Annotated in this window: 51 protein-coding genes, 1 tRNA gene and 1 other RNA gene (1 of these 53 only partly in view); 16 read left to right on the top strand and 37 right to left on the bottom strand. The window is 56.9% G+C overall.

Going from position 1 to position 57,671, the window contains the following annotated elements:
• Positions 1-30 precede the first annotated feature (30 nt).
• A complete protein-coding gene (locus BMZ01_RS01585) occupies positions 31-1,083 on the bottom strand; it encodes an ABC transporter permease (protein ID WP_092283696.1) in 1,053 nt (350 codons plus the stop codon).
• A gap of 322 nt (positions 1,084-1,405) precedes the next feature.
• Positions 1,406-2,503: a siderophore ABC transporter substrate-binding protein gene (locus BMZ01_RS01580; protein ID WP_223845851.1), complete on the bottom strand. Its 1,098-nt coding sequence runs from the start codon at positions 2,501-2,503 to the stop codon at positions 1,406-1,408.
• A gap of 332 nt (positions 2,504-2,835) precedes the next feature.
• Here BMZ01_RS01580 and BMZ01_RS11080 point away from each other — a divergent pair, with 332 nt between their 5' ends.
• From BMZ01_RS11080 to BMZ01_RS01570, 3 genes are all read left to right on the top strand, one after another.
• Positions 2,836-2,997, top strand: a complete 162-nt coding sequence (locus BMZ01_RS11080; protein ID WP_177180009.1) for a hypothetical protein — start codon at positions 2,836-2,838, stop codon at positions 2,995-2,997.
• A 51-nt stretch (positions 2,998-3,048) separates the two neighbouring features.
• Positions 3,049-4,725 carry an FAD-dependent oxidoreductase gene (locus tag BMZ01_RS01575; RefSeq protein WP_092283694.1) on the top strand — a complete coding sequence of 559 codons (1,677 nt, stop codon included), beginning with the start codon at positions 3,049-3,051 and terminating at the stop codon, positions 4,723-4,725.
• Positions 4,726-4,838: 113 nt separating this feature from the next.
• Positions 4,839-5,102, top strand: coding sequence for a metal-sensitive transcriptional regulator (locus BMZ01_RS01570; protein ID WP_092283692.1), 264 nt, complete (start codon positions 4,839-4,841; stop codon positions 5,100-5,102).
• A gap of 18 nt (positions 5,103-5,120) precedes the next feature.
• On the opposite strand, the gene BMZ01_RS01565 is transcribed toward BMZ01_RS01570, so the two are convergent.
• Positions 5,121-5,498: a DoxX family protein gene (locus BMZ01_RS01565; protein WP_092283690.1), complete on the bottom strand. Its 378-nt coding sequence runs from the start codon at positions 5,496-5,498 to the stop codon at positions 5,121-5,123.
• Positions 5,499-5,515: 17 nt separating this feature from the next.
• On the bottom strand, positions 5,516-5,851 hold the full coding sequence (locus BMZ01_RS01560; protein ID WP_092283688.1) for a CdiA C-terminal domain-containing protein: 336 nt from the start codon (positions 5,849-5,851) through the stop codon (positions 5,516-5,518).
• A 555-nt stretch (positions 5,852-6,406) separates the two neighbouring features.
• Here BMZ01_RS01560 and BMZ01_RS01555 point away from each other — a divergent pair.
• Together BMZ01_RS01555 and BMZ01_RS01550 are read left to right on the top strand one after the other, a co-directional pair.
• Entirely contained in the window at positions 6,407-6,649 is a 243-nt protein-coding gene (locus tag BMZ01_RS01555) for a hypothetical protein (protein WP_092283686.1), read from the top strand.
• 193 nt (positions 6,650-6,842) lie between these two features.
• Positions 6,843-7,679 carry an alpha/beta fold hydrolase gene (locus tag BMZ01_RS01550; RefSeq protein WP_092283684.1) on the top strand — a complete coding sequence of 279 codons (837 nt, stop codon included), beginning with the start codon at positions 6,843-6,845 and terminating at the stop codon, positions 7,677-7,679.
• Between the two features lie 109 nt (positions 7,680-7,788).
• Here the strand turns inward: BMZ01_RS01550 and BMZ01_RS01545 are convergent, their stop codons facing one another.
• From BMZ01_RS01545 to BMZ01_RS01510, 8 genes are all read right to left on the bottom strand, one after another.
• On the bottom strand, positions 7,789-9,039 hold the full coding sequence (locus BMZ01_RS01545) for an MFS transporter (protein ID WP_092283682.1): 1,251 nt from the start codon (positions 9,037-9,039) through the stop codon (positions 7,789-7,791).
• Positions 9,040-9,103: 64 nt separating this feature from the next.
• A complete protein-coding gene (locus BMZ01_RS01540; RefSeq protein WP_223845854.1) occupies positions 9,104-9,634 on the bottom strand; it encodes an NADPH-dependent FMN reductase in 531 nt (176 codons plus the stop codon).
• 748 nt (positions 9,635-10,382) lie between these two features.
• Positions 10,383-10,761, bottom strand: a transfer-messenger RNA (tmRNA) gene (gene ssrA, locus BMZ01_RS01535).
• Positions 10,762-10,858: 97 nt separating this feature from the next.
• The gene (smpB, locus tag BMZ01_RS01530; RefSeq protein WP_092283678.1) at positions 10,859-11,347 is read right to left on the bottom strand and encodes an SsrA-binding protein SmpB; all 489 of its coding nucleotides are present in this window, start codon (positions 11,345-11,347) and stop codon (positions 10,859-10,861) included.
• 44 nt (positions 11,348-11,391) lie between these two features.
• Complete coding sequence (gene ftsX, locus BMZ01_RS01525; protein ID WP_092283676.1) at positions 11,392-12,294, bottom strand: permease-like cell division protein FtsX; 903 nt, start codon at positions 12,292-12,294, stop codon at positions 11,392-11,394.
• A gap of 24 nt (positions 12,295-12,318) precedes the next feature.
• Positions 12,319-13,008 (bottom strand): cell division ATP-binding protein FtsE, encoded by a 690-nt coding sequence (gene ftsE, locus BMZ01_RS01520; RefSeq protein ID WP_092283674.1) that lies wholly within the window; start codon positions 13,006-13,008, stop codon positions 12,319-12,321.
• A gap of 160 nt (positions 13,009-13,168) precedes the next feature.
• On the bottom strand, positions 13,169-14,275 hold the full coding sequence (gene prfB / locus BMZ01_RS01515; protein WP_092283672.1) for a peptide chain release factor 2: 1,107 nt from the start codon (positions 14,273-14,275) through the stop codon (positions 13,169-13,171).
• Between the two features lie 65 nt (positions 14,276-14,340).
• Positions 14,341-14,865: a hypothetical protein gene (locus BMZ01_RS01510; RefSeq protein WP_092283670.1), complete on the bottom strand. Its 525-nt coding sequence runs from the start codon at positions 14,863-14,865 to the stop codon at positions 14,341-14,343.
• 428 nt (positions 14,866-15,293) lie between these two features.
• On the opposite strand from BMZ01_RS01510, the gene BMZ01_RS01505 reads away from it, so the two are divergent.
• The 3 genes from BMZ01_RS01505 (at position 15,294) to hisN (ending at position 18,726) form a co-directional block, all read left to right on the top strand.
• A complete protein-coding gene (locus BMZ01_RS01505) occupies positions 15,294-16,934 on the top strand; it encodes a cation:proton antiporter family protein (RefSeq protein ID WP_092283668.1) in 1,641 nt (546 codons plus the stop codon).
• A gap of 74 nt (positions 16,935-17,008) precedes the next feature.
• Positions 17,009-17,908, top strand: a complete 900-nt coding sequence (locus tag BMZ01_RS01500; RefSeq protein WP_092283666.1) for an inositol monophosphatase family protein — start codon at positions 17,009-17,011, stop codon at positions 17,906-17,908.
• Positions 17,909-17,937: 29 nt separating this feature from the next.
• Entirely contained in the window at positions 17,938-18,726 is a 789-nt protein-coding gene (gene hisN, locus BMZ01_RS01495) for a histidinol-phosphatase (RefSeq protein WP_092283664.1), read from the top strand.
• Between the two features lie 81 nt (positions 18,727-18,807).
• Here the strand turns inward: hisN and BMZ01_RS01490 are convergent, their stop codons facing one another.
• From BMZ01_RS01490 to BMZ01_RS01430, 12 genes are all read right to left on the bottom strand, one after another.
• On the bottom strand, positions 18,808-19,974 hold the full coding sequence (locus BMZ01_RS01490) for a S1 family peptidase (RefSeq protein WP_223845850.1): 1,167 nt from the start codon (positions 19,972-19,974) through the stop codon (positions 18,808-18,810).
• Positions 19,975-20,297: 323 nt separating this feature from the next.
• Positions 20,298-21,086 carry an ABC transporter ATP-binding protein gene (locus BMZ01_RS01485; RefSeq protein WP_092283662.1) on the bottom strand — a complete coding sequence of 263 codons (789 nt, stop codon included), beginning with the start codon at positions 21,084-21,086 and terminating at the stop codon, positions 20,298-20,300.
• The gene (locus BMZ01_RS01480; RefSeq protein WP_092283780.1) at positions 21,083-22,108 is read right to left on the bottom strand and encodes a FecCD family ABC transporter permease; all 1,026 of its coding nucleotides are present in this window, start codon (positions 22,106-22,108) and stop codon (positions 21,083-21,085) included. Before BMZ01_RS01480 ends, BMZ01_RS01485 begins: the two co-directional genes overlap by 4 nt.
• 105 nt (positions 22,109-22,213) lie before the next feature.
• The gene (locus BMZ01_RS01475; protein WP_092283660.1) at positions 22,214-23,158 is read right to left on the bottom strand and encodes an ABC transporter substrate-binding protein; all 945 of its coding nucleotides are present in this window, start codon (positions 23,156-23,158) and stop codon (positions 22,214-22,216) included.
• A gap of 840 nt (positions 23,159-23,998) precedes the next feature.
• The gene (locus BMZ01_RS01465) at positions 23,999-24,760 is read right to left on the bottom strand and encodes a class I SAM-dependent methyltransferase (protein ID WP_092283778.1); all 762 of its coding nucleotides are present in this window, start codon (positions 24,758-24,760) and stop codon (positions 23,999-24,001) included.
• Between the two features lie 59 nt (positions 24,761-24,819).
• Complete coding sequence (locus tag BMZ01_RS01460; protein WP_092283656.1) at positions 24,820-25,176, bottom strand: cupin domain-containing protein; 357 nt, start codon at positions 25,174-25,176, stop codon at positions 24,820-24,822.
• A gap of 155 nt (positions 25,177-25,331) precedes the next feature.
• Positions 25,332-26,021, bottom strand: a complete 690-nt coding sequence (locus tag BMZ01_RS01455; RefSeq protein WP_092283654.1) for a hypothetical protein — start codon at positions 26,019-26,021, stop codon at positions 25,332-25,334.
• A gap of 424 nt (positions 26,022-26,445) precedes the next feature.
• The gene (locus BMZ01_RS01450; RefSeq protein WP_092283652.1) at positions 26,446-27,186 is read right to left on the bottom strand and encodes a hypothetical protein; all 741 of its coding nucleotides are present in this window, start codon (positions 27,184-27,186) and stop codon (positions 26,446-26,448) included.
• A 241-nt stretch (positions 27,187-27,427) separates the two neighbouring features.
• Positions 27,428-28,348: an LGFP repeat-containing protein gene (locus tag BMZ01_RS01445; RefSeq protein ID WP_092283650.1), complete on the bottom strand. Its 921-nt coding sequence runs from the start codon at positions 28,346-28,348 to the stop codon at positions 27,428-27,430.
• 205 nt (positions 28,349-28,553) lie between these two features.
• Positions 28,554-28,727 carry a hypothetical protein gene (locus BMZ01_RS11075; RefSeq protein WP_177180007.1) on the bottom strand — a complete coding sequence of 58 codons (174 nt, stop codon included), beginning with the start codon at positions 28,725-28,727 and terminating at the stop codon, positions 28,554-28,556.
• 246 nt (positions 28,728-28,973) lie between these two features.
• Positions 28,974-29,050: transfer RNA gene (locus BMZ01_RS01435), tRNA-Met, on the bottom strand.
• A 322-nt stretch (positions 29,051-29,372) separates the two neighbouring features.
• Positions 29,373-32,387 (bottom strand): UPF0182 family protein, encoded by a 3,015-nt coding sequence (locus BMZ01_RS01430; RefSeq protein WP_092283646.1) that lies wholly within the window; start codon positions 32,385-32,387, stop codon positions 29,373-29,375.
• A gap of 252 nt (positions 32,388-32,639) precedes the next feature.
• Here BMZ01_RS01430 and BMZ01_RS01425 point away from each other — a divergent pair, with 252 nt between their 5' ends.
• Both BMZ01_RS01425 and BMZ01_RS01420 read left to right on the top strand, forming a co-directional pair.
• Positions 32,640-33,128, top strand: a complete 489-nt coding sequence (locus tag BMZ01_RS01425; protein WP_092283776.1) for a PPA1309 family protein — start codon at positions 32,640-32,642, stop codon at positions 33,126-33,128.
• A gap of 211 nt (positions 33,129-33,339) precedes the next feature.
• Positions 33,340-34,008, top strand: a complete 669-nt coding sequence (locus tag BMZ01_RS01420) for a hypothetical protein (RefSeq protein WP_092283644.1) — start codon at positions 33,340-33,342, stop codon at positions 34,006-34,008.
• On the opposite strand, the gene BMZ01_RS01415 is transcribed toward BMZ01_RS01420, so the two are convergent.
• Positions 34,005-35,078, bottom strand: a complete 1,074-nt coding sequence (locus tag BMZ01_RS01415) for a YlbL family protein (RefSeq protein ID WP_092283642.1) — start codon at positions 35,076-35,078, stop codon at positions 34,005-34,007. The genes BMZ01_RS01420 and BMZ01_RS01415 overlap by 4 nt on opposite strands.
• Before the next feature lie 116 nt (positions 35,079-35,194).
• Here BMZ01_RS01415 and BMZ01_RS01410 point away from each other — a divergent pair, with 116 nt between their 5' ends.
• Positions 35,195-36,655, top strand: coding sequence for a zinc-dependent metalloprotease (locus BMZ01_RS01410; protein WP_092283640.1), 1,461 nt, complete (start codon positions 35,195-35,197; stop codon positions 36,653-36,655).
• Here the strand turns inward: BMZ01_RS01410 and BMZ01_RS01405 are convergent.
• On the bottom strand, positions 36,652-37,194 hold the full coding sequence (locus BMZ01_RS01405) for a M48 family metallopeptidase (RefSeq protein ID WP_223845849.1): 543 nt from the start codon (positions 37,192-37,194) through the stop codon (positions 36,652-36,654). The two genes, BMZ01_RS01410 and BMZ01_RS01405, sit on opposite strands and share 4 nt — an antisense overlap.
• A 191-nt stretch (positions 37,195-37,385) precedes the next feature.
• On the opposite strand from BMZ01_RS01405, the gene BMZ01_RS01400 reads away from it, so the two are divergent.
• Positions 37,386-38,351: a hypothetical protein gene (locus BMZ01_RS01400; RefSeq protein ID WP_143067417.1), complete on the top strand. Its 966-nt coding sequence runs from the start codon at positions 37,386-37,388 to the stop codon at positions 38,349-38,351.
• Positions 38,352-38,364: 13 nt separating this feature from the next.
• Here BMZ01_RS01400 and BMZ01_RS01395 read toward each other — a convergent pair whose 3' ends face one another.
• The 8 genes from BMZ01_RS01395 to BMZ01_RS01360 all read right to left on the bottom strand — a co-directional run bounded on the left by BMZ01_RS01395 (position 38,365) and on the right by BMZ01_RS01360 (position 51,975).
• Complete coding sequence (locus BMZ01_RS01395; protein ID WP_092283636.1) at positions 38,365-40,416, bottom strand: ATP-dependent DNA helicase UvrD2; 2,052 nt, start codon at positions 40,414-40,416, stop codon at positions 38,365-38,367.
• Positions 40,417-41,367, bottom strand: coding sequence for an NAD(+) diphosphatase (locus tag BMZ01_RS01390; protein ID WP_092283634.1), 951 nt, complete (start codon positions 41,365-41,367; stop codon positions 40,417-40,419). It abuts the gene before it with no gap.
• Positions 41,364-42,389 carry a potassium channel family protein gene (locus BMZ01_RS01385; protein WP_395890686.1) on the bottom strand — a complete coding sequence of 342 codons (1,026 nt, stop codon included), beginning with the start codon at positions 42,387-42,389 and terminating at the stop codon, positions 41,364-41,366. The genes BMZ01_RS01390 and BMZ01_RS01385 overlap by 4 nt, the downstream gene beginning before the upstream one ends.
• Positions 42,390-42,734: 345 nt before the next feature.
• On the bottom strand, positions 42,735-46,190 hold the full coding sequence (locus BMZ01_RS01380; RefSeq protein ID WP_092283630.1) for an ATP-dependent helicase: 3,456 nt from the start codon (positions 46,188-46,190) through the stop codon (positions 42,735-42,737).
• A gap of 175 nt (positions 46,191-46,365) precedes the next feature.
• The gene (locus tag BMZ01_RS01375) at positions 46,366-49,683 is read right to left on the bottom strand and encodes an ATP-dependent DNA helicase (RefSeq protein ID WP_092283628.1); all 3,318 of its coding nucleotides are present in this window, start codon (positions 49,681-49,683) and stop codon (positions 46,366-46,368) included.
• 13 nt (positions 49,684-49,696) lie between these two features.
• Positions 49,697-50,677: a TIGR02569 family protein gene (locus tag BMZ01_RS01370; RefSeq protein WP_177180006.1), complete on the bottom strand. Its 981-nt coding sequence runs from the start codon at positions 50,675-50,677 to the stop codon at positions 49,697-49,699.
• Between the two features lie 55 nt (positions 50,678-50,732).
• Positions 50,733-51,644, bottom strand: a complete 912-nt coding sequence (locus BMZ01_RS01365) for a DUF3152 domain-containing protein (protein ID WP_223845853.1) — start codon at positions 51,642-51,644, stop codon at positions 50,733-50,735.
• Between the two features lie 103 nt (positions 51,645-51,747).
• Positions 51,748-51,975, bottom strand: coding sequence for a DUF3107 domain-containing protein (locus tag BMZ01_RS01360; protein WP_092283622.1), 228 nt, complete (start codon positions 51,973-51,975; stop codon positions 51,748-51,750).
• Between the two features lie 117 nt (positions 51,976-52,092).
• Between BMZ01_RS01360 and BMZ01_RS01355 the strand changes: the two genes are divergently transcribed.
• Positions 52,093-53,448: a DEAD/DEAH box helicase gene (locus BMZ01_RS01355; RefSeq protein WP_092283620.1), complete on the top strand. Its 1,356-nt coding sequence runs from the start codon at positions 52,093-52,095 to the stop codon at positions 53,446-53,448.
• Positions 53,449-53,599: 151 nt separating this feature from the next.
• Positions 53,600-55,012, top strand: coding sequence for an Rv3212 family protein (locus BMZ01_RS01350; protein ID WP_092283618.1), 1,413 nt, complete (start codon positions 53,600-53,602; stop codon positions 55,010-55,012).
• Here the strand turns inward: BMZ01_RS01350 and BMZ01_RS01345 are convergent.
• A complete protein-coding gene (locus tag BMZ01_RS01345) occupies positions 55,009-55,413 on the bottom strand; it encodes a hypothetical protein (protein ID WP_092283772.1) in 405 nt (134 codons plus the stop codon). The genes BMZ01_RS01350 and BMZ01_RS01345 overlap by 4 nt on opposite strands.
• Positions 55,414-56,067: 654 nt before the next feature.
• On the opposite strand from BMZ01_RS01345, the gene BMZ01_RS01340 reads away from it, so the two are divergent.
• Positions 56,068-56,328 (top strand): WhiB family transcriptional regulator, encoded by a 261-nt coding sequence (locus tag BMZ01_RS01340; RefSeq protein WP_092283616.1) that lies wholly within the window; start codon positions 56,068-56,070, stop codon positions 56,326-56,328.
• 203 nt (positions 56,329-56,531) lie between these two features.
• Positions 56,532-56,606 carry a 50S ribosomal protein bL37 gene (locus tag BMZ01_RS11510; RefSeq protein ID WP_370513925.1) on the top strand — a complete coding sequence of 25 codons (75 nt, stop codon included), beginning with the start codon at positions 56,532-56,534 and terminating at the stop codon, positions 56,604-56,606.
• A 726-nt stretch (positions 56,607-57,332) separates the two neighbouring features.
• Here the strand turns inward: BMZ01_RS11510 and BMZ01_RS01330 are convergent.
• Both BMZ01_RS01330 and BMZ01_RS01325 read right to left on the bottom strand, forming a co-directional pair.
• Positions 57,333-57,584, bottom strand: coding sequence for a hypothetical protein (locus tag BMZ01_RS01330; RefSeq protein WP_092283612.1), 252 nt, complete (start codon positions 57,582-57,584; stop codon positions 57,333-57,335).
• Positions 57,581-57,671, bottom strand: partial view of a sigma-70 family RNA polymerase sigma factor gene (locus tag BMZ01_RS01325; RefSeq protein WP_092283610.1) — the end only. It continues 533 nt past the right edge of the window; 91 of the gene's 624 nt are visible here — the last part of the coding sequence; the start codon falls outside the window, past its right edge; its stop codon occupies positions 57,581-57,583. The genes BMZ01_RS01330 and BMZ01_RS01325 overlap by 4 nt, the downstream gene beginning before the upstream one ends.

The following is a 57,671-nucleotide window of genomic DNA, read 5'->3' as shown; positions in this document are numbered from 1 at the left end:
GCATCCTGCCCACTTTGAGCTAGATCTGTTTTAGCCACAACGTGCTGTCCTCCTTCGCGCGTTATTTCCAGCATTTTGTTTCTTGATGATCAGCACGACGAAGACGGTTGCACCGATGACACCGAGAATCACGGAGACCGGCACTTCGAAGGGGCTAATAATGGTTCGACCGATCAGGTCGCAGACAGTGACGATGCCAATACCTAATAGGCAGACCCACGGTAGGTTACTGCGCAGGTCATCACCGCGAATCAAGGAGACGATATTCGGGACGATGAGGCCTAGGAAGGGAAGATTGCCGACTGCGACCGTAACCACGCCGGCTGCCAGGGCCACGAAGATGGTGCCCAGTAGCAGCATCCGGTTGTAGTTAACGCCGATGTTGGTGGCCACATCTTCGCCTAAGCCTGCGACGGTGATGCGGTCGGCGGTAACAAATACGCCAACTAGCACAAGAAGGACGATCCAGAGCACTTCGTACTGGCCGCGAATGGCGGCAGTGAAGGAACCGGCGAACCACACGGTCAGGGTTTCTAGCATGCCGGTGGCTACTGCGAAGAATGTAGAGACGGCGCTGACCACGGCACCGAGCATGATGCCGACGATGGGCACGATAAGGGAGCTTTTAAGCGAGACCCGCCTAAGGAAGAGGAAGAAGACTACGGTGCCGATAAAGGCGGCGGTAACCGCGGCCATCATCTTTCCCAAAATGGAAGCTTCGGGATAAAGGAAGAGCACAACTAATAGGCCCAACCCAGCCCACTCGGTGGTGCCAGTAGTACTTGGTTCAACGAAGCGGTTTTGGGTAAGCAGCTGCATCACCAGACCGGACATGGCCATGGCGGCTCCGGCGAGCACTAAGGCGATGGTCCGGGGCACACGCGTGATGCCGAACATATCCCAGCCATCGGCGTTCTTGGTGAGGCTGTATTCACCAGTGAATAGAGATAGTACGAGTAGTCCGCCCACCACAATCACGGATAGTGCGAACCAGCCCCAGGACACTCCATGTCGCGTATTCCTTTGCCCTTCGGTTTGGGGTTGGTTCTCGGAGCTACGCACTGCGGTCGTTTGACTGCTCATGTCAGTGGTCTTGCCTCCATAACGACATGTTCTGTCCTTTGAGGTTCGCGGTACTACAAGTGTGTGGGATGAGGAGGAAGGGCGCTTCGAAGGAGCTGCGCGTGGGCCATGCCCTCACGGGGATTACGCCTGCACGGAGCGGTTATACCCTCACGCGATTGGCTGCGGCTGGCTGCACCCCGCGAGCCTCCCCCTCGCGCTGCTACGCCCCCGAGGGAATGAGCTCTTGCGCCTGAAGAATGCATCCCTTTGAACAAGGTCTCTTCTTCTCTGGCAACAAAGGGCTCACCCCTTGGGGGCGCATGCGACCTAAGGCGCTGGGTTACTTAGCAGCCTTGAAGGTATCGGCCATGCCGTTCAGCATGTCGATGTACAGCGGCACGGACTCATTGAGGTAGGTATCCGTCGGTGCGTAGTAGATGGCACCGTTCTTAACTGCGTTGACATTCTGCAGCGCATCGGACTCCTCAATAGCCTTCTTAGCCGGGACATATTCCGGCTTCTTGGCGGAGTTCAGCGGAGCATCGCGGTCCATCACCAGGAGAATATCCGGGTTGGCCTCAGCAAGGGCCTCCACAGAGATGTCATCGCCGTGCGCACCGGCACTAGCACCCTCAACTTCAAGAGCCGGCTTCAGGCCGAGCAGCTCGTAGAGCGGGCCCAAGGTACGACCGTTGCCCGGGTTGATGTAAATGATCTTGCCGCCGGCGACAATGACAGCCATCACGGTCTTCTCACCGTCATAGGCCTTCTTGGCCTTTTCGACTGCGTCATCGAATTCCTTGACCATGGCTTCAGCATCGGAGTCCTTGTTGAAGATCTTGCCCAGCGCAAGAACTTGATCCCGAATGGTCTCTACGAAATCAACGTCTTTCTTAGTGGCGTTGAATTGAACCACCGGGGTATCAGGGTTGAGCTTCTTGATCTCGTCATATTGCTTGGCGAAGCGCTGACCGTTGATGATCAGGTCGGGCTTGGCGGCAACCAAGTTCTCCAGGTTGGGCTCAAAGTGCATGCCCACATCCAAAATATCGTCGTTCTCTTTATAACGCTTGATATTTGGGGAGATGAGTCCCTTCGGTGCAGCTACGAGATCAACACCCCACTCATCGAGAACCGCGAAGGCACGGTTGTCGGTAACCGCAACGCGCTCCACCGGCAACTTAACTTCCTGCTCACCTTCCGTGTCCTTAATCGTGATGGTGGAAGAGGCGGCAGCCGTGGAGTCGGCGCTGCTGGACTCCGCTTCGCTACTTTCAGCCGCGGACGTGGTGGTCGTGCTTTCTTTATCTTTGTCCTTAGCGTCATCACCAGAGCTGCTGCAGCCGGTGAGAATCAAAGCGGTGGAAGTCACCAGGGCGATCACTCCAGCACCCATATGCTTGGTGCGCACAGATCCCAGACGGTGTGAGGAAGCCATAAAAGTCCTTTCACTTCAACGTGGGAGGTTTTGCGCCGAGGGGGTTCAACGCACTCCTGCGCAGCCACCATACCTATCGGGCTATATTTGCCTAGCCTATGTGGCATATATCACCTAAAATAGTTACCCCCAATAACCTAACTATCGGAAAAGTCCACCTCAAGCGTTATTTTACTAAATCGTTTCACATTCCCGACGTTTTGAGATACGATACCCCGGGGGGTATAGTGAGGCGCAGTGTACGTACAGATAGATCATCAAGGCTGAGTAGTACGTGCCCCTCCTATACCCCAGCACTACTCATTAGAAATCTGATTGAAGGAGACTGCCTCATGTGCCGTCCGGTTCGTTGCAAGAAATGTGGAAAGACCACCTGGGCTGGCTGCGGCCAGCACATCGACCAGGTCAAAGCGCAGGTACCCAAGGGGCAATGGTGCACCTGCCCGCGAGAGAAGTCTTCGGGCGGTTTCTTCGCCCGCCTCTTCGGCAACTAAGCCCGCACCTTCATCGATAGTCCTTCCCTCCCCCACGCTTTGGAGCAATACATGACCTCTGCACAAGCTCAATCCACTGATCAGAAGACCAAAACAACTGTGATTGTGGGCGGTGTTGCAGGCGGAATGTCTACCGCAACTCGCCTGCGTCGCCGCGATGAACAGCGCAATATCATCGTCTTTGAGGCTTCCGGCCATGTGAGTTTCGCAAACTGCGGTTTGCCCTACCACGTCTCCGGCACCATCCCAGAGCGTCAATCTCTCCTGCTTCAAACCCCAGAATCTCTCAAGGCTCGCTTCAATTTAGACGTCCGAGTCAATACTCGCGTCACTGCAATTGACCGTGAGAATAAAACGGTTGAGGTTCGCAATGAGCTCAGTGGCGAAACCTACACCCAGGAATATGACACCCTGGTGCTCTCCCCTGGCGCGGTCCCGGTGCTACCACCAATCCCCGGCATTGAGCGGGCTCTGACCTTGCGCACCGTGGAAGATCTCGATGAGATCATGGCTGCTATCGATGACTCCACTCGTCACGCGGTGCTCATTGGTGGCGGTTTTATTGGGCTGGAGTTAGCCGAAAATATGGCGGAGCGTGGCCTCAATGTCACTGTCTTAGAGCGCGCTCCGCAGATTCTGGCTCCCCTGGATCCAGAAATGGCTGCCATTGTCACTCAGCGTCTCCGCGATAATGGCGTGAGCGTCATTACCCAGGCTGACACTATCGATATTCGAGAAGACGCCGTCGAGCTCGCTGATGGTCGCATCCTCTATTCCGACATTGTGGTCGCTGCGATTGGTGTTCGCCCTGCCAATGAGTTGGCCAAGGAAGCTGGACTCGAGATCGGTGAGCGCGGTGGCATCAAGGTCGATGAGCAGCTGCGCACCAATGATCCGGCGATTTTCGCTATCGGCGATGCCGCGGAAAAGCGTGATGGCATCTCCGGCGAGGACACCCTGGTACCGCTGGCCCAAACCGCCAACCGCCACGGACGCCTGGTCGCCGACATTATTGCCGGCCGTGAAGGCGCTCAACGCGCAGGCACCTTGGGTACCGCAATCGTGGGGCTCTTCGGCATTTCCGCAGCAACTGTGGGGTGGAATGAGAAGCGTGCTCGCACCACCGACCGCAATCTGCGCATCATCCACCTGCACCCAGCCAACCATGCTGGCTACTACCCCGGGGCTTGCCAACTGCACCTCAAATTGGTGATCGACGCTGATACCGATGAGATTCTGGGGGCCCAGGCTGTGGGCGAAGACGGTGCCGATAAGCGCATTGATGTCATCGCTACCGCGATGCGCGGTGGCTTGAAGGCCGCTGACCTAGCGGACCTGGAGCTTGCCTACGCCCCGCAATTCGGTTCCGCGAAGGACCCCGTTAATATGGCGGGCTTCATCGACGACAATGCTCTCAATGGTGAAAAGACCGTGCAGTGGCATGAGCTGCCGAAGCAGATGGAAGAAGGCTGGCAGCTCGTCGATGTTCGCAATCCGGAGGAAGTGCAAAACGGTTCCATCCCAGGTGCCATTAATATCCCCTTGGATTCTCTGCGCGAGCGCTATCAAGAATTGGGGGACACCCCCACTATTGTTAGCTGCCAGGTTGGTTTGCGCGGTCACGTCGCCCGCACCCTCCTCGAGAACCTCGGCATGAAGCAGGTGGCGAACTTGGATGGTGGTTATCTGACGTGGAGCTTTGCTCAGCGCGCATATCATTCTGACTAAAATTTCGGCAGCGCTGTCCTAGCCACAAGCCAGGCGGCGCTGCTACACCGATCACACCCCCGGACGCGTTCACACCCCTTACGCACCACGGATAAAGAAGGACCTGGGCTGTCATGCAACTTGACCCAACCGATCTCAAACCCGCGATCGCTCGATTAAAGCGCGCCCGCGGACAACTCGATGCCGTCATTCGCATGATGGAAGAGGGCGAGGACTGCCAAAAGGTCGTCACCCAGCTCTCCGCAGCCTCCAAGGCCATTGACCGGGTGGGCTACCTGGTGGTCGCCGGTGGGATGAAGAAGTGTTTTACTCAGCCCGGCGCTGCGGACACTTTGGATGAAGAGGCCATGGTCAAAATGTTCCTCTCTTTGGCCTAGGCCGCCCCGACCTAAGCGCTAGCTCTCCTTCGCAATCCTTAAAGCCGATTGGATCAGCGGGATCTGCAAAGGTAAACGGCCATAAGCGATCGCCAAGTACAGGGGTTCGCGCTTTTCGGCTTGCCATTGCCGTGCCATCTCCACATTCGCGGGGAACACGGCAGCAAAAAGGGCGGCTGCACTATACGCAGCCGCCTTTCTGCTTTTCGGGTTCATTAATCCGGCGCCAATCAGCAGCTCAGCTAGCCCAGACACCAGGGTCGCCTGCCGCGGCGTCCCCGGCACCCAGCTGGGCACAATCGAATCAAAGGGCTCGGGTTTAAGGAAGTGCAGCGCACCCGCTCCAATGAGGATGCCGCTGAGCACTTTCCGGGAGGGGATCAGAGTGATAGCCATAGCTCCAGATTAAGCGTTTAGGCTATGGCTCGCCCGCCTCCAGCACCAATCGGCGCTCCCACCTCAGCTAACTCAGGTTCAGGTGCTCGAGCTTCCTCCTTGGCTACCAAGGTCACCTCGATAATGTCGGGGAAAGCTCGCATGGCATCCAGGATTTGCTCCCGAACTTCCTCCAAGGGCACCTCGCAATAATGCAGGTCAACCACGAGATACCTGGACTGCTTCCGGGCTTTACGCAGCCCATCAAATACGATCGTCGGCCCGCCGCCGGTCGGCATGCATACTTCAACTGATTGGGGTTGGCGCCTTACTGTGCGGACACGCTCCGCGGCTCGCCTCAAGGAATCACCCATCACTACACACTCCCTTAAATAGAGTCCCGTGGGTAGGAATCCGCGCGGTTGCTGTCGATATGCGCGGGAATTACCTGGTGATTGGCAAGCGTCTAAGAATTCACAGAACCCTCAAGCGCTTCGCAGGAGCCTCAATATCAAGAACCTTCCTACCGCAGCCTTTGTTTTAGCAGTTAGTGTACCCTCATTCCCGCGCGATTGGAAGAGATTTAACCCACTTATTGGATTCACCACCCAAAGCGCATTCCCAATAGCCTAGTTTCTGCTCACAAACTTCTTTGGGTAGACTACCTACCCCATGGGGCACCCACCTGAAACTCCCCCTCCCCCAGCTAGTATCCTGCCCGCCAGATCACACCCCTGAACTGTAGCTTTCATCCCCACACACCACCATGCTGGGCCCAGAATTCTGCACTCTATGCACTTTTCAGCACCAGATGCGAAACGTTCCGGGCCGCGCGCAAGATATATAAAGTACCGTGCATCAAATGCGAACGCGGTGAATCCTCGCCCACACCTCGCAAGCAACTTGATGAAAAGAGGACCAGGAACCATATGGAACCGATGATCATCGACAAGACCACCGGCGCTGAGCTTTGGCGCATCGACGATTGCGCAGAGTTCTGCGATATCCGGCCCAGCACCTGGCGGACGTATTACTCCACCGGCCGCACCCCAAACCCCGTGGTCCAATGGGGCGGCAAGCCTCTCTGGGACGCCGAGGAAATCAAACAATGGCACGCCGGACGCCCCGGTTCCCCTGGCCGTAGTCGCCAGCCCGAAGACGCCAACGCCTAAAGTTTTAGCTTCCCCGAGACCTAGCGCCCCGCGCCTGGCACTGATTCATCCCCGCGTGCGCGCAGGGTGTGCGCTATGCCGCGCCGATTTGCTGCGACACACGCGGGTAGCCCGTGGAATTCACCTTGGCGAGATGAAGCCAATCACAAAAACGCCCTATGTAACTTCGCCAACTGAGGTGTAAGGTGAGCCTATGCAAAACGATTGGCTTCAAGGTGAAACTATTGAACTGCCTGATGTGAATTTGCGGGTCTATCATCGCCCGGCTGAACATCGGGATGGCGTAGCACCACAGTGGGTGATTTTCTACCACGGTGCCTGCGGAAATAAAGACCTCTGGCGGGAACAATACGAGGCCTTTAAAGACTATGACCTCGTCTTCGTGGATATCCGCGGCCAAGGTGCCTCGGAGATGACCACCGATTCCCCACCAGATTTCTGGGGTGCGGTCAATGATATCGACGCCATCTATGAGCACTTCGGTATCGACAAAGCCATCCTGGTTGGGCACTCCTGGGGTGGTAACCCCATGCAGGAATACACCCTGCTTAACCCCGATCGCGTTGCCGGTTTGGTCATTATCGGCACCTGGGGACAGCACCGCGTACGCCCCAAGGGTGAGGTGATCGCACAGAAATCCTCCGCCTTCATCTACCGCTTCATTCCCTGGGGGATGATGAGCAAAATGTCGGGCAAAGCCTGCTCCCATGATCCCGAGGTGCGCAAGGAAGTCGCAGACGGCATCTACTCCTCCGGCCGCAAAGTCTTCCTAAGCCTGGGCTTTAGCGCCTTTAAAGAAGTCCACGATATTGAGGAATATCCTGGCAACCCACCCATGCTCTTGGTCCGCGGTTCCGATGATTTTCCCAAGTCACTGTCCAAGATCTACGAGTACCTGGAATCGAAGAATCCCAATGCTCGCCAAGTGGTGATTGATGGGGTGGTGCATATGCCCATGCTCACGGCCACTGAAGCCTTCAATAACGCCCTCCAAGAGTTCTTTGACCAGGTCTTTAAGGCTGATTCCTAGCGAGATCGTCGAAGCACTTTAAGGTGCGGCAAACCCCAGGCCCGCGCACATCCTTCATAGCTGTGTGCGAGCCTGTTGTGTCGATCTCGAATAAAGCTCTTCCCCAGCGTTAACGGACTTTTGTGGTGATTGCGCGGCCGATGAGGGCGGCCAGTGGTAGGGAGCAGAGCATCGCCGCGCCGCAGAGGATGACCGTGGGCCGCACCCCGATGGCGGTGTTGACTCCACCGAAAATGGAGAGGCTGAGGAAATCTGCGAGGTAGAGCAAAACGGCAGCCGCTGCGAAGCCCTGGCCGATGGCCCAGCGCGGCACATGGTGTTGGAGTAGAAATGCTCGGGATTGGGAGGCCACGCTCACGCCGATTCCTAAGACGATGACTCCTAGAGCGACCACTGCTTTGTGTGGGGCTAGCCCGATGATGAGGAAGCCGAGGCTCCAGACGATGACGGCGAGTCGGTAGTGGCGAAGCGTGAGCTGCGTGATGATTGTGGGCAGAGTCAAACTGGCGATGATCCCGGCCAGCGCGTAGGTGGCCAACATGGTGGAATAAAACCAGGTGGAGTCTTGAGGGTGTGGGAGGCTAATGAAAAGCACGCCCATTTGCCAGGCCCATTTGCCGCAGAAAACGGCGAAGAAGGTGGAGACGAAAAGCAGGATGAGGGTGCGGCTGGTAGCGACGTCGCCCCAAAATAGTGTGATCCTGCGCCACGCTAAGGGCACAACGCTGGTTGATTCCTCAGTATCCGAGGTGGTTACGACATCCACTCCGGTAGTGATGCGCCCTAAGCGTCTAAGTAGCAGCGCACCGATGACGAAGGTGAGGGCATCGAGGAGGAAGAAGAGCCATAGAACATCGCCGAAGAGAAGAAGTGAGCTGGCAAGAAGTGGGGCGATGATTGCGGTGAGGTTTTCGATCATGGACATGACCGAATTGGCGGCGACGCGTTGATCTTTATCCACGATGGCCACCACCGCGGCGCGGCTACAGGGGTTATAAACCACCCCGCCTAGTTGGATGAAAAAGGGGATAATCACCACGCCCAGGTAGGGCATGGAGTGGGTCAATAGCAGGATGACCGCTATGAATTCTAAGCCGGCGCGGTACCAATTTGCTGCCTGCATGACCCGCAGTTTGGGGAGCGAATCGCTGATGATCCCGCCGAGTAAGCCGAAGAGGAGATAGGGGATGACCTCAGCAAGGGCGACACCTGTGGTGGCGCTTTGTGAGCCCGTCATTCGGTAGGCAAGATACACAAAACCCAGGCCAGCGATAATATCGCCAAAGCGCGAGAGCAACGCGCTGGCAGCCAAAAGCCCAAACCCATTGTGCTTGAGCACGGTCACGTGCGGAATCCTCATAAACTCCTCACGGCGTGATGAGATCCGGGCGAGTTTTTCACCCGGTGAGGTGGTGCTGGTTGGGTTACTCCCCTACTAGTTGATTAAGAGCACGCTCGATCCGGGCCCGGATTTCTTCGCTTACTAAAGAGATCTGGTTGTCGGTGACCTCAAAGTCGGTGCGATTGGTGGCGACTGCCGTATTGACCACATCGGCATGCAGGTTAACCCCAATGGCGCGGAGGTGGTCGATGACTGAGCCGCTGAACCTGCCGCCACCTTGCACCATGACGGCTACCGGTTTACCCTGCATGAGGGGGATATTCATATTGTCGATGAGTAGCTTGATCCCGGAGGAATAAGAGCCGTTATAAATCGGGGAGATCCAGACGAAAGAATCTGTTTCGCGAACGCGCTTGGCGAATTCTCGGACGCGGGGATCGGTAGAGCCCTCCGGATCATGATGGTCTTCGGGGTTGTGCATGGGCAGATCCATATCGGTGACCTCGATGAGATCCACCGCGCAGTTTCGGGAAGATAGTTGCGCTGCTACTTCCTTGGCTAAGGCTGAGGTGTAATGCCCCTTTCGGTGGGCCGGCGATGACCATGGTCTGATGCGGGCGAGTCTCGCTGGTTTCAGTAGGACCGTTTGGTGCAGATTCAGATGTGGACATGGATTGCCTCCACTACTTCGCTTAAACAGAAGAATGCGGCTTCTAGCCGTGGATGGTGATGACCTGAGCAGCCCTAAGGGGCGACCTCGGGGCGCAGCCTCGGGGCACGAGCTCGGGGTGCGACCTCGCAGAGCAGATCTTGAGGGCTGGCCTGTGGAGGTAAGTACTGCGCTTTATCGCAGCTTCCCCGCTTGGTCAGCACTCCTTGTGCGCGCGAGGCGTGGGTCGCACCGTCCGAACCTTTCTAGCACAAATATTTTTAGCTGGCAGATAGCTGGGTGTGGCTATGTGCAGGTTTTCGACCGGATATGGCCGAGGGCTCATGGCAAGTTAAGTTGTTCTTCAGCTTAGTCCGGTTACGGTGCGGGTTTGTGGTCCCCAAAACGCCTTGTGCAAAAGCGAGTTTAGGTAGCAAAATGTGTGTCTGGTTTTCAGCGTTCCCGCTGCTAAGAAGGGGTAAATCAGGCTTTTATAAGGTTCGGTGTTTCAGCCCGGTTCGGTGCGCCTGGTCGGTGGTGCTGCGATGTTAGTAATTGAGGTGCGTGGGCTGCTATACCTGTGTGCCAAGAATGTGCCACCTATCCGCTATTTGGGGGCCGATACGCGCACTTGCTAGATCAGTGTGACAACAGGTCTACCAGTGCAGATAGAACAAAACCCCTGGCCGTTCACGACCAGGGGAAATGCTAGTGGTGGAGCTGCCGGGAATTGAACCCGGGTCCTTCGTTACCTCGCCAGGGCTTCTCCGTGCGCAGTTCGCGCATCGGTCTCTGCTCGGCCCTCCGGCTCAGGCGAACGTGTCCGGATGACGGGCCCAGATAACGGTAAGGTGTCCCGTTTCAGCCCGCTAACGCACTGAAACGGCAAGTTCCCTAGTCGATGCCAGGATCCGGAGCGGGAACAACCCCGGGCTGACAGACACGCGGTCGCTGGATTAGGCAGCGAGGGCGTAGTCGCGCTGAGTATTCTCGGCGCTTATTGGTTTGCTGCGACGCTTACGGTGGTCATCAGCCTGCACCGGCACGCTTCCCCTGGCTTAATAGACGAAGTCGAAACCAGAATCAGCCCCTTCGTCACCTTCACTAATGCGGAAAATGTGCGTTCTCATTAGCGGAGGGAATATTCACTCTAGCGCAGAGCCGCAGAAGGTTCAAGAACCTGGTGTTTTAGGCCTTAATACCCTTCACGCGGCGGCCGAGTTCGCGAACGATCTCGCGCTCCTCGGTACGACGTTTGATGTCCTGGCGCTTGTCATAGTCCTGCTTACCTTGGGCGAGCCCGAGTTCCACCTTGAGGCGACCGTCCTTGAGGTAGAGCGAGAGCGGCACCAAGGTGCGCTTACCATCGCGGACTTTACCCATGAGGGAGTCGATTTCGCGGCGGTGCAGCAGGAGTTTACGCACTCGACGTGGTGCATGATTGGTCCAGCTGCCGCTGGAGTATTCCGGGATGTGGAGGTTGCGCAGCCAGACTTCGCCTTCATCAATGGTGGCGAAACAATCCACCATGGAGGCGCGTCCTTCACGCAGTGCTTTAATCTCCGTGCCTACGAGCACGATGCCGCATTCGTAGGTCTCCAGAATGTGGTAGTCGTGCCGGGCGCGGCGATTACTCGCGATAATGCCGGGAGTTTTCGCTTTCTTCTTTTTGCCCATGGCGACAAAGTGTACCCCGGCGCTTGCGGCCGGGGTAAGACGCACTATTTACGCACGTAGGCGCGCAGCGTGACTTGGGCAGTTAAGGCCGCAAAGAGCACACCGATAACACCGACAACCGGGAGTACCACCCAGATGTCATTATTGGTGATCGGGGCGATCAGGCGGGATTCATAGACCCCACGTAGTGCCTTATCCACCACGAATTCCTTGCCGAGGAAAAGACCCACGCCGGCGAGGATTGCGCCCACGATGGTGGCCACCAAAGCTTCTAGCACGAAGGGCATTTGGGTGTACCAGCGGCTGGCACCCACCATGCGCATAATGGAGATTTCGTGGCGGCGGTTGAAGGCCGCGATCTGCACCATATTGGCGATCAGGAAAATCGCGGCAATGGCCTGGATGCCGGCAACTAAGAAGGTGGCGTTACGCACCGAGTCGAGGTTATCGGTGGCGCCGCGAAGATCATCGCCTTGGTCAACGACAGCTTCCACCTGGGGGAGATCACGGATGGGATCAAGGGGTTTAGTGTCGAGTGGGTCGGTGAGGCGAATATGCAGTGCCGCGGGAAGTGCATCGGGGCTGGTAGATGCCACGAGCTGTTTATCGGTTTCGCCGAAGACTTCAACGAAGCGCTCATAGGATTGCTCGCGGGAACGGAAGTTGACGGATTCCACGCCATCGGACTGTTCGAGCAATCGCCGGACTTCGCGGCAGGCCTCAGAAGAACAGTCCTTATCTTTGGCGCTGGTGTCTTCGTCGAATTGGACCATAACTTCGACGCGGTCAAGGTAGATCTGTTTGGTGTCTTCGGTCATTTTGGTGACCAGGAAACCGGTGGCGAGCAGCGCCAGGGAGATCGCGGTGGTGATAATCAGCGCGATGGTCATGGTGATATTGCGCCCGAGGCCACGGAAGGCCTCCCGCATTACGAATCCGAATTTCATATCTTGATTGCCCTTCCTAGTTCCCTAGCGTGATTCGCCGTAGACACCGTGGGCATCATCGCGGACGACTTTGCCGAGGTGGAGTTCAATAACGCGGCGGCGCATATCATCCACGGCGCGCGCATTGTGGGTGGACATAATCACGGTGGTTCCAGTGCGGTTGATCTGCGTCAGCAGGTTCATAATGCCGTCGGAGGTTTCCGGATCGAGGTTGCCGGTGGGCTCATCAGCAAGCAGCACCAGCGGGCGGTTAATAAAGGCCCGGGCGATGGCAACGCGTTGCTGCTCACCACCGGAAAGTTCATGGGGCATGCGGTTGGCTTTAGCGGCCAAACCCACCATCTCTAGGGTTTCGGGCACGCGCTTGGCAATCACATCGCGTTTCTTGCCGATCACCTCAAGGGCGAAGGCGACATTGTCATAGACATTCATTTTGGGCAGCAACCGGAAATCCTGGAAGACATAGCCCACTCGTTGGCGCAGCTTATTGACTTGCCGGCCGCGGAGTTTATTGACATGGAAGTCAGCCATGTGGATATCACCACTGCTGACGTTTTCCTCTCGGATGAGCAATTCCAAGAAGGTGGATTTGCCAGAACCAGACGGTCCGATGAGGAAGACGAACTCGCCCTTATCGATGTGCAGGGATACGTTGTCCAGCGCGGGACGCGTGGACGTCTTATATTCCTTGGTTACCGAGTCAAAGGTGATCACTCAGCCAACCTTAGCGAACTAATGGGGCAGATGTTACCTGTGGGACGATTTTGGCGATTTTTTACTACCCAGATAGGGGCGCTTTATGGCGTGGCATAGCGTCGTCGCTGCACCCCACGCCGCCAGGGACTTTGAGAGCGTGGGACTTAGGATCTCGAAATTAGCAATCCTGATTTTCTTTAGCCATCCGCCAGCGGATGCCGGCCTCTAAGAAACCGTCGATATCGCCGTCGAGGACTTTTTGGGGATCATTGACCTCGAAATTGGTGCGCAGATCCTTGACCATTTGATAAGGATGCAGGACATAAGAGCGCATCTGGTTGCCCCAAGAAGCGTTGCCGCCAGCACCGAGAGCATCGAGTTCCGCCTGCTCCTCCTGACGCTTGCGCTCCAGCAGCTTGGCTTGGAGCACGCGCATGGCGGAAGCTTTGTTTTGGATCTGGGACTTCTCGTTCTGGCAGGTCACCACGATTCCGGTGGGAATGTGGGTGAGGCGAACGGCGGAGTCAGTGGTGTTGACGGACTGCCCGCCGGGGCCGGAGGAACGATAAACATCCACGCGGACCTCGGAATCGGGAATGTCGATATGGTCAGTGGTTTCGACGACCGGGAGGACCTCGACCTCGGCGAAAGAGGTTTGGCGGCGCGCCTGATTATCGAAAGGTGAGATGCGGACCAGGCGGTGGGTGCCCTGTTCGACGGAGAGCTGGCCATACATATATTCGCCGTGAATGACCATGGTGGCGGATTTAATGCCGGCCTCTTCCGCGTAGGAAATATCATAAATGTCCACCTTATGGCCCTGTTTCTCGGCCCAACGGTGATACATGCGCATGAGTTTTTCGGCGAAATCGGCGGCGTCGATACCGCCCGCGCCGGAGCGGATATTGAGCACGGCTTCGCGGGAATCATATTCCCCGGACAGCATGGTGGTGACCTCAAGGGCGTCGATTTCACGCCGGAGGGCTTCGCGTTCCTCATCGGCGAGCTCGAGGCCATCGCCCTCTTCCTCGGCGAGCTCGTACATGATGGGCAGGTCGGAGACGCGTTGGCGAAGATCCCGGAGTTTGCGGAGTTTGGCTTGGACGTGGGATAGCTCCGAGGTGACGGTTTGGGCGTGGTCTGGGTTATCCCATAGCTCCGGGTCGCTGGCCTGGGCTTCGAGTTCGCGGGCGCGCTCTTCCAGGTCCCCTGGGTTCATAACTTTTTCAATGGTGCCCAGGGTGGCATCAAGGTCATCTACATCAGCGCTGATCTCCGGTCGCATGGTCCGTCATTCTACCTAGTGCGCTGCGGGAGGAGACTCTCAGGCGGGAGTTGCGTGTGGGGCGCTTAGTCACTGAGCAGTGCCGCCATGATCTCGAGGAGCAGCAAACTGACAAAACCTACCCCGATTCCCATGAATAAGGCTCCCACCGCGGCAAGACCGGTGGGATCAGTTGGGGAGGTGGCGAGAGCAAAGCCGATGGTGGCTGCGGGCGTAATGGCGAGGACCAGCGCGGATGCGGTTATGAAGCGGTGGAGGGCGATGCGCATCCGCCACAAACCAATGCCTAATAAAACCAGCGAGAAGAAAACGATGAGGACGATGAAGGCTGGCTGGGAAAGCCGTGCTGCGGCTAAGGCATAAAGAGGTATGAAGCCGAGTAGGAAGGCGCCGACGAAACCCCAGCCGAGTTCATGCCGGAATTCTTTGAAATGCGCACGCACCCCGGCGCGAAAACCGCGGTTGGTGCTGCGGTAGTGGTAGGCGTGTTGGCTGAGGAACACCCCGAAGTAGATGAGCGCAAAAGGCAGCACCATGAGCCCGAGGAGCGCGGAGAGCCCCAGGACCTCAAGGTGGCTAATGACATCCATAACTCGAAGTGTAGGTCAGCAACGGGGGTGTGGGGATACAGGGGGAAGGCAAAGGTTTTATTGGGGATGGCAGTGGGGTTGAGGGGTGAGTGTGGGGTGGAGGTGGACCTGAAGGACCGTCGGTGACCAGCACCGTTTATCATGGGAGAGGAAAGAAATGCTGGTGATGTCCCACTATTCCGCACTTAAGTATGTACTTAAGCGAGGTGCGTGGGGGACGTGGCTGGGAAAGTACACCACTGCCCTAGCCTGCTTATCGCCTGGGATGGAAACCGCGGTGCACCCCAGGTTTTCACCTGCCCGCACTTAGGGCTTGTGCCCCGTGGGGCTCGTGCCTTCCCGTGGGCGCCTGTGCCCCCGATGGGGCTTGTGCCCCGGTGGGGCTTGGGTGAACCCTGGAATCGAAGGAAGAAAGGCCTGAGAACACTATGGAATTAACGGCGATCTACGTCGAGGCCCTTCTTTTTGCCATCATCGGTGGGCTGGCTGCTGCCGCAGTGCGCCTTCCCCCACTTGTAGGTTTTCTCGCCGCCGGTTTCGCCTTAAGCTTCCTGGGCATCCATGAGATTGATGGCCTGCATGTCATCGCTGATCTGGGTGTGACGGTGCTGCTATTCACCATTGGGCTTCGCCTGGATCCCAAAACCTTGATGCGAGCGCGCGTGGTGGGCACAACCGTAGGCCATGCCAGTATTAACACCTTGTTGGTTGCAGCGGCACTAGCGACCTTGGGTTTCCTACCGCTGGCGGTTTTTGCCGGCACTGGCTGGAGTTCCTTCCTGCTCATCGGCTTAGCGACCAGCTTTAGTTCCACCGTGTTCGTGATGGCGCAGCTGGAAGAAACCGGCCGGATGCGTTCGATGGTCGGCTCAATTTCCATTGGTGTGCTGGTACTCCAGGACATTGTGGCGGTTGCTTTCTTGGTGGTCTCTTCGCACTCGCTGCCAGCAGTATGGGCGCCGATCTTGATTCTGATTCCCTTTTTGCGCCCACTTATTACTCGCCTTCCGGACCGCGTTCGCCGCCCGGAGCTGGTGGTGCTCGGTGGTGTGGCCATCGCGGGTGTGGCATTTACGATCTTCGATTACGCGGGGATCCGCGGCGACTTTGGTGCGCTGATTGCTGGCATGGTCTTTTCCGGGCACCCGATTGCGGAGCGTATGTTCGACGCTTTGATGAGCGTCAAAGAACTGCTCTTGGTTGGCTTCTTCATCCAAATTGGGTTGGGTGGTGTGCCCACGCTGGAAGGTTTCCTCATCGCCGCCTTCTTGCTGTTGCTGATCCCACTAAAGGCGGGGGCGCTGATTTTGCTGCTGCATTCCATGCGGCTGTCGAATCGTACAACCGCATTAACAGCGCTTACCTTGTCTAATTACTCGGAGTTCGGGTTGATTATCGCCTCGGTGGCGGTGAGCGCTGGACTGCTACCAGAAACCTGGGTGCCGATTATGGGTGTGGCGGTGGCCGGAAGCTTCGTGGTCTCCACCTTTATTAACGTGCGTAGTGATGCTTTAACCAACCGCATTGTTGATTGGCTGCCCACAGTGCCCGAAGAGCGTTTATTGCCTGGGGAACGCCCGGTACATGTCGATGGCATTAATGCGATGGTGATTGGCATGGGGCGCGTGGGGATCGGTGTGTATCGGCGTCTTTCTGATGAATATGATCTGGAAGTCACCGGCATTGAGTTCGACCATGACCGAGTGGAAGACCTACGCCACCGCGGGCTGCGTGTGATCTCTGGGGACGGCACTGACCCGGACCTGTGGCGCCGGATGCGTTCGGAAGAGCAAGGGCCACGGTTGATTGTGTTGGCGATGCCTCAACATGAAGCCAACCTGACGGTGTTAAAGCTTATGCAGCGCTCGAACCTGCCTTTGACGGTGGCGGCAGTCGCCCATGAGCGGCACACCACCTTCGAGCTGATTGAGGTTGGTGCTGATGCCGTTACCTACCTCTATGAAGGTGCTGGTCGTGAGTTGGCTGATCATGCTTGGGCGGCCTTCATTCAAGACCACCCGGAAATGGAAAAGACCCACAAACCGCCGGTGCACCGCCCAGGTGCCTAAGCACAGTGCGGCTGGGGTGCATGGCAGTGCGGCCGGGGTGCATAGCGGCGCGCTGGGGGTGCACAATAGAGCACATGAGTCCACAGCACAGCTCTGATCAGTCCCCCACCCAGGATGGCCAGCAACACCCTGCTGCCTCGCTTGCCGAGATGATCCAAGCCATCACCTCCACCTTCGTGATTGCTCATGATGGTTCCAGTGATGAGCACCTGGCGCAGGCCTTGGTCTATAACGCCGGGCGCTTGGCGTGGCGGATGCGTGAAACCGGTGGGTTGTCCGCCACTGAGAAAACCAATGTGTCTGATGTGGTGACCGAAGCAGATCAAGCTGCGGAGCAATTCATTACCGGGGCTTTATCGCGCTTGCGCCCGGAAGATGGTTTTTATGGTGAAGAAGGTGCGCGTAAAGCATCGACGAGCGGAAGAACCTGGGTTATTGATCCGATTGACGGCACCTGGAACTTCAGCAGCGGATCGGACTATTGGTGCTCTGCATTAGCACTGGTGGAGGGCGAACCGGAAGCACCTGATCGACTTATCTTCGGAGCGGTGCACCGACCCGCTATGGGCTACACCTGGTTCGGTGGGCCAGATATCCCCGGTACCCGAGATGGCCAACCGCTAAAACCGCTCCCGGATCTTCCAGCTGACCACCTTTGCCTGGGCACCTATTTGCACCCGACTTTCATGTCCCAAGCAGAACTGCTCCACGCATGGGTGCGCGGTGTGCAATGTTTTGCCACTGCTCGTTCCTTCGGCGCCGGTTCGGTGGATCTAGCGAGCGTCGCCGATGGCACGATCGGCTGTTGGATGCAACATTCGGTTCCCGCCTGGGATTGGCTGCCCGGTAAAGCGTTGATCGAAAGCGTAGGTGGGGCGGCGACTCGCGTGGAGGCCGGTGGGGTGACATGGAGTATCGCCGGGCAACCACAGGCTGTCACCCAGCTTGCTGAAGCTCTTGGCAACACCCCCTAAAGCTGCACCTCAGGCTAGGATCAGAACGCATGAACCCTTATGCCGATGACCTTGCCTTAGCTTTAGAGCTTGCTGAAGCTGCCGATAACCTGACCTTGGATCGCTTTGAAGCCAGCGATCTTCAGGTTAATTCCAAACCAGATATGACGCCGGTCAGTGATGCTGATTTGGCGACGGAGAAGCTTCTCCGGGAGCGCTTAGCTGAAGCGCGTCCCGGTGATGCTTTATTGGGGGAAGAGTTTGGTGGCGAGGTGAGCTTCCATGGCCGCCAATGGGTCATTGACCCCATTGATGGCACCAAGAACTTTGTGCGTGGGGTCCCGGTTTGGGCCACTCTCATTGCCTTATTAGATGAGGGACGCCCAGTTGTTGGGGTGGTTTCAGCACCAGCGCTGGCACGCCGTTGGTACGCAGCCCGAGATTCCGGGGCGTGGCGGACCTTCGCTGGCGGCACCCCTCGGAAACTATCCGTGTCGAAGGTGCACCAGCTAGCTGACGCTTCCCTATCGTTTTCCTCTTTAAGCGGTTGGGAAGAACGCGGACTGCGCCAAAACTTCATCGACTTGAGTGACCAGGTATGGCGGTTACGCGGCTATGGAGATTTCTTCTCCTATTGCTTGGTTGCAGAAGGCGCGGTGGATATCGCCGCAGAACCAGAGGTGAGTTTGTGGGATTTAGCTGCACTGCACGTCATTGTGGAAGAAGCCGGCGGAACCTTCGGCGCACTCAATGGTGAACCGGGGCCACATGGTGGGGATGCTGTAGCGACCAATGGTCAGCTGCACGCCGAGGTTTTAGAGGTCTTGTCAAAGCAGTAGGCCGCAAAGAAAGCGGAGGCTAGATGATTTCCTTCATCTAGCCCCCGCTTGTGCTTCTTCAGGGGTACCCGCTGGTGGGGGTTAATCGGCTAGGCGGAAGCCTGCGCCTACTCCACCGTTGGCGTCAAGATCAGCAAGAACATCCTCAACGCTGGTGCCCACGGTCGGCATAAAGAGCGGACCTTGCAGCGGGGTGTGGCATGCCAGCTCATAGAAGGGCAGGATCCCGCGAGACACCATGCCGACCATGCGGTCGCCGGCTAGGAGCGGGCCACCGGAATCACCGGCGGTTGCGCACACCTGGCTGGTAATCATGCGGCCTTGTTGCTGCCAGTTCACACCACAGGTGTAGCCGGTAGCAACGCCCATCTTGCACAGCATTTCTCCGGTAGCTGCAACACCACCGAGCTCATTGATGGTGACTCCGTTATAGCTACGGGAAATCTGGGCATTGGAGCCGAATTCAATAACCGAATAATCATTACCGGGGTGCGAGTACACCACGGTGCCAGAAGGCCCTAGCTTCCAGGAGTCCGCTGAGACCACCATGTCCCCTGGTGCCCCGCAGTGCCCGGCGGTAATACCGATCTTGCGCCCAGCTGAGTCATAGCCTGCTACGCCGAGAGTACAAATCATCTTCGGGCCGATGAACAAGGGAGTTCCGGGGCCATAGAGGGACGTACCGGCAGCTTCTGCAGCGCGGGATTCTTCCGGAATATCAGGTGCATTGAACCAAGAACCCTCTACCCGGTGAAGAACTGGGCCGCGATGCAGCGCCATGATCTGGGATTGCAGATCACTACGCCACTGGTAGTTCGGTCCATCTGCGGCATAGGTAGCCGCAGCAGCACCAGGTCCCGAAGGTGTTGGGGAATCCGGTGAGGTATAGACCGGCAACACATCTTTGAGTTGCTGGTCAATCTGGTTGGTTAATGCTGGGTCAACCTCCGGGGTGGTGATCCCATGCCGTGCGAGTTCTCCACGGACCTGGTTAATTGCGTGTGCGGAATCCACATGTGGGACCGGCACGGGGATATTAAGTCCAGGAAGCTCCGGGAGGTCGACAGCTGGAGCCGGTTGGATCGGGTCAGCTGGGATCGGGATGGAGGCGAGGTCGACTCCAGATAATTGGGGTAGCTGAACACCCGGGGGAAGAAGGTCCCCGAGGGTAGTTTGAGCTGGGGCTTCACTAGCGGAAGCTTCGGGCACTGGTACTTCATCAGCGAATGCTTGAGGGGCGCTTCCCATGAGCGCACCTCCCAAGGTCACCGCGATCAAAATATTTCTCAGGCGAGCCGACGGGCGGACCATCGATGATCGGGCCTACTTTCTGGGAAAACTATGACTATGAGGATGGTTCACATCATGCCACCCTTTTGGGGTCTAGGAGACCAGCGCCGCTAACCCGTTGCCAAACTGTGATACAAGCCGATGCTTATCCGTCATATCAAGCGGATTTATACCCAGCACACATGCCGGCACCCCGGGGTTTTAAGCACAAAGACCACGCAGGCGGGATACCTGCGTGGTCGATGCTCTTTAGCTTCGTGGTTCGGGAGGTAGGCGGGGTGCTATGCGTCTTCTTCGGTATCGCATCCATCGAGGAATAAAACCACTGGATGCCCGCGGACAGTGGTGACATCCATCTCGACTCCGTAGAGAGCACTGAGATTAGCTCCGCTGACAACTTCCTCGCTTGCACCATAGGCCCGCACTCCCCTATCACCCAGCAATAAGGCAGAGCCGCCGAGGTAAAGGGCGTGTTCAGGGGTGTGCGTTGTCAGAACAATCCCGACCCCATCTTCCTTGTTGATATCAGCCAAGGTTTTTAATAACGCCCGACTATTAGCAGGATCCAGCGGCGCGGTGGGTTCATCCAAAATAATGGTCTGGGCTTCTTGATTTAGTGCTGCTGCCAAGAGAACTAATTGGCGTTCACCGCCAGAGACATTCAAGTATGAGCGTTCGGCTAAGTGGGCCACTCCGAGGCGTTCGAGCCACTTATAGGCGTGGGCGCGATCTTCTGCCGTGGGAGCACTGAACTTATTTAACCGGGAGGTCATCCCCATGCTCACCACATCGACACAGGGGAAGGCGAATACCGGGTGATGGTTTTGAGGAATAAAGGCGATCCTGCGGGAGAACTCACGAACGCTCAAGTCCCCTACCGCAGTGCCATCGATTTTTAGGGTCCCTCCGGAAGGTTTCAAGCGTCCGGTGATCAAAGCGAGCAATGTGGATTTACCCGTCCCGTTCCTACCTAAGACACAGGTCAGGCCCGTGGTTGAGATATTCACGGAAATATCTTCCAGGATCTGCTCTTTCCCATAGCTAAAGGAGACTGAGTCCAATTCGATCATAGGAACCGCACCTTTCCACGGTGGATGAGCCAGAGGAAGAGGGGGATGCCGACGATGCCGGTGAGCACGCCGATGGGGATTTCTACTGCCCCGGCGGAACGCGCGATGAGGTCAATTAAGAGCATGAAGCTTGCCCCAAGAGAAATGGAGGTGGGTAATACCTTGCGTAAATCAGCGCCCACCAGCATGCGAGCAAAATGCGGTACAACCACACCGATCCATCCCACGATGCCGGCGATGGAAACAACTGCGGCGGCTAAGGCGGAAGCGGCCACCACTGAGAGTGCGAGATCTCGTCTGGTATCCACCCCGAATGAGCGGGCAAAGTCTTCATCAAAACTCAACACGGTCAGCCGCCAACGCAAGCCGAAGATCAACGCTAAGGCCAGTAGATACAGCGGAATGATCGAAAGGACCTGCGAGAGGCTGACCGTGGATAGCGAGCCCATGAGCCAAAATATGATCTGCGGCAGCTTCTCATAAGGGTCCGCAACGAATTTGATGAGCGACACCAGGGAAGCAAAGAGGGATCCCACGAGCATTCCTGATAGCAGGAGGGTGACCGTTGAGCCATGCGATCGGGAAGATAAAGCAAAGGTCAAGGCGATAGCGATAAGCGCCCATACGACCGCGCTGATCTGCACCAGCCAGGCGCTGCCTCCAATCAGGATGCCAAGTGCCGCGCCGAATCCTGCCCCATTGGAGACGCCAAGGGTATAAGGCGATGAGAGTGGGTTGCGGAAGATTGCTTGGAATACGGAGCCTGCGATGGCCAGACCTGAGCCGACTAACGCGGCCGCTAAAATCCGTGGGAATCGGACTTGGGTGAGCAGGATATAGGCCTGTTGGTCGGGAACGGCGATGCTGGGAAGCAGCGGATGAAGGATCGCGCTCCAGATACTTGACACACTGACTGGGTAGGCGCCGACGATGGCAGAAACCAAGATGAGGACTACTGGCAGTGCGAGCAATGCAATCGCATTGGCTGTGCCACGAAGCAGTTTTGTCGCGCTTATACGCATGAAAAAATTGCCCTGCTTTCGCAAAAACTCGGGTTTATTATGCGCGGTGGCCAAAGACAGCAGCATCAAGAAATAGCCACTGTCTTTGGCCTGGCGGCGGGTTGGTTAAACCTTGTCGTTGAACTCGACGCCGTAGAAGGTGGAATAGAATTCCTCGGCTCGCTGCTGAACGTCCTCGGCGCTGATCTTGTCTGGATAGAATTGGTGCGCCAACCACAGCTCACCTAGCGCCATGGAATCGGTATCCGGGTTGCCCCAAGGCTTACTCCAATAGGGAGCCAGCAATACCTTGCCGGATTGAACAGCGCTGAGGGCTTGCCAAGCAGGTGCGGTGGTTACTTCCTTGTACACCTCTGGGTAGCGGTCCTGAACAATGATGTAGTCCGGATCCCAGCTGACCAGTTGCTCGAAGTTATAGGGCTTGTAGCCGTGGATATCTTGAGCGGCAACGTTCACAGCACCGGCACGTAGTAACTGTGCGCCAACATATTTGTCATTGCCATAAGTTTTATTCTCGGGGTTGGCAATGAATACCTTGGGTCGCTCAGCTTCTGGAATATCACCGATTTTATCTTCCACGAATTGTCGAGATTCTTCGATGAAAGACCAGAGTTTCGAGGCTCTTTCTTCGGTGCCGGTGAGTTTTCCTAGGGTTTCCACCGTCCACTGCAGACCATCCGTGTATGCCTTATCGGAGTCCGCTAGTCGCGGGTTTTGAGCTTCTTCCTGTTTACCTTCTGCACGCAGCGCAATGGTGGCGTAAGGGATCTGGAGTTTATCTAGCTTCGCCAGATCTTCCGGGTTGGCTTGAGCGGCAACCAGGACGATGTCCGGTTTGAGCGCAGCAACGTCTTCCACTTTCATGGATTTCAGGTCACCCGGGGTGGGCATATTTTCCAGGTCTGGGTACATATCGGCGATGTAGTCACCGAGATTCTGCTTCCATTTCGCTTCAGTGCCTACGACCTTTTCCTGGGCTCCCAGCTGTGCCAGGATATCCAAGCTGTGGTGTTGGAGGACCACCATGCGCTCAACTGAGGTTGCAACCATTACTTCGTGATCTGCCTGGTCAGTGAAGGTGATGGACTGTTTTTCCGAGCTTGCGCTGGCAGATGTACTGGTAGTTGCGCTCGCACTAGTTGCGGTCTCGGAGCTGCTTGCCGGGGAGTTGTCCTGGGCATTAGGAGAGCATGCAATTAGGGAGAGGGAGGTTCCTATTGCAAGTAGGGATAATTTCAGTGCCCTCGTTGAGGTCTTTACGTGAACATCTTTCTAGCTCTGGTGTAACTCGAGGCATTGCACAGCCCTTAATTACCCGCATCAGCAAATAATGTTCTAGTAGCAGTCGAAATAGTTCTGCACGGCCACGCAATTGCCATTTATGACCCTAATGCAACAGCAGCAGCTAATCATTCACAGTCTGTTTTTAGTATTACTTAAAATCCACGCAGGCCAGGCAACTAAAAGTACTTTCAATGCCCTTGCCCTGCGATCCCGGAAACTAAAAGGCCCACACGCACGCCTTTCCCTACCAATTCCAGAATTCAGAGAATGATGGCACCAAGTATTTAGGAGCTTATTCTAAAGATAATCCCACACAACTCGGTACAGTCGTACAAAAGAAGTGGCCGAAAATTTTACCTCCTCTTATACCCCCATCTCCTCGGCTCGAGGCCTAGCAGTTTGACTCTCAATCCACACAGGTCGACCCCCAGCAGCACGCAAGCCCCAAGCCAGGCGCAAGCCAGCATCTCACAAGGCCCAGACCAACCCCCTCACCCGAGCTATCCTCACCGCGCTGCCCAAGAAAAATCCAGCACAAGGCCCCTACGGTCCCTGCGCTGGAAAGATCGTCGGCAACCCGAAGCCGAGGCCCGGCAACTAACCGCCCTAGCCGGCTGGTTTCACGGCAACAATGCCAACAGCGTTGATGTGTTCTGCATGTTTACGGAACACCCCACGCATACCGAGCACGCGCTCTCGCCCGGCCTTGTTGGTGATCATATTCTTCGCAAAACGCAGCGCACCGAAGATGCCTTCATCGTCAATCATGCGCTTCGGTTCAAGCAAAGCCATGGGGTTCTCCCAGGAGCTTTTCACTTCCAACCCGGCATCTTCAAGAAGCTTCGTCCACTCCCTGGTGGTCAACGGCCGAGCCCCCACCTTGATGATGCGCGAGAGATCCTTCCGAATGGTGTTCTTCGTTTCATCATCGAGGTCTTCTGGGTGCAGCCCAAGCTCATGGATGGCATAGCGCCCACCGGGGCTCAACAGACGAGCAGCTTCTTTAATGATCGCTGCTTTGTCCTCATCGGAATGCATCGTCAGCATCGCCTCACCGATCACCAGATCAGCGCAGCCATCCTCAAGGCCGGTTTCCTTGGCATTGGCTTTCACCGTGCCCGCATTCTTACGGCCAGCCAGCACCTTCTTTAAAGCTTTGGAGCCTTCCGGGTTCGGATCCACCCCGGTGTAGGAACGCGGCAGGCGGCGCAGCAGCAGCTCAGCGGTTTTACCCACGCCAGGACCAAATTCCACAATCCGGTCTTCATCTGTGGGCTTAGCTTCATCAATGAGGAACACGGTCATTTCCATACCGCCGGGCCGCAACACCCGCTTACCCATCGCGGCCAACAGCCAGTGGCCTTGCATACGCTTTTCTTCGGGCCCGGAACGGCTACCCTTCTTCGGTTCTTCTTTGCCTTTAGACACTAACTCTGCTCCTTCGCGGAGTATTCGGTATCGACCAAGGTCAGCGACATATGTCCGGCGGTGATTGCGCGCACAGCATGCCGGTCACCAGGTGCAAGGTAAACCACGTCGCCCGCTTCCAGGGCTTTAACTTCAGATCCGATGCTGAACTCGATGGTGCCGGAAAGAATATTCACAATCACCGAACGTGAAGATGAGTGTTCGGTGAGCACCTGCCCCTCATCCATGCTGAAAAGAACATGACGAAGCAGCGAATTATTCACCACCACGCGCGAGGTAGTGGCTTCGGGCAGGACAGGTAGCTGCTCAAGCAACTCCGTATGGAAGCTGGATTCTTCCAGCGGTGTAGTCGACATCAGGATCTCCTTAGTAATTCATGTCAACTTTAGACCGCACTGCGCCCCGCTGCCTAGAGTTTTCCTTAAAAAACTTTATTCGTCCCCCGCGCAGCCCCACTCATCCCCCACTCATCCCCCACTCGACCGACGCACAGCACCCAACAATCCCCCACTCACAGCGGCGCATAGCTCTGTGAAAGCACCAAAAAGGCAATGGCCCACCCCAATAGCGCCAAATTAAATTGGGCACCATCAAGCAAAGGTTTACCGGGGTAAGGAATCTTAGGTAAAAAGCTCAGCGGAATCATCCACACAATCGGCAGGAATAGCACCGCCCACCAGGGAAAAGCCGTGTGACCAAGCACCACCGGCACCGCAAAAACTAGGCCGCCAATAAAGGTCAGCCCCACCGCCGGAATCCACGCTAATTTCAAAAACCTCATCAACGAGCGGGCATGCCGAATCGAATAATCCATATCCCGCCCCTCCTGAAACTCCGCCCACGCCCGCTGGCCAATGAGCCCAATAGGGTAAAAACCCGCATGTGCCAGCGGCGATAGCGATATCCCAATCCCCATCATCACTACCCCGACCAACCCAATTATCGAATCCCGCACCAAGTACCCGTGCGCATAAAGCCCCAGCAATAACAACGGAACCGAATAATCCGCGATTAATGCCCCAACCAGCAATCTTTTATCACTGGCCTCCAATTGAAAGGCATAAGCATCATCCCCCATCCGTTCAATAAACTCACCATGAGTTTCCGGATTCGGGCGCGTGAACCCCACTATCAACGCATCCCCAATAATCCAGCAAATAGCGGCGATAATTAAAGCAATGAGCGAGAGCGTTACCCACATATATTGGCCAGCTTTCCATGCACTTAGGCTAAGAAACTCTTGTCCAAAAACTGAGCCTATCTGCCCAACCTACACTTCAGCTAGGTCCCGTCTCACGCTTCTCGATTAAGTTTCTACCAACAAGGCATCATTTTTGCTTCCCCCGAGACCCCGCCCCTCGGCCCCCACACCAGGTGACGCCCGGCAAAAGGCTGGGGTCTGCCACGCGCCCTGTCTTTCCCCACGCGAGTAGCCCACCCCCCAGCCAGAATCCGGGGAGCAGCTATAGCGCCAAACAGACAACACACCACTGCCCACCGCGCGGTCCCTTAGTGCGAAGTTCAGGCCATGACCCAGATCCCGCACTAAGGTGTCGGATTATTTCCAGAATTCCAACGCAATGCAGCTCCCGACAAATAGCGAACAGGGAGTAATTGACTAACCCCTAGAAGCTATGCTCTTCTTGTTCCTCTACGGGGGTGGCGGTGATCGCGGTATCCATTCCACCCTCGCGAGCACCGATAATTAAGGACGAAGACTCGAAGGGCGCTTCCCTCGGGGTGGGCTCATAACCAGGGAGAACCGATTGCAGATCCGGCGCGTCCATCCGCAGGTAGTTAAAGTTCAGCACCCAGATTTTCGGTTCCTCACTTCGGACGGTGATATCGAAGGCTCCCGGAGTATGAGCAGAAGGTCCTACAGTGCAATTCACGCCTTCAGGTTGTGGCTGCCATACGGCCATCATTCGGACGGACACGGGATAGGGTTCGTCGACGAGATCATCGCACAGCAGGAATTCCGCCTCAGCCTGGCGGAAGCTACCTGGGACCCAGATCGCGTAATCGGACGCAATCGTGTGAGTCGGCCCAGCAACAGTTACCTGCGCGTAGGTGACCCCCTGAGTTCCTTCCCAGAGAGCATGGTTTTCCTCGCTTTCTTCGGCCATCTCTAAATAGAGCTCGTCATGATAATGCAGTTGAATCTCGCGGGACACTACGTCGGCAACTACTCCAGTGCCAGCAGGCCCCTCGCCTTCTACCGCGAGAATCTCAAGGGGCGGTAGCACGGCCCGAATCTTGGATTCCCAACCGCTACGATCTTCCGCTGACCCGGCATCACCCGAGGGCTCACCAAAGCTCAAGGCTTCGCTTTCCATACCACTCACTAGGTTTTCATGCTCTTCCACCGACGACTCCTTTGATTCTTGATCAACTGGGGCGCTGCATCCCGTAAGTACACCGCATGCAGCTGCGAGCAGCAGCGCCGGAAACATCTGTCGCATTAGTTCTCAGTACCTTCCATGCTTGTTAATATCCGGCCAGAAGTAGTCATCGTCCCATCCGTCCTAAAGCGGTTCCTGCCGTGTACCCGCATCTCACAAAACCTTGTGCTGACACACCTCAAGGCGATGGGGACGAACCAGAAAATTAATCCTCGGCATCGTCATCAGGATCTATGTCACTGGGCAGATCGACCTCAAAGGCCACCGTAATTTCTTTGCCCAATTGGTCCTCGGGGACTTGAAATGTGGGGTCGAACATATAAGGAGCTGCCCAATTGTCTATGCCTGAGAGCACACCCTGTTCAAAGTTTTGCTCCAACTGCAATAAACCCAGATCCTTGGGGTCGGCTGTGGGATACCCATAGCTGCTTGTTTCGTAGCCTTGCTCCGACCAGATGTCGAGGATTTCACCAAAGAGTGGGTGGGCGTCTGTGCGCGGAGTCCAATAGATCATTCCACCCTGGAAGCTATTGAAGCGGCCTACCCCGTCCGGGGAACCCAACTCATCAGACATCGGGAAAGCAAGTTTCCCCTGTTCGCCGTCATACTCGTTGTATTTTTCGAGAATCGGACCGTGCACCACGTGCACACCGTCCTCATTGCCATAGATTGTTCCATTGGCGAATAGTTGCTTCACGCCTGGGATCGGTCCGACAACGAAGGCATCGGTGACCGGATACCCCAAGGGCCCAGCCTCATATCCAGACCGTCCCCAGGCCTCCATAGCTTCTGGCAAAACGACCGCAGCGCCCACCTCGGGATGCCAATAGATGCTGGCCTTTTCAAAGTGCGCACACATACCGACACCGTCAGCATTCACGATCATCCCTGAGGTCGGCTGGCCCAACCAGTCCTTCGAAGCGATGCTGTCATATTTTGCCAGAATCGCGCCGCACAGTTCGTACTGCGTAGGAGCTATAACTCGGCACCCCTGGGCATCCTCGAATGCTGTTGCAGCGAGCTTTCGGGTTGCTTCGGTGTCACTAAACTCCTCACTCTCATAGGGAAGTGAGGTCCAAGGCGACCCGTGCAGTACCTCGTCCTGTGTATTGCCCTCATAAATCATAGAACGCACTCATTATCGTGAAAAGAAATTACTTTCACGTTGTACAGCCTACAGTGAGTCGAAGATAAGGAATGCTGAATACGGAGTAGCTCTTCTGACCAGTTTGTTCAGGCTCGATCACCTTATTGTGGTTTCGTTCGCGTCAACCGAAGCAAACTCATCACCCCTTTTATGCGCGACCCCCCGGAAGAACCTAGAGCGCTTCTTACTCTTTGTCCTCGTTCTTCTTCGAAACCAGCACATAGGCCCCGGCCGCTGCTGCGAGAGAAAGAATCACAGTCGATGCAAGACCCTGCCGCGAATCAAACCCGTCGAACACCACCATGGCGATGGACAGAACAACCATAAAAGTAATCACAGCGGTGAAATAACGAGTCATGTCAGCCTTTTCGACACTAAGGAGGATTGCTAAGTCGGGATTTGGTGATGGCAGCTTTCCGCTCACCGATTCACAACCTTCCCATGCAGCCTACTGAAAAGAATCGGCGCTGCCACCGGCTCCTGCGCAACATCTTCCCCTACCAGACCCCGCCAGAATCCGAAGAGCCATTAATCCCAGCTCCTGATCCGGGCTGGGTGAAATGAAAAACTCCCTACCGGCACTGGTGCCGGTAGGGAGTTGACGTGGTAGCGGGGGCAGGATTTGAACCTACGACCTCTGGGTTATGAGCCCAGCGAGCTACCGAGCTGCTCCACCCCGCGTCGGGTGATTAATCACCTTCGCAACAAGTAGTTTGTACTGCTCGCTGCGACATGGAGGAACTATACCGATATTGGTGCGCGCTGACAAATCCCCAGCGCATAGGCCTACCCAACCGCTTCCTCACCCTCACTCTGAGATGTATCGCCAAGAAGCACATCGCAGCCCCGCCACCACCGCAGCTTCGCACCCCACCACAACCCCGCACCACCACTCCGCACCCCAGCCACAGCGAAAAGCCCGCGTGCACGCCTACCGCGGCGTAACACACGGGCCCTTCTTCACTAGCGCTTCACTAGCGCTTCGCTAGAGCCTCACATGGCCCTAGTTCTTCAGCTTGCGATAATCAGCAACCGCCTTATCGAGTTCATCCAGCGCCTTGCCGTATTCCTCGAAGTTGCCATTCTTGGCCCGATCTAGGCCATCGAGGGCATCATTGATGCGGCTAATCGCTTCTGCCTCATCACCCGGCGCGCCAGTAGCCGGCGGGGATACGGCAGAGGCCTTATCATCATCCTTCTCGGAATCCTTGGTGGCATCCTCACCCTCATCGCGATCCTTCATCGGATCCTTCGGGGTGGGATCATTATCGCCTTGGATCACATCAATCTCTTGGGCAGCAGCCGGGTCAATCCCCACTTGGCTTAAGGCCTCAGAGATAGTCGGCGCATAACCCACCTTGCCCTTGTAGCTCACGAGCACGCGCAGCAGCTTGGGGAAAGCAGATTCTTGGTTCTTGCGCTGGGAGTAGATCGGCTCCACATAAAGGATCTCACCGCCACCCACCGGCAGGGTCAGCAGGTTGCCATTGCGTAGGTCATTGGTGCCCTCCCACAGGGTGCGGTCACGCGCCACCTGGTCAGAGGACATCAAGGCATCCTGCGCCTGCTTCGGGCCCTGGGTTTGGGTCTTGGTGGGCAGAACGCGGACGGTGATCTTGCCGTAGTTATCCGGATCCGAGGACACCGTCATATGTGCGGCCAGGAATTCACGCTGCAAACCACGGAAGGGCGTAATCAGCTGGAAGCTGGGCTTCTTGGTTTCTGGGTCAGCGGCCACCACATAGTAGGGCGGCTGTGCCAGGTCCTTCTTGCCTTCCGGTTGGGTGGGGTCACCCGGAACCGACCAGAACGCATCATTGGTGAAGAAGGTGCGCGGATCATCCACGTGGTAGCGCGCCAAGAGCGAGCGCTGCACCTTGAAGAGGTCTTCTGGGTAGCGCAGGTGCTCGCGGAGTTCCGGCGAGATTTCGCTGGCTGGTTTCACGCTGCCCGGGAACACACCTTCCCAGGCTTTAAGTACCGGGTCTTCGGTATCAAACTCATAGAGCTCCACGGTGCCGTCATAGGCATCCACGGTGGCCTTCACGGAGTTGCGGATATAAGAGACCTCATTGGTGATCAGCCGCTGGGTGGTGCCATCGGGGTTGAGGGCATCTTCGGTGGCTTCCGTTAAGGAGGTGCGTTGCGCATAGGGCAGCGAATCTAAGGTGGTGTAGCCATCCACAATCCACTTCACGCGACCATCAATCACGGTGGGATAGGTCTTCGAGTCCGTGGTCAACCAGGGGGCTACCTTTTGGACGCGCTGGCGGGGGTCGCGGTCGAAGATGATCTTGGAGTCCCCACCGACGCGCTCAGAAAGGATCAGGTTCATTTCCTGATATTTCAGGGCGAAAGCTGCGCGGGTGAACCAATTGCCCACATCCACACCACCGGTGCCGGTGTAGGTGTAGCTGGTGTTTTCGGTGTCATATTCCACCGGTCCGGTTCCGGTATCGCCCACAATGGCATAGTCCGCACGGTCCGTGGAACTAGCAATCACCGGCCCGAAGTAGATGCGCGGTTGATCCACCACGATGCCTAATTCTTCGGCATCTTTCTTATTGGAGTCCGCATTATTCTTGGCATTGGATTGCAGGTCAGAAACCGTATACACCGGGAAGCCACCGCGGGTGGAGCCAGCATCGCGGGCCACCTCATCAACCTGGTTGGCTTGGGCGGCTACGAAGCCATTGCCGTGGGTGTACACGGTATGGCGGTTGATCCAGTCGCGCTGGTTGTCTTTCAGGCTATTGGGGTCCAACTCGCGGGCGGCCACCACATAGTCACGCAATTGCCCATCCACGGTGTAGCGGTCCACCGAAAGGGTCTTGGGGAAGCCATAGAAGTTTCGCAGCTGTTGCATCTGCGTGAAGGTGGGGGAAAGCACCTCGGGGTCCAGCAGACGGATATTCGATAAGGTGGCTTCCTCTTCGGAAACCTTCTCATCATCTACTTGCCCGGCACCCCATTCGCGTTCATAGGTGACCTTGTCATCGGTTAACCCATAGGCATAGCGGGTGGCTTCAATATTGCGCGCAATATATTCGGATTCTTTCACCGCACGGTTGGGCTTGACCCAGAAGTTCTCCATGGCGATCGGCCAGCCCGCCCCAATCACGGTGGCACTAAGCACCATCAGCACCGCCGCCAGGACGGGGATGCGCAGGTCTTTGAGCACAATCGCGGCGAAGAAAGCTACCGCCACAAAGGCCGCAATAATCATCAAAATAATGCGGGCCGGCAGGTAAGCATTGATATCGGTATAGGAACCACCGGTGAAGGTGTCGTGCTTATTATTCAGCAGCGCATAACGCCCCACCCAATAGCGGGCCACGGTCACCAGCATCCATAGGCCCGCCATTGCGGCGAGCTGCTTGCGGGCGGAAACACTGATATGTCCGCGCTGCCCCATCACGCGGTTACCTAGGCGAATGCTGCCTAAAAGGTAGTGCGCGATCAGGGAGATAATAAAGGACACACCCAGGATGAAGCTCAAGGCCACAATTGCGACCTGCGCCATGGGCAGCACGAAGGCGTAGAACCCATAGTCGCGGCCGAATTGTTGGTCCGCTACCCCAAAGCTTTGGCGGTTGAAGAAGAGTAAGACGGTTCGCCAATAGCCTTGGCCCATAATGCCGGCGAAGAACCCCACCGCCACTGGCACAATCAGCAGCAATCCATGTACGGATCGCTCCATCATCTTGCGGTATTCGTGGATGGGTGAATCAATGTCATGGTCCAGCTCGCGTGGGCGATTCCGCCAGGTAATAAACCCAGCGAACCACACCACCAGCGCCGCTAGCAGCCCGAAGGCGAAGAAGAGGGCGATGCGGGTGAGGATGACTTTGTTGAAGACTCCGCGATAATCCACCTCCCCGAACCACAACCAGTCGGTATATACGCCAACCAAAACGGGGCCGAGGATCACCAAAGCGGCGATGATCGCAATCAGCCAACTAATTGCTTTAGGTCGGCGTCGATATGCAGCAGGTGGCCGTGTCAGTCCGGACGCCACGTCAACTCCTTTAATTGTGCTTGGGATCCGCCCCGCTTATCACTCAAGCGCAGCGATCACATGCCTCAGAGGGTGAATGTGCAGTATTACTTAGTGCGATACCTGCGCACGCACTAAGCTACGTACCCTGCTAGCTTACGGATCCTTTGCCCCAGCGACTAGAAAGACCAACCGATGAGCCCTCACCAGCCCACGCACCCACACCCTGATTCTCCCCAAAAGGGCACCTCACACCCCGCTTTGAACCGTGCGATGTTAGAAGCGGTGGATTTTGTGCATGCCGAAGGTTGGGATGCGGAAGGCCCCAGTCTTTTCGCTTTAGTGCCCACTGCCCTACTCGCCCAGGAGCTCGCGCAACCCGATCCAGAACCCGATGATGCGCCTTTTACTTTGGTGCTCCAAGAGGATCTGCCCACCCATATCCGCGCAGGTTCCGATGAACTAGTGGACTATGTTGCCCGCGCCCTGTGGCCCCCGCAGGTAGCCGGCGCGATCCTGGCGCAGGAAATTATTTTCAAGGATGTCACCGATCCCACCCCACGCCCGGCGCGCTTATTTTCCGGGGTGCTGCGCGATGGCGCGGAGCTGACATTATTGCAGCTTCGCCCCACCGAGGAGGAGTTGGCTACCAGCCCCTTTGCTGAGGATGAGGTGGAGTTACGCGGCGGCCCGGGGGTGGCCCCTGGGGTTATTGAGGCGCTTTCTCATGGTCTGCACCAATCCTGGGAGGAGGAGCTTTAGCTTCCCCGAGATCGGCGGGCTGGGGTTCTGGCACATTCCCTATGGGGGTGTGCAGGGGTGCAGCTATGCCACACGCACATACTTGACGGTGGCGCGGACTAGAATGGTTGAACCAATAGTTGCTTAGACCCCTGCTAAGAAAATGGTGACCTTCCTCGTGCCTGCCTTATCACGCCGAACTTTAAGCCCCTCACCAGCACTATCACGTCTTATGGCGGGCTTATCCATCCTGGCTTTAGCAGGTACTTTAAGTGCCTGCGGGCAACTACGTGATCGTGACGAACCCCCGCCGGGGCGCTCCACTGGTGTGGCAGAGGCCTCCCCCAGCCCAACCTTAAGCAGCTCAGCAACCCCCAGCCCCACGAGCTCGGAGGAAAGCACCCCAGCTAGCAGCACCACCAGCACTACCGCTGCGGAATCGGATGTGCCTAGCACCAGCAACTCGAGTGCGGCGAAGGCTTTGCCGAAGGATGTCGAAAAGGTGGCGAAGTTATATAAGACAATTGCGCCGCGGGAGTTTTTTGAGGGCCTAGAAAGCTGCGGGTCTGGGGGTAAGAAGGATAGTTATTTGTGCTCGGGGCATGATGGGCAATTCCAATTTGATCATTCGGATTCCCGTGCTGCCTCGACAACTCAGGCGTTAACGGAATTGCGGAATTCGCGGGTGGTGGAGGATACCGGTTCGCGGATTGTGGGTTATTCCGCGATTGCATCCACCACGGTTATTACCGTGATTGATAATGATCGTGGCCTGATTATGCAGGAAATGTTGACTTCCGATAAAACCGACCCAGAAACCCGTATTCGGGATCTGGGCCTGGTCGAAGATGATGATGACACTCCGCGCACCAGCAGTAAATCTTTAGAGGAAGACTACTAATTCTTCGCCTGATCGCAGGTGCGCAGCTGCTCTTTATCGCCACGGTTATAGGCCTCAAGCTGGGAGATTGCATCTTCTAAGCTATCTACGGCGACGATCGTGAGATTATCGTGTTTGCGGCTTAAGGCCTCACCACAATTTAGCCGTGGGCTTAAGAATACTTCCGCACCAGCATCGCTGGCGGCCTGGATTTTATGCACAATGCCGCCGATGGGGCCAACGGTGCCATCCTCTTTAATGGTGCCGGTGCCGGCAACGAATTTCCCGCCATTAATTTCCCCGGGGCTGAGTTTATCCACCACCGCCAAGGAGAAAATAAGGCCGGCGGAAGGCCCACCAATGTCATCCAAGTTATATTCCACCTGAATGCCCTCAGCTGATTGGGCGCTCATCAAAATACCCAGCTGGGCTTTCCCGGCTTCTTGCTTGGACTGGCCAAGTTTTAGTTTATGCACCGCTTCTTCCCCGGAATCCTTACGCACCATAATGCTCACATCCTCGCCCGGGGCATGCGCGCGCACAGCGGTGCGCACCGTCATCGGATCAGCGACTTTGCGGCCATCAACAGCCACAATAATATCGCCAGGCGCTAAGACATCCTTCGCCGAAGAATCCGGCAGAATCTCTTCCACCCGCACATCAAAGGGGCGATTCAAATAGCGCAGGGCTGCTGCGGTCGCCGCGTTTTCTGAGGTGGAAAAGGCGATCTTATTATTTTCCTGCACCTGCTCTTCACTAAAACCAGGGGGGAAGATCTGCTCGATCGGCACAATGGTGTCCTTGGTGGCCACCCAGCGATAAAGGGTTTGGGCCAAAGACATATGCGTGCGTACCGCCACCGTGGTCATATTGAGGTTTCCGCTGGTGGGATCTAATTCTGCGCCTTGGATATCGATGACGGGTTTGCCCTCATAATCATCCAAGGTATTAAAGGTAGGCCCCGGACCTTCGGCTGCATAAGGCACAGTTAAATCAATATCGGTGCCCGGTACATGGTCCAAGCTAGCCAGCGTGCCCAAAGCGGCGATGGGCAATACGCCCCAAACGAAAGTGCGGAGTCGACGGTTCACGAAGACATAGACTACCTGGCCTCCGCTGACACGGGGCCGCTAGTCTCCTGCTTGTTCGCTGAGAGCATGTCTCATTTTCCACGCACCCACCAGGTTAGGGCGGTAGATTGGTGCGCATGAACACAGGTGGCTTTGGTTTTTCTTTTGGTAACGACGACGAGGACGATGAAGAGCGCCGCAAACGCGAAGAAGAACAGCGCAATAGCGGCTTCGGAAACTTCGGCATCTTCGGGATCCCCATTTTCGGGATGCCCGGTGGTGGCGACCCGAACCAACCCGGTGGCCCAGCTGGTGGCCCTGGGTTCGGGAACCTTAGCGATATGCTCGACCAATTCGGGCAAATGATGTCCGGTTTCGCCTCCGCTCAGTCTGAGGGTGAAGTGCTGGACATCGACCTAGTAGAACGCACCGCCTTGCAGCATGTGCGCGGGGAGCGCCCCGCCGAGGATCAGAATGCGGTACGCGAATCCATCCGCCTGGCGGAGCTTTGGTTAGACGATGCCACGATCTTGCCGGCAACCGGCGGGACGACCGTTTCTTGGAATGCGGCAACCTGGTTAAAAGAAACCATGCCGATGTGGCAGCGCCTGTTGAGCCCCGTGGCGGAACACACCGCCCAAGCGCAATTAGATGCCATGCCCGAACAAGCCCGCGAGATGATGGGGCCGATGGCGGGAATGTTTAATCGCATGAATGCCATGACCACCGCGGTGCGTAGTGGCCATGCGTTGGGTGAATTAGCGCAGGAAGTATTAACCGGCTCCGATTTTGGGTTACCGCTCAGTCCCGCCGGGGTGACCGCTATTTTGCCGCGGAATTTAAAGGCCATGTCTAAGGCATTAGATCTAGCCCCACAGGAGCTATTGGTCTATATCTGTGCCCGCGAGGTGGCCCGCCAGCGCCTCTTCCAGCACGTGCCCTGGTTGCGGGAATCTGTGGTTTCTGCGGTGGAGGAATACTCCGCCGGCATGGAGATAGATACCTCTGCTTTAGATGAAGCCATGCGCGATGTTGATTTCCAAGGTGGGGATCCCGAACGCATCCAAGAGGCCCTGCAGCGCCTGCAATCCGATGAGATTGCCCCGCGCCTGGTCTCTCGTAATGAGCAGGCCTCCTCCCGCCTAGAAACGCTGCTCGCCTTGATTGAAGGGTGGGTGGATCATGTGGTGGATAAAGCCCTAGGTGATCGCATTCCGGCTACCCCAGCGCTTTCTGAGGCGTGGCGTCGCCGCCGCGCTAGTGGCGGTTCTGCGGATAAGGCGCTATCGGCGATTGTAGGCATTGAGATTACCGCCCCGAAGGTTTCTGATGCGGCTGAACTCTGGCGGCGCGTGGATGTGGCCGTGGGGATGCAGCGCCGCGATGGGGTGTGGGATCACCCGGACTTCCTGCCAGTTGCTGCTGATTTGGAGAACTCCGCGGCCTTTATTGATCGCCTCTTAGGTGAAGATGATCTGCCGGACTTCGACCCCATTGCGGAGATCAATAAGCTCGAAGAGATGCTGCATAAGCAGGAACAAGAAGATAAGGATAAGGGCGAAGACGACTCCGAGGACCCCAAGGGCCCTGAGGACTAGGACTGCCCGAAGCGTTGGTAGGCCTCTAGGTAGCCGCGGGCACGCTCCGCGAAAGCCACCCGATCAGCCCAGGAATAAAACTCCTGGGAATGATTGGGGATGAAGGTGTGCACCAGCTCATGCACTAAAACGGCATCCAGCACATAATCCGGGACCAGCTGCAGGCGGTGGCTGACCCGGATTTCTGCGGTTGCGGTAGTACAAGAAGCCCAGCGTTTATTTTGATTAGTCACCCAGCGGATCACCCCAATGGTGGCGCGGTTTTCTAAATATTTCGCGTTCAACTCATGTGCGCGGGCCACGAGCTCAGCATCGCTGCGGTGCGCGCGGGCATAGGGAGAGCGTTTAAGGGCCCGGCGGCGTAAATCTTTAATCGCTTCGGCTTCTGCTTGGACGCTTAAGGTAGCGGGGATACGGATCTCTAAAACACCATCCACCCAGCGTGCGGCCATGGTGCGAGTGCGTTTGGGGGAACGAATCACCTTGATGGGGAAATCTTCTGGGCCGGCCGGGCCAACGATGGGGTGAGTGTTCGGCATACTCGCGTTCTTCTGGGGATCAGGCGTGGCATTCATTAATCCCTGGAGCCTAGTCCTATCTGTGCCTGCCTGCGGGGACCCCGATCTCGAGAAAGCTTCCTATGCTGGTCTAGCACGGGGCGCCTCTAGCGCATGCGGGAGAAATGTGGTGCAATATGGCTTAAGAATTTTTTGGGGGGAAGGAAAATTTTTTGGGGGTCTCATTTTCCGCGCCCGTGGATACGCGCGCGCTGGGTGCACTGCAGGCACAGGATTGGGTGTGTTTAGCGCCCGCCGCGGCCGTGTTGTTGCGTGATGAAGAGCATGTGCAATTTGGTTTAAATGCCCGCCAAGCTGGGATTATATATAGTCCGCGGGCTTCACAATTGGTGCAGATACTGTCGCAGAAAACCGCTGCGGGAGTTCCAGTACAGCACTTAGTGACGCACTTAGTAGAACATGTGGAGTTATCTGAGGAACGCGCGCTGGGGGTGATTGAGGAATTATTGCTTTATCGAGTGCTGCATAAACGCAGCGAGTACCAGAATGCGCGGGCTTATGTGGCACCAGATGAGCGGGCGGACTTAACGCTTTTGGGGCATGGGGAATTAGCGGAAGAACTCACCAGGCTATTTCTTGCCCATAATGTGGGAGTTCAACGGGTAGGGGATGATGGTTCGGAATTGCAATTTCTTTATGCCCGCACCATGGGGGTGGATCCGCGACCAATTGTGGTGGTGGATCGTGGGTCGCATACCCGGCTTTTTGCCCCAGCGCTTTCGGCGCGGACCTCGACGTGGATTCCGGTGAGTATTAGTGATGGGCGTGGGCAGATCGGTCCGCTGCATATTCGGGGTGCGGGGCCGTGCCCGCTATGTATGGATCTTTATGCTGCGGCGGCGGATCCTTGCCATTATCGGGTGTTAACGCAGCTCACGGGCACGCAATCGACCAGCCGCAACCCGGTGGCGGTAAGTGCCACGGCGGCACGCTGTGTGGGGGTGGTCTTGGATTTATTGCGGCCGCACCGCGATCCCCCACCGGGGGTGCAACCAGTGTGGCGGCCGCAGGCAGGCACCATGTTGAGCGTTGATGTGTTTGGGGAGCAGCCGGAAACGCGGCGGGAGTTTAGGCCGCATCCGCGTTGCCCGGTATGCCATGATGCGCGGCGGATCTAGAAGCACCGCTGAGTTAGCGGGAGAATCCGGCGATGGTGGCGAGAATATCTTCGCCGAATTGTTGGGCTTTGGCCGGACCAATGCCGCTAATGTCGAGGAGTTCTTCTGGGGTTTCGGGCATGGCTTCTGCCAGGGCCATTAAGGTGGCGTCGGTGAAGACAATGTAGGCCGGCACGCTGAGTTCTTTTGCGGTTTCAGAACGCCAGGCACGTAGGCCCTCGAAGACTGCCTCATCGGCATCAGAGGGACAACTCTCGCAGCGGCGGAGCACCTTCGCGGTGGGGGTTTCTAGGGGTGCGCCGCATACCCGGCAGCGTTTGGGGCGTACCGAGCGTGGTGGGACAGTGGCGGGGATGTCTTTTTCGGGGATGAAGCCATCGAGGAAGCGGGAGGGTTTGCGAGACGCGCGGCCGCCTTCTTGGCGGGCGGAAGCCCAGGAGCAGTGCAGGTGTTCGCGGGCGCGGGTAAGGCCCACGTAGAAAAGCCGGCGTTCCTCTTCGATCTGGTAGTCCCCGGCTTTAATGGCGTGGCTAATGGGCAAGGTGTTTTCGACCAAGCCAACTAAGAAAACCGCATCCCATTCCAAGCCCTTGGCGGCATGCAGGGAAGCCAGGGTCACCCCTTCGACGGTGGGTGGGTGTTTAGCTTCCATGCGGCGGTGGAGCTCGCGCATGACGCCTTCCAGATCAAGATCCGGGATGGCGTGCACGATTTCTTCTACCAGCTCGGCGAGTGCATTAAGCAGCTGCCAGCGTTCGCGGGCTTGGGCGCCTTCTGGTTCGCTGGGGGTAAGCCCTTGTTCCGCGAGGACAGCGCGGGTGACTTTAATGGGGTCATTGATAAGGTCCGAGCGTTGGCTCGCGCGCATGAGTTGGGTCATGGCTTGGCGGACCTCGGGGCGTTTGAAGAAGCCTTCGCCACCGCGAACCTGGTAGACAATGCCGGCATCGGAGAGTGCTTGTTCAAATACCGCGGATTGTGCATTAATGCGGTAGAGCACCGCGATTTCGCTGGCGGGAACACCCTCGTTGAGCAGGCTAAGGATTTTTCCGGCGACCTCGCGGGCTTCGCTGGGTTCATCGGCGTAGCCGGTGAAGGTGGGCTCAGGGCCATCGGGGCGCATGCCTTCAAGTTTGAGGCGGGTGCCCGCTACCCTTCCGGTGGCTTTGGCAATGACCTTATTGGCCAGCTCTGTGACTTGTGGGGTGGAGCGATAGTCGCGCTGGAGTTTCACCACCGTGGCATGTGGATAGGTGCGTGAGAAGTTCAGCAAATAGTCCGGGGTGGCGCCGGTAAAGGAGTAAATGGTTTGGTTGGCGTCGCCGACCACCGTAAGGTCATCGCGCTCCCCTAGCCAGGCTTCCAGGACGCGTTGTTGTAAGGGGGTGACGTCCTGGTATTCATCCACCACGAAGGTGCGGTATTGCTCGCGGAATTCTTCGGCTACTGCTGGGGAGTTTTCTAGTGCCCCGGCGGTGTGGACCAGTAGGTCATCGAAGTCGAGGAGGACACCTTCGGGCGAGATTTTGGCTTGCTCATAGCGGCGATAGCATTCCGCGATTTTCTCGGCATTAATCGGCGGGGTGCGATCAGTGTTTTTAATGGCTTCCGGGTATTTTTCAGGGGTGACTAGAGAGGCTTTGGCCCACTCAATTTCGGCTAAGATATCGCGCACCGATTCGGTGGAGGAATCCAGGCGCAGTGAACGTACCGCGCGGCCTACCAGCGGGAATTTATTATCAAGCAGTTTCCAAGGCAGGTCGCCGGCGATTTGGGGCCAGAAGTAGCTGAGTTGGCGGCGGGCGGCGGCGTGGAAGGTGCGGGCTTGGACCCCACCGATGCCCATGGTGTGCAGGCGGTGGCGCATCTCCCCGGCGGCGCGGGCAGTGAAGGTGACTGCTAGGACGCGGTTGGGGTTGGCTTGGCCTTGGTCAATAAGGTGTGCAATGCGGTAGGTAATCGTGCGAGTTTTGCCGGTGCCCGCGCCAGCAAGAATACAGACCGGGCCGCGCGGTGCGGTGGCTGCTACGCGTTGGTCATCATCAAGCTCGTTGAGGTTAATCATTTATCCTGTTGTCCCCTTCCCCCCGGTGGGTGTTGTTGTTGGTGGTGGTGCTGCGGTGCTGTGGTGCTGCGCGGTATGTGGTGCAGGATCAGCTGCGATGTGCGGCGCGAAAATCTCGCGGCCCTCGGCTAGGCCACCGAACCACCAACTATCAATAATGCGTCGGGCAATGGAGCCCTTGCCTGGTAAGGCTACCGAGGATAATTCTTGCCTGCTGAGCCAGCGGATTTCTGCCAGCTCCCCATCGCCTTCACCACGTGGTTGGGTATCGGTGACATGGCAATAAAACCCCATCATGATGGAACCACCAGGTGCCCAGGATTGGGAGCCTAGGTAGCGCACAATGCTGGCGTGGTAGGCGGTTTCTTCCGCGATTTCGCGGGTCATGGCGTCTTCGAGGTTTTCTCCGGGATCCACGTATCCTGCGATAAGCGAAAAGTAGTGGTTGCGGCCACGGTGCCGGTTGCGGGCTAACAGGATGCGCTTTTCGCTGGGGCATTCCACTAGCCCGATGACGGCTGGATCAATGCGCGGGAAGATCGGCTGCCCGGTGCCTTCTTGGCCGCGGGCAATAATGCCGGAGTCATCGAAGCTTAAAGATGAGCCATCGCGGGGATCGAAAAGAGTTGTTTCGCGGTGTTTGAGTAGCACCGCTGCTTTGGAGACCAAGGGGTGGCTGGCCCATTCTCTTAGCGTGCCGGTAGCCAGCAAGGGGTTGGTGCTTACTAGGTGCTCTAGGGTTCCTGGGGTGCTGCGCTGAGCGTAGAGGCCTGGCGCGAGCTTTACCTTTGGGCCGGTGGTGGCTGCTTTGGCCGGCACGTGGCTCAGCAGGAGTGGTTGGAGGTCCGCTAGATGGTAGGCGAAGCGGTCTTCGCTATCGAGCAGGAAGAAGCGTGGGGGGTTGTGTGGGTGCTCCTTGTCGGCAGAGAAGGGGGTGTTGCCGTGGGTCACGGACGCTTCACATCTTCGCGGAACACGCGGCGGATGTAGAGCAGGCGATCACCGGGTTCAACGGTTTCTGCTTCTGGGGAGTCGATGCGATAAAGCTCACCGGAGCGCACCACACCAAGCACAATATCGGCGAGGTGGCGGGGGTTAGCACCCACTTCATCTTCAGTGATGGCGCGCTCGGCCACGGAGAAGCCTTCATCTGGAGAGAGCAAGTCTTCCATCATCTCCACCACGGAGGGGGTGACGGTTGCCAGCCCAAGCATGCGTCCGGCGGTTTCGGAGGAGATGACTACTGAGTCCGCCCCGGATTGTTCCAGCAGGTGTTGGTTTTCTTGCTCACGCACGCTGGCGACAATCATTGCGCTGGGTGCAATTTCACGTACGGAGAGTGTGACCAGCACGGCGGTGTCGTCGAGGTTGGGGGCGACCACCACGGCGCGGGCGCGGTTCACGCCGGCGAGTTTGAGGACGTCGGCTTTGGTGGCGGAGCCGTAGACGGTGACGAGGCCTTGGTTTTCGGCGCGCGATAGGGCGGCGCGGTCGGTGTCGATGACCACGATTTGGTTGGGGGAAACACCGTCCGCAAGTAGTGCGGAGACTGCGGAACGGCCTTTGGTTCCATAGCCCACGACGATGGTGTGGTTGCGCACTCGTTTCCTCCAACTTTGGATTTGTAGCGATCGCCGGGATTCCTCGGTGAGCACCGATAAGGTGGTGCCGACTAGGAGGATAACGAAGGCGACGCGCATCGGGGTGATGACGATGATATTAATCAGTCGAGCTGATTGGGTAACCGGGGTGATATCACCGTAACCGGTGGTCGATAGTGACACCGTTGAGTAGTAGAAGGCATCAATGAAGGTGAGCTCTTCGGTGTAGCCGTCTTTATCTGAGTAGACAATGCAGGCCACAATGAAGAGCAAAACAACGGCGTAGACGCAGCGTTTGGCGATCAGCCACCAGGGGCTGAGCACCGGGCCAACGGGGATGCGGATAATGCCGGTGAGAGCATGGTCCGGCATTTTATTGAGTTCGCCGGTAGTACCGGGGAGTTTATCGCGCAGCCTCTTCGCCATCTTTTGCCCTTCACATGCGAGGTGTACGTGGATGTCTCGGTGTTATCCCGCGGGGGTGCGGTGTGTCTTATGCAGTTGCCCCACACCTGTTGACCTTAGCGCGAACGTGGTATCGCTCGGTGCTAAAAACAGGTGTGGTTTAAACACATGGACACCATGGCGATGAGTGTAGTGCCCGCGCTTCCCTACCCCATGGTTCTGGGGTGGGGATAAGGCAGGCACGGCTGTGCACCCCGCCCCGGGTTTTGTCTGCCATGGTGGCGGGGTGCACAGCTTCTCGCTCAACGCGAACTATTTGTTGTCTTCCGGTTCTGGGGTTTCCTCCTCTACCAGGGTGCGGGGTTTGCCGAGAACCGTGTTGTGGAGGAAGTCCACGAGGTCTTCCTTGGTGGGGACGTCATTCACATAGTGCGTGTAGTCCTTGGCCACATAGTGGAAGGCTGCGCGGATGGGGGCACCATCGTTGATCCATTCCTTCCACGCGGCGGCATAGACTGCCAGCTGGTATTCCGCGGCAGCCATTTGGGCGCCTTCGGGCACCCGGCCGGTCTTCCAGTCGAGGACGAGCCAGCCGCCGGTTTCTTCATCGCGGAAGATGGCGTCGATACGGCCACGCATCACATTGCGACCAATGCGGACTTCGAAGGGGTGCTCCACATACTCCGGGGTGCGCTGCGCCCAGGGGCTGGCCAAGTAGTTTTCCTTGAGCTGTTCGAGCTTCTCGGGTTCCATATCGCCTTCACCCATGCCGAGGATTTCATCCTCATCGAAAAGCGGGATGTCACCGGCGAAGCGTTGTTCTAGCCAGAGGTGGAAGGCGGTACCCCGCTTGGCGTAGCGGTTGGGCTTGAAGGGCACCGGACGGATCAGCCTACGGGTGAAGTCATCCGGGTTGGCCTTAAGTGCCACCATGTCGCTGGCGGTCAGTTCGTCGATGAGCGGAACTTCCAAGGTATCGCGCTGATTATTGAGGTGTTCCTCAATCAGGGCGTTGACTTCTTGTTCCCACAGGCCAGCTAGCTCACTGCTGTTGTCTGCTTCCGGAAGGTCCTTGGTGTTGGCGGATTCATCCAACATGCTGCGCACAGCTGCGGCGCCAGCGAGTACACCATCGGTGGGGTTCAGGCTGGGGAAGGTTCCATCGATGGCATAGCCTTCCGGCAATTGCAGGTCCGAGAATTTTTCCAGCTCTGTCCAGGTTGCGATGCACTCCGGGTGAGTTGATTCCACATAGTTCTTCAACTCTTCAAACGGGGAATAAACCGGAAGAAGGCCTTGGCTATCGGTTCCATAAATCGCGCCTTCCCGTAGAGAGGAACCGGTGAGAACTAAAGCTCGTTCCGTTCGGGTCATCGCGACATAAAAGAGTCGTTCTTCTTCCCGATTCTTGTGAGCGCGGAGCGCTGCAGAATACGCCTCCTTCGCCTTATTAAGATCAGCTGCTTTTACAACCCCGGTTAGATCTGGCGTCGGGTAATTCGGGATAGCAATTCCTACCCCTGTTGTCTTTTCCGCATCGCCCCGCAAATGCGCGGGAAGCAACGATGCGTTGGTGAGCCATTGAGAAGCTTTGTCCTTTGCCCAGACATTGTCGGAACAGTGCATCACTGCCACTGCATCCCACTCCAAGCCCTTGGCCTTATGCGCAGTGAGAATCTGCACACGGTTGGATTGCACGGAGACTTCGCCGGGCTCGAGCCCTTTATCGAAGGTTTCGGCGGCCCCAAAGAACCTGAGCAGTCCTCCTAAACTGGCTTGCTCCCCTAGTGCATCGGCACCATTGACATAGTTTTCGACTTCTTCCTGAAGACGATCCAGATGCGCGGTCCCACTACGGTCCTGCAGTCGTGCCTCAACTTCAGCACGTAGCCCAATCACCCGCTGAATCTCCATGAAAAGTTCAGGAAGTGGGCTATTGAGGCAATGGGTACGCAGGTATCGCAGCTCAGCGGAAAGTCGCTTGAGGCGCTCGTATCCTTCCTCGCTGTAATTGCTGGCCGGCCCCAGGTCCGCAATCGCATCTACTAGACGTGCGGAGTCAACAGCATCGATTGCGGTTGTTTCCGCAATAATTTCACGAAGCTTGTCCATGGCTGGACCTGAACCGACACTTGCTTCGACCGCATCCGTTTCGATTGTGGCGTCTTCCGACTTGGGCTGGCTTTGGCGGTTAAGGCTCTTAGCCCGCTTAGCCAGGGCCTTAATATCTGCCACACCGAGTCCCACATGGGGGCCGGCCAGGATCCTTAGTGCCGACGGATCGGCTGCGGGATTGACCAGCATCGTCGCCACGGCGACGACATCGGCCACCTCCGGAATATTGAGCAAGCCATTAAGGGATCCGGTTTCAAAGGGAATTCCCCTTTGTGCCAAAGCCACTTCGATCGGACGTGAATGACTGTTATTGCGAACCAAGATGGCCCCGGTGAATTTTTTACCTTGAGATTTCTTCTCTCGATAAAGGTCAGCCATATAATCCGCCACATACGCTATTTCCTGCTGAGGCGTGGGGAACCATGCCAAGTTCACGTCCCCTGGAGCTGCATCGGGCCGAGGTTCCAGCGGCTGCACCGGTCGCTCTGATCCTTCGACATTAAGTAGGTCATCAGAGACCATATTGGCCAACTGAAGGACGAGCTTGGGGTTACGCCAACTGCGAATGAGTTCTTTCTTCTCCGCAGGTTTCCCATCAACGGCGAAGTCATTTAAGAAGCACAGCAAGTTGTTGGCGGTGGCTCCACGCCAGCCGTAGATGGCTTGCATCGGGTCGCCGACCGCGGTGATCGTGGTAGGGGTGTCGGCATCGGAGTCTTTACCAGCAAAAAGCTTAGATAGGAGAATGCGCTGACTATGGCTGGTGTCTTGATATTCGTCTAGCATGACGACTTTGAAGCGATTGCGCTCGCCTTTACGTACCACTGGGTATTGCTGTGCAAGGCGGGCCGCTGCAGACATTTGCCGCCCAAAGGTAGTCAGGTGGCGGGCATCCATCTCGGCCCACAAGCGTTCCACCAAGTTGATTAGTTCTTCGCGCTGCGTGGTCGCTTTAACCGCACCTCGGATTGCAGGATTAGTTAACTCGCCATTATGTGCTGCAATCACACCGTCGAGGAACTTTTGGAAATCCGCGTTAGCGCCGCGTAAGTCTTCTATGGAAACCAGATGACTATCCATCTCAACGGATAGGTCATAGACCCGCTCCAACCAGGTTTTCCGTGAATTATCGTCGGTCAACGTATGCGGGTAGTCGCTGAGGACACGGTCAATGAGTTGGTAATACTCGGTCTTCTGAATCATCCGGGCGGAGGGTTCCACTGGAAGCAATAGACCATACTCACGCACCAAATGTCCTGCGTAGGCATCATAAGTGAGGACCGTCGGGCTCTCGGACTCCACCAGAGTCTGTAGTTCACCAGAAGGATCTAAATCCCTAATCAGTGGTGTCCCGGCTAGCGTACGCAGGCGCGCACGGATACGGCTTGCGAGTTGTTGCGCTGCTTTGCGGGTGAAGGTTAAGCCCAACACCTCACTAGGCCTGCAGAAACCATTAGCGACCAGCCACACCACACGAGCCGCCATGGTTTCTGTTTTGCCGGCACCCGCGCCAGCAACCACTAGCAGCGGCCCCTGGGGGGATTCGATGATCGCAGCTTGTTCCTCCGTGGGAGCAAATTGCTGAAGTGCTTCAGCTAGCTCCCGCGCACTATATTTCGCGGTGGGCTGTTGAACGTCGTCTGTGGTGCTCATTGTCTTGCCTATTCTCTTGGTTCCTATGTGTGTCAAAGCCGGTCATGTGCTTGGGATCCCAATTCGAGAGTTGTGGGTGATACCCGTGGAGCCCGGGGTGTGTATTCGCCCCTGGCTCGGCTGTATCCTCGCCAATCAGTTGTTCTTGAAGGAATCCTGCGGCTGCTGTGCTTGGTTAGTCGGTCGTGCCTGCATTCGACTCTTCCTGGATAAGAAGACGGTCGAGGAAGGAAAGATCTTGGTTTTGGATCTTCTGGTCGCAGGCATAGCTACCGCCTGAGCCGACCGGGCTGATATCCCGGATCTTCGAGAATTTACAGTGATCACCATGGCTCGCCCGCAGTACTGGGCCTAGGCTTTCCTCGCCAAGACGTTGGAGTTTGAGCGCAAACTCTTCCAGAGCAGCTTCCGCCATTGCGAATTGCTTCCTCTCTTTTGGCAGATTGGCGTTAGTCGCATCCGCCGGGTACACCAAGCGCGCACTATCCAGAGTCTCTTCCCAGAGGTTCTGGGTACCCGGATCTGTTCCCTCTGCTTGCAATTCTTGGAAGAGCGCGAATTGGTAGCATTCGAGCTGCTTATTATCTTGCGCTTCGGCAACGGTAACAGCCGTTTTGCTGCTCTTGAAGTCGATAATGCGCAGCTTTTGATTTTCGAGTAAACGGTCTACTCGGTCGATCCGTCCGCGTAGACCAACCTGCACGTCACTATCTTCCGGCTTGGGCAACAACACCTCAAAGCTTTTCTCGGCAGCAACCAGTTCGGAAGCAGCTTTTGGTTTTTCATTATCCAACCAGTTGTTCACGGCATTGAGAACCTTCTCGAAGGTGGCGATCATCGAGGCGTGCATACTTTCTGGCTCTCGAAGGCTGTCGGCATAAGCATCCACCGTCAGCTTCGCGGCTTCCTCGCGTGGCGCGCCTTGAGAAACTGCTTCAGCATAAGCGTGAACCAAAATGCCCCGCGTCAATTGGAGCGGAGTTTCCTCATCTTCGATGAGTCGGCCAAGTACCGCGCACATCGGGCATCCATCGAGGTTCTCCACCTGCGAAGGCGAGAGCCACACTACGTCACCGTGTTCCAGCGGTTCATTAGTGGAGGGCTCGGTCGTTGCCCACCAATCATCCGGGTGTGCACCATAGATGCCGGCCTCGGCAAGACGTGCAAGCTGACGGGCAGCTTGCTGACGCGTCGCTTCGGAGATCATGCTGTTCTCAGAGCACAGCACGCTGCGCAGCTCACCGATAAGCGAAGGCACCGACATATGCCTTAACCAGGCTTGTCCACCAGTGGGGCTAGCGTTATCCAAAGGAGTTTCAGTGGCGCCTAGTACCTGGGTAGATACCTGCGCGGGCTCCTCGATCGAATACTCCTTACACAGTTCATCCAAGAAGCGTGAGGGCTCTTGAAGATCCTCATCCGCACCTTCGGTTACCGCGGTGACCAGCAACTGGTCGGTGGCGCGGTGGCACGCCAACTTAAACAGGCGGCGTTCTTCCGCAAGCTGTTCGCTGGCTTGAGAAATGGGGATAGAAGGATCAATGCCTTCATCGAGCAGGTCGATGAATTTATCTTGTTCAAACAGCGAACCGGTAGCACCCATCTGCGGCCAGATTCCTTCTTGCACACCGCACACAATCACGCTGTGCCATTGACGCCCAACCGCGCTATGCGCCTTCACCAAGGTCACCGCATCGCGCTCCACGGCGCGGCGCTCACGCACACCGGTGGCGAGTTCTTGCTCCATAATGTGACGAACAAAAGCCTCGATGGTGGCGTTGGGACGGCGTTCCACGAATTCACCGGCGGCATCGAACAGCGCCATCATGGCATCAAGATCCATATCGGCTTGGGCACCTGCTGCCCCGCCGCGTAAGGATTCAGCTAAGAGCCGGTGGCTCAGACCAGTGGCATCCCATAGCGCCCAGAGCACATCTTCTAGGCTGCCGTTATTGCTATGAGCCTTATAGGCAGCAGCCATTACCCGGCGCATGCGCTCAAGGATCTGCTTCTCTCGCGAATTGAGGGTGCGCTCGATTTCAGCTTCTTCTTCAGCCACCTCAGCACGCCGCGGATCCACCAGGTCCTGGAGGAACTTAATGGCCGGACGCTGGCCACCCAAATGGATCTCACATAGACGTAGGCGGCGCAGCAAACGCTTCAGCATCACCGGGTCACTGCCGCCAATTGGGCCAACCATCAGCCGCTCAAACTCATGGTCGCTGAGCTCGCGATAGAGTGCCTGCAAACCAAAGAGAATGCCGGTAACAATGGTGTATTCAGAAAGCACAATGGCGCTGCCACCTAGGTGCATGGGGATATCCGCTGCTGCTAGGACCCGCTTGAGCCCACGTAGTTGGGAATCATTGCGGGTGATCACCGCAATATCCTTCCACGGCACATCTTGAAGCAGGTGTGCGCGCCGGATCGCATCCGCAACAAACACCATCTCCGAGTTAGCACCATCCACAGTTGCTACTCGCACGCTGGGGTTACGGTGGCTAGTCCCAAGATCAATGTCCTTATCCACCGCGGTCTTAAGCAAGAAGTCCGGGTTCGCGCCACGGAAGCGGAACACGCTTTGCTCTTCATCCCCAGCAATAACCACCAGCTGGGTAGCCGGCATCAACAGCTGCAAAAGTTCCGCAGAGGTCGGATCCAGGTTCTGCGCATCATCAATGAGCAGGGTATGAAGTTTCGGATCATCCTCGGCCTGGTCGAAAATCGCCAAGGCAGCATTAAGCAGCTCCGGGGCGGAAAGGTTACGCGGCCCCGCAAGCGCCTGGGTTTTTTCATACTCATCCAAGAAATACCCAGCAGCCGTCCAAATGGGGCGCTGATAAGTCTTCCCTAATTCCTGCAGGCGCTGCGGCGTCAGCCCGCGCTCAATGGCGCGTAATAGGAAGTCACGCAATTGGCGAGCAAACCCCAACATCTTCAGCGCCGGGCGATACTCTTCTGGCCAATATTCCCCGCCGCGATCCGCATCGCCTTCGAGAAGTTCGCGAATAACTTGATCTTGTTCCGCACCGGTAATTAAGCGCACTTCCCCAAGGGTGGCTTCCTCACCATTTTTGCTTTGCTCATGGCGCAGCCGCGCTGCGGCCTTATGCAAAAGACCAAACGCCAGGGAGTGCACCGAGCGCACCATCGCACCATCGCTGACAAAAGAGGTGCCCTCAGGATCTTCCGCCCTTAACTCTTCGACTAATTGTCGGCGAACCCGAATAGCGGTGTCCTTGGAGGGGGAGATAATGAGCAGTCCGGAACCCGGGAGTCCTTGCTTGAGGCGAGCAATCGCGGTTTCCACCAACAAAGAGGTTTTGCCGCTACCGGCAACCCCTCGTACGCGATAGGTGCCGCTGGCACCTTCGGCCATTAACGCCTGGGCGTCTTCGCCCCACTGGCGCTCTGGTTGCGTGATGTCCGCTTCGGTGAGAACCACCTGCGGGGTTTCTGGTTGTGCGAATCGAGAGGTCTTCTGCTTATCCATGCCTAACAGTATGTCAGACAGTACGGGTCACAATCGCCTCTCTAACCCGCTCAATATTCGAACGGAACTCCTTTTTCCCTACTATCGGGGTAGCTACTCTAGCTGCGTTAATTAATTCCTCAGCCTTTTCATATCGTTCGAACACGCTACTATCACCGGCGCTGATCACCCGAAGCTCCGCATCCAAAATAATGCGGTACCGCAACCCCAAAAGCATCAGGGTCCGCAGGTGCGGAATCTCATCCACATAGCGGTCAATAATGTCCTCATCAACAAAGCCCCCAAGCAACCCATCCACCATCGCCAAAGCCGCGGTATACCCACGTGGGCGGGCCGTGGCCACCACATCGGTAAGCACCGGAGGATTGGCGCCAGAATAAATCGTGGTCCCCAACATGTCAGCGTGACATAGCTGCGCTGCCGCCGGAATCGCAGTCAGCGCACGGTGCACTGCCACATCATCTTGGGGATGCAACGTCGTTTGAGCAGCCAGGCGGTCCGCACGACTATAAGGGTCAGTGCATTCCTCCGGCGCTAATAGTGCATGTTCTGGAATGGAATGCCCCGCAAGCACAGAATCCAGGCGCAAAGCCGCAGCCACGGTTTCATCAACCCGGCGGCTTACCACCCCCTGCACCCAAGAATCAGCACGCCACCCAGCCACCACGAAACGGCCATCCGTGGAATATATCGGGCGCGCTACCCGCAGCCCCGGCACCTTCAATCGGGTGCGGATCCGTGCCGACCACGCTGCGGCAACCGGCGATAACACTCGGGAGTAGGCGACTGCCCCAATCCGCCAGCCATTGGCCCACGCGGCATCCAGGGCATCGGTCACCGGCGCAGCACTGCTAGCACCATGACCATCTTCTAGCCATAGTGCTTGATAGATCTGCTCCGGCACCTCGGTGTCAAAAGCCAATGCGGGCGAAGCGGCCTCATGGTGCTTCTCAGCCGTCTCGGCGCGCTCAGCTGGCGTGCTGCACTCTTCCATACCTCTGAACGCTACCGTGTCCTCCCCCTTCCCGGCGCGCAGCACACGGACACACCTAGCGCTTTTTCTCCCCCGGCTTCGCCGCCGCGGGGTTCGGATAGGGCCACGGGTTCGCCTTACAGGTGGCATTATCATCCGGATACACCTCGCGCGGATCAATACGATGCAACTCCGAATTATTCAAACTCAGGGATTGCTGCATCATCACCGGCGCTAATTGCCCATCCCCACCACAGGCCTCATGCAGGGCATACCCAATGCCATGGCCCACCTCATGATTCACCAGGTATTGGCGATACGACCCCAGATCCCCCTGGAAGGTCACCGCCCCTCGTACCCAGCGCGAATGATTCAACACCACGCGGGTTCCTTCGATGTGGTGACAGCTGGTTTCCATTCCCAGTTCATTGCCGCACAGCTTATGAGTGGTATCCAAAGAGCTCAGCTGAATCCGCATATTCGGATTATCATTCGCCGCCACATGCTCAAATCGGAAACGCGGATCCGCGGTCCACCCCTTCGGGTCCGTCAGCGTCGCATCAATCATCGCGGCAAAGGCATCATCGCCACCAATACTGGCCGTATCCACTCCATTTTCGATCTCCACGGCGTAGCGCACCACCCGTTCCTTACCTTCCCCGGCAGCCACCCCAGGCCGTCCCACTTCACGGTAGGTGCCATCGCCGTGTTGGGCATAGTCACCGCCTGGTGGCAATTCATTTAGGGGGATGTCCAGCGGGGCAAAGGTTGCTGGGTCCGGTCCGGCGGTTTCGGTGGTGTCGCTTTGGGCTTTGCCCGAGATCGTGGGGTTGCTGCTGATAACTACGGTGCTGCTAGAGCTCGTGGCTGAGGTGGAGCTCTCCCCCACGCTGGGGACCACCAAGTCCATAATGACCCACCCGGTAATCACGATGAGTACCGGAATGGCATAGGCGCGCCAGCCATAATCGCGGGCGAAGCGCACCAACGCAGGTTCGTGTTTGCGTTGGTGTGGTTCTTGCTTTGGGGGCTGCTGGTGGCGATGAGGGTGTCGGCCGCGCTGGTGGTCCTCGGACATATTGCTAATGAGTTTAGATGCCGGCGAAGCCCACGGGGCGGGCTTGGCCTTTACCTAGCTCTACATAGGCGATGCGTTCATTGCGGATAATGAAACGGTGGCCTTTGGTGTCCTGAAGGTCCAAGGTGCCCTGGGTTTGGCTGAGCGCATCGTGGATACGGCCAGCCAGATCTTCTTGGCTGCCTTCCATGGTGATGCTCAATTCCCGGGGTGAATCGACGAATCCGATTTTGATCTCCACGAAGTTGCCTGCTTTCTGTCTTTGACTTCTTTATGAGGTCTACACATTACCCCCGGGGTATCTGGCCGCGCGGGGGTACGGCCCCCATCATAGACCGCTGTCCGTAGTATCTAAGGTGTGTCTGCAAAGAGCCCGAATCCCTCCTTCGCCGAGTTAGGGGTTGCGGTAGAGATTACCGACGCCCTTAGCCAAGTCGGCATCACGCGCACCTTCGCCATCCAAGAGCTCACTTTGCCGCTCGCATTAGATGGCACCGACCTCATTGGCCAGGCCCGAACCGGCATGGGCAAAACCCTTGGTTTCGGGGTGCCGCTTTTAGATCGAGTCTTTGACTCCGCAGATGTTGCCGAACTCGACGGCACCCCGCGGGCCCTGGTGGTTGTGCCCACCCGCGAACTCGCGGTGCAGGTGGGCGAAGACCTCAAAGTAGCGGCCAAGAACCTGCCGGTCCGCATCCTCACCATCTATGGTGGCCGCCCCTATGAGGAGCAAACTGATGCCCTCGAAGCCGGCGTGGATGTCATTGTGGGCACCCCTGGGCGTCTCATCGACCTGCATCAGCGTGGCGCTTTGCAGCTGGGCCAGGTGGCAGTCCTCGTGCTTGATGAAGCCGATGAAATGCTCGACCTTGGTTTCCTCCCGGATATTGAGAAGATCCTCACGGCCTTGACGCATAAGCACCAAACCATGCTCTTCTCCGCCACCATGCCGGGGCCGATTATTGCCTTAGCCCGCACCTTCATGGATCGCCCGGTGCATATCCGTGCCGAAGCAGAAGATGCCCAACAAACCCATGCATCCACCAAGCAGGTGGTATTCCAGGCACACCGCATGGACAAGGCCGCTATTACCGCCCGCATCCTGCAATCCCGTGGCCGTGGTCGCACCCTCATTTTCGTGCGCACGAAGCGCACCGCTGCTGAAGTGGCCGAGGATCTCGCTGGCCGCGGTTTCACCGTGGGTTCGGTACATGGCGATATGGGGCAGCCGGCCCGCGAGCGCTCTTTGAATGCGTTCCGCGATGGCACCATCGAAATTCTGGTTGCTACCGATGTGGCTGCCCGCGGCATTGATGTTGATGAAGTCACCCACGTCATCAACTACCAAACCCCGGATGATCCCATGACCTATGTGCACCGCATTGGTCGTACTGGTCGTGCTGGGCATTCCGGTATCGCCGTCACCCTGGTTGGCTATGACGAGTTAGCAAAATGGAAGCTCATCGATTCGGAGCTAGATCTTAAGCAGCCGGATCCGGAGCAATGGTTCTCTACCTCCCCAGAGCTTTTTGATGCCCTTGATATCCCCGAAGGCGCAGATGACTATGTTGGCCCACCACGGAAAGTTTTTGGTGGCCCATCCATCCTGAAGCAACGTCCGCGCAGCGGCGGACGTGGTGCAGCGCGGGGTGCGTCTCGCGGTGCCTCTCGTGGTGCTGCGAAGCGCGGCGGAAGCGCTCATCGGCGCCGCTAGGTGCACTACCCAAGCAGTAACTGCGCTTAGGTTAGACTTTTGTGCGCAGAAGCTTGACGCACTTAGAGTTGTATTTTCACCCACCGCATCCTGATAGTTCCTCCCAGAAAGGGCAAGCTCGGTGAGTTCCTCCGCATCTCGGAAAGCACCCATGAGGCATATTCCGGCCCCTATTTTGCGCCGGACCCGCGGTGACCTAGTGGCGACCGCCCTGATCTCCGCAGTCGCCCTCTTCGGGGTCGGGACAGTGTGGGCAACCTCCGATACGCACCAAGCTCACTTGGATAACTCCGAGGTTGGTGAGCTGCCCAAGCAATACGGCCCACCGGTGAGCATCCCCCAAAAGCTCCGCGAAATCTGGGAAGCCGAAACCGCTGCCCTTCCCGGGGTTGTCGCACCAGTGACCTTGCGGGACCAGACGTTGATTGTGAATAACTCCGAAGATGGTTCATCCATTATCCGCGGGGTAGATAGCAATGGTAAGCAACTCTGGAGCTATGAGCGTTCGCGCCCGGTGTGTTCCTTGACTAAAGCCTGGGACAAGTTTGTGGTGACCTATCGTGGCCCGCATGGGTGTGGGGATGTCTTAAGCTTCACTCCTGAAGGCAAATATGCCTATTCGCGTTCCGCGATTGCCCCGGAGATTGTGGCACCACTGTCCTCGAATGATCGAGCGGGAATTGGCAGCCCTGGACGAGTGGCCCTATGGCGTTCAGATTTGGTACGCACCGTGGAATACGGCCGGGTGGAGGCACCTCAGGAATCTTCGATGCAGCCCGCCCCCACCTGCATTCCGAATTCTGCGCTCACCCGCAAGGATCTGCTGGCTTTAACGGAGACCTGTGCAGATGGGTCGGTGTGGTTGCGGCTGAATAAAACCACCCCTGAGGATTCCCGTAAGCCAGAGCTTATTGGCCAGGTGGAATTAAAGAAGGCTAACGAGGAGCCAGCACCGCAGGGCCAGGAAACCGCTGCGCGTCGTAGCGATGATCCTTATTTGGTGGCCATTAATGCTGAAGGGGTAGCTGTGATGTTCCCGAAGGGGCGTCATGCGAAAAGCCCGCAGCCGCTAACGATTAGCTATAACGACAAGGGCCAGGAACTGTCCCACAAGGTGCTTAAAGATGCTGTGCCAGCACCACCAGAGATCCGCGCTGAGGTTGCTCATCCTAAGGCATTTAGGGGCCATGGGGATCAGCATCTGCCCTTTGGGCAGGCCAGCTTTGTTCATCCCGTGACCGCGGACCTGGCGCACCATATGACGTGGTGGGATGGGCACGCCCTGCACTTCTTTAAACCCGGGAAACTGGAAGCCGATTATGTGCTTGACAATGTGATCGGCACCGGGGTGAGCCTGTCTCGCGAAGAAAATAACCCAGGGTTGTCTCGGATGATTATGCCGACTGCTGAGGGGTTAGCCATCCTGGATGAAAAAGACGGGAAAGTTATAAGCACCATCGCGCTAGATCGCGGTGGGTGGACCGGCGATGTTCATCTGAGTTGGGCGAATGGCCGCCTTATTGAGCAACGCGGCACCACCGTGGTGGCTTTGGGTGCGGCCTAGTAGTGGTCGGCGACCCATGCGATAGCGCGGGGGTTGAAGAGGAAGATTAAGCCCAAAAGTGAGCTAAGTCCGGTGGCTACCGCTAGTGGGATGGCCCCGCCCTGGAACATGAACCAGGAGATCAGCAGCAGAATCATTTGGAGCATCGCTACTGGGCCTCTGCCCCACTTGCGGCCGCGCATCATATTAATGGCGGCGAGGATGACGGCACCGAAAATAATGATGAAGAAAAGGGCGGTGCCATAACCTACCCAACCGATATTGGAGTTTTCCGCATCGGCTACCAAGGAGGGGTCATGTTTGCCTTGGAGTTGGCGGATAATCAACAACACGGCGTAGCCGAGTCCGATGACGGATTGGATGATGGCAATGATTCCGGCCCAGCGGATGGAGGCGGGCATGAGGTTATCGACATCGGGGGCGCTAGTTCTGGGTTGGTGTTCTTGGCTCACGCTGACTAAGTCTAACCTTTCTTGGTTGGCTCCCCTGTTAGGGGCAAGGTTCGATTGTTAATTTGACCTAACTACTTAGGTCACACTCACTTCCTTTGGATCGTTTGCGCTGTTCACATGCCACGCGAGCCACAAAGAGTCACAGCCCTTAGGGCAATAAATCATCCGAAAGTATGAGAGATTCAGTCTAGAATATGTGAGTTCTCACACACTTAGGGGTTAAACCCTAGATATTGCTTCTCTAACGTGTCATGATGCCCAAGTACCCCGGGATGAGCGCCGCGGTGAAAACCATGCCCTCATTCCCCGTGTGTGCTTTCCTTCCGGAGCCCTTAGCGCAGCAATGAGTTGAGGCAGGTGCTCGGGATCTAAGGGAGTTCTGCTCCCTTATGCAACATTGAGGATTTTTCTCAGATTGTGTTGCCACCCCGCCGACAACTGCTTTGCCCCTGAACTATGCACTACCCCCGCGCGTCCTACGTGCTTAGCCCACGTCGACGCGTGAGCAGCGTGCGCTGAAGGAAAACACACCGAAACCCCGAGCACTTATCTAAGTTCAAAATTTTTATACCGCAGTGAGATGCGTGAAGGAGATACCCCATTATGGATTGGCGTCATGAAGCTGTTTGCCGCGATGAAGACCCCGAGCTGTTCTTCCCCGTCGGTAACTCCGGCCCTGCCCTAGCCCAGATTGCTAAGGCCAAAGTTGTATGTAACCGCTGCCCCGTTACTTCCCAGTGCCTACGCTGGGCCCTAGAAACCGGCCAGGATGCTGGTGTGTGGGGCGGCATGAGCGAAGATGAGCGTCGTGCTCTGAAGCGTCGCAAGAACCGCAGCCGTGGTCGTGCCCGCGTGACCGTCTAGTAACTGCTGCTTTCTTTTCCACCAGCTTCTAGTCTTTCGACGCAACTCTCACACACCCCCCCATATAGTAGGCCTTGTGCCTCCTTATTTAGGCGGGGTTGTTCATCGGAAGGTCCGGGGTAATTTCCTGGACCTGAAGGCAACCAGATAGAGTGGTTCCCGTTGATCAACCCCCTTTTCTATGCATCAAGGAGAACTCCGATATGAGCAAGCGTGGCCGCAAGCGCAAGGATCGTCGCAAGAAGTCTGCTAACCACGGTAAGCGCCCCAATTCCTAAACCTTATTGAGGCAACTTCTTTCCCCCTTCGACAAACACTGTCGATGGGGGATTTTCCATCTTTAACCCGTTGCTGACCAGGACAGACTCGTAGGTCGTCACGCCGACTCCACGGTCCCGGAAGCCCGGGCCAGCGGAGCTCAAGCGCCTGAGACTAAGAAGGCGATCGCGGCGGGGAGTATCTTTCTAGGCATCCGGAAGGTTTAAGCCCGATGTGAAAGGTGACGCGCTCGCCTCGGGACAGGCCCCGGTGACTCGCGATTGGGTGGATTGTCTCCTAGTCGAAACACGCGCCTTTATGGACCTAGCTGAGTCCTTGACCGTGAAGCGCCTCGCCCTATCGGCGATAAACGCACTGACACTAATGGAAATGAAATACAGAAACCAGGATTAACCCATCTGCCATGAGACGCTCATAGAGTCAGGCGTGGCTGCCCCCGGATCCGTGCGCGCCCTCTCAGCTCCTGCCGACCGTAGGGGTACCAAATAACGGTGTGGGGTGAGGGTAAAAGGAAGGGGTGCTGTGGGGATCATTTATCGCGACTATAGCTAGTGCTCAACAGCGATTAGCCCCGAAAACAACGCGGACACTATTTCTCTACTCACCTTCAAGGGGAGGCAGGCGTGGCAAAGCTGAGCCCGCGCATATGCGTTTCTGTTGTGAAACGCGGCAGGAGGCGGATCTCGAGGAAAGCACAAAGGCCACCTCGGAAGGTGGCCTAGTTTTTAGTATTCGCGAGTGACGCGGATAGACATGGTGATTTTTTGGCGCAGCGTTACCGGGGCGGGCTGGCAGCAGCAGCGATGCAGGAGCTCGCGGATCTGTTCTTCGCAGCAGAGTTGGTGGTAGAGCTCGGGGTATTGCTCGATGCGGGCGCGAAGTTCGGCGCAGCGGGGCTCGGGTTGGCGCTCGTCGAGTAATTCCAGGAGTAGTGCGTAGATTTCGGCAAGCTCATCCGGGTGTTGGGGGGTGCTCACTTCTTCTCCACCTTCTTCCCAGCTAAATCGGGTTTTTCTGGTTCTTCCTCGGAAGGCTCGCGGCCAATACCGTGCTCGCGGGCTACC

This window comes from Corynebacterium spheniscorum (assembly GCF_900113445.1).
Taxonomy (GTDB): Bacteria; Actinomycetota; Actinomycetes; order Mycobacteriales; family Mycobacteriaceae; genus Corynebacterium; species Corynebacterium spheniscorum.
This window is presented reverse-complemented; position numbering and strand designations above follow the sequence as displayed.

Excerpts from the sequence above, each read along its gene's own strand:
- BMZ01_RS01475 (WP_092283660.1), bottom strand. The coding sequence starts at position 23,158 with ATGGTTGCAACCTCAGTTGAGCGCATGGTGGTCCTCCAACACCACAGC.
- BMZ01_RS01445 (WP_092283650.1), bottom strand. The coding sequence starts at position 28,348 with ATGATTTATGAGGGCAATACACAGGACGAGGTACTGCACGGGTCGCCT.
- BMZ01_RS01340 (WP_092283616.1), top strand. The coding sequence starts at position 56,068 with ATGGATTGGCGTCATGAAGCTGTTTGCCGCGATGAAGACCCCGAGCTG.
- BMZ01_RS01505 (WP_092283668.1), top strand. The coding sequence starts at position 15,294 with ATGGAATTAACGGCGATCTACGTCGAGGCCCTTCTTTTTGCCATCATC.
- BMZ01_RS01490 (WP_223845850.1), bottom strand. The coding sequence starts at position 19,974 with ATGGGAAGCGCCCCTCAAGCATTCGCTGATGAAGTACCAGTGCCCGAA.
- BMZ01_RS01405 (WP_223845849.1), bottom strand. The coding sequence starts at position 37,194 with ATGCCGAACACTCACCCCATCGTTGGCCCGGCCGGCCCAGAAGATTTC.
- BMZ01_RS01425 (WP_092283776.1), top strand. The coding sequence starts at position 32,640 with ATGTTAGAAGCGGTGGATTTTGTGCATGCCGAAGGTTGGGATGCGGAA.
- BMZ01_RS01510 (WP_092283670.1), bottom strand. The coding sequence starts at position 14,865 with ATGGATGTCATTAGCCACCTTGAGGTCCTGGGGCTCTCCGCGCTCCTC.
- BMZ01_RS01560 (WP_092283688.1), bottom strand. The coding sequence starts at position 5,851 with ATGGGTGATTCCTTGAGGCGAGCCGCGGAGCGTGTCCGCACAGTAAGG.
- BMZ01_RS01370 (WP_177180006.1), bottom strand. The coding sequence starts at position 50,677 with ATGGAAGAGTGCAGCACGCCAGCTGAGCGCGCCGAGACGGCTGAGAAG.
- BMZ01_RS01545 (WP_092283682.1), bottom strand. The coding sequence starts at position 9,039 with ATGAGGATTCCGCACGTGACCGTGCTCAAGCACAATGGGTTTGGGCTT.
- BMZ01_RS01550 (WP_092283684.1), top strand. The coding sequence starts at position 6,843 with ATGCAAAACGATTGGCTTCAAGGTGAAACTATTGAACTGCCTGATGTG.
- BMZ01_RS01410 (WP_092283640.1), top strand. The coding sequence starts at position 35,195 with ATGAACACAGGTGGCTTTGGTTTTTCTTTTGGTAACGACGACGAGGAC.
- prfB (WP_092283672.1), bottom strand. The coding sequence starts at position 14,275 with ATGCGACCGGAGATCAGCGCTGATGTAGATGACCTTGATGCCACCCTG.
- BMZ01_RS01395 (WP_092283636.1), bottom strand. The coding sequence starts at position 40,416 with ATGATTAACCTCAACGAGCTTGATGATGACCAACGCGTAGCAGCCACC.
- BMZ01_RS01455 (WP_092283654.1), bottom strand. The coding sequence starts at position 26,021 with ATGTGGGTAACGCTCTCGCTCATTGCTTTAATTATCGCCGCTATTTGC.
- BMZ01_RS01345 (WP_092283772.1), bottom strand. The coding sequence starts at position 55,413 with ATGCCCGCCTCCATCCGCTGGGCCGGAATCATTGCCATCATCCAATCC.
- BMZ01_RS01420 (WP_092283644.1), top strand. The coding sequence starts at position 33,340 with ATGGCGGGCTTATCCATCCTGGCTTTAGCAGGTACTTTAAGTGCCTGC.
- BMZ01_RS01570 (WP_092283692.1), top strand. The coding sequence starts at position 4,839 with ATGCAACTTGACCCAACCGATCTCAAACCCGCGATCGCTCGATTAAAG.
- BMZ01_RS01500 (WP_092283666.1), top strand. The coding sequence starts at position 17,009 with ATGAGTCCACAGCACAGCTCTGATCAGTCCCCCACCCAGGATGGCCAG.
- BMZ01_RS01375 (WP_092283628.1), bottom strand. The coding sequence starts at position 49,683 with ATGGATAAGCAGAAGACCTCTCGATTCGCACAACCAGAAACCCCGCAG.
- BMZ01_RS01480 (WP_092283780.1), bottom strand. The coding sequence starts at position 22,108 with ATGCGTATAAGCGCGACAAAACTGCTTCGTGGCACAGCCAATGCGATT.
- BMZ01_RS01555 (WP_092283686.1), top strand. The coding sequence starts at position 6,407 with ATGGAACCGATGATCATCGACAAGACCACCGGCGCTGAGCTTTGGCGC.
- BMZ01_RS01380 (WP_092283630.1), bottom strand. The coding sequence starts at position 46,190 with ATGAGCACCACAGACGACGTTCAACAGCCCACCGCGAAATATAGTGCG.
- BMZ01_RS01575 (WP_092283694.1), top strand. The coding sequence starts at position 3,049 with ATGACCTCTGCACAAGCTCAATCCACTGATCAGAAGACCAAAACAACT.
- BMZ01_RS01460 (WP_092283656.1), bottom strand. The coding sequence starts at position 25,176 with ATGTCGACTACACCGCTGGAAGAATCCAGCTTCCATACGGAGTTGCTT.
- ftsX (WP_092283676.1), bottom strand. The coding sequence starts at position 12,294 with ATGAAATTCGGATTCGTAATGCGGGAGGCCTTCCGTGGCCTCGGGCGC.
- smpB (WP_092283678.1), bottom strand. The coding sequence starts at position 11,347 with ATGGGCAAAAAGAAGAAAGCGAAAACTCCCGGCATTATCGCGAGTAAT.
- BMZ01_RS11080 (WP_177180009.1), top strand. The coding sequence starts at position 2,836 with ATGTGCCGTCCGGTTCGTTGCAAGAAATGTGGAAAGACCACCTGGGCT.
- BMZ01_RS01585 (WP_092283696.1), bottom strand. The coding sequence starts at position 1,083 with ATGAGCAGTCAAACGACCGCAGTGCGTAGCTCCGAGAACCAACCCCAA.
- BMZ01_RS11075 (WP_177180007.1), bottom strand. The coding sequence starts at position 28,727 with ATGACTCGTTATTTCACCGCTGTGATTACTTTTATGGTTGTTCTGTCC.
- BMZ01_RS01465 (WP_092283778.1), bottom strand. The coding sequence starts at position 24,760 with ATGCAAGGCCACTGGCTGTTGGCCGCGATGGGTAAGCGGGTGTTGCGG.
- BMZ01_RS01385 (WP_395890686.1), bottom strand. The coding sequence starts at position 42,389 with ATGCCGGACCATGCTCTCACCGGCATTATCCGCATCCCCGTTGGCCCG.
- BMZ01_RS01350 (WP_092283618.1), top strand. The coding sequence starts at position 53,600 with ATGAGGCATATTCCGGCCCCTATTTTGCGCCGGACCCGCGGTGACCTA.
- BMZ01_RS01485 (WP_092283662.1), bottom strand. The coding sequence starts at position 21,086 with ATGATCGAATTGGACTCAGTCTCCTTTAGCTATGGGAAAGAGCAGATC.
- hisN (WP_092283664.1), top strand. The coding sequence starts at position 17,938 with ATGAACCCTTATGCCGATGACCTTGCCTTAGCTTTAGAGCTTGCTGAA.
- BMZ01_RS01580 (WP_223845851.1), bottom strand. The coding sequence starts at position 2,503 with ATGGCTTCCTCACACCGTCTGGGATCTGTGCGCACCAAGCATATGGGT.
- BMZ01_RS01565 (WP_092283690.1), bottom strand. The coding sequence starts at position 5,498 with ATGGCTATCACTCTGATCCCCTCCCGGAAAGTGCTCAGCGGCATCCTC.